48 protein-coding genes and 1 pseudogene (1 of these 49 running past the window's edge) are annotated in these 57,030 nt (G+C 60.9%); 27 read left to right on the forward strand and 22 right to left on the reverse strand.

Features of this window, described 5'->3' with window-relative positions; all coding sequences use genetic code 11:
• The first annotated feature begins 244 nt into the window (after positions 1-244).
• From cadB to pdxY, 3 genes are all read left to right on the forward strand, one after another.
• A complete protein-coding gene (cadB, locus tag OKB77_RS01650) occupies positions 245-1,579 on the forward strand; it encodes a cadaverine/lysine antiporter (RefSeq protein ID WP_005338486.1) in 1,335 nt (444 codons plus the stop codon).
• A gap of 77 nt (positions 1,580-1,656) precedes the next feature.
• Positions 1,657-3,789, forward strand: coding sequence for a lysine decarboxylase CadA (locus tag OKB77_RS01655; protein WP_270816833.1), 2,133 nt, complete (start codon positions 1,657-1,659; stop codon positions 3,787-3,789).
• 93 nt (positions 3,790-3,882) lie between these two features.
• The gene (gene pdxY, locus OKB77_RS01660) at positions 3,883-4,743 is read left to right on the forward strand and encodes a pyridoxal kinase PdxY (protein WP_108612855.1); all 861 of its coding nucleotides are present in this window, start codon (positions 3,883-3,885) and stop codon (positions 4,741-4,743) included.
• 76 nt (positions 4,744-4,819) lie between these two features.
• Here the strand turns inward: pdxY and OKB77_RS01665 are convergent, their stop codons facing one another.
• Positions 4,820-5,257, reverse strand: a complete 438-nt coding sequence (locus OKB77_RS01665; protein ID WP_270816834.1) for a PliI family lysozyme inhibitor of I-type lysozyme — start codon at positions 5,255-5,257, stop codon at positions 4,820-4,822.
• A gap of 58 nt (positions 5,258-5,315) precedes the next feature.
• Positions 5,316-7,349, reverse strand: coding sequence for a M13 family metallopeptidase (locus OKB77_RS01670; RefSeq protein WP_270816835.1), 2,034 nt, complete (start codon positions 7,347-7,349; stop codon positions 5,316-5,318).
• A 180-nt stretch (positions 7,350-7,529) separates the two neighbouring features.
• On the opposite strand from OKB77_RS01670, the gene tilS reads away from it, so the two are divergent.
• Positions 7,530-8,888 (forward strand): tRNA lysidine(34) synthetase TilS, encoded by a 1,359-nt coding sequence (tilS, locus tag OKB77_RS01675; protein WP_270816836.1) that lies wholly within the window; start codon positions 7,530-7,532, stop codon positions 8,886-8,888.
• An 89-nt stretch (positions 8,889-8,977) separates the two neighbouring features.
• On the opposite strand, the gene OKB77_RS01680 is transcribed toward tilS, so the two are convergent.
• Positions 8,978-9,880, reverse strand: a complete 903-nt coding sequence (locus OKB77_RS01680) for a GGDEF domain-containing protein (RefSeq protein WP_005347848.1) — start codon at positions 9,878-9,880, stop codon at positions 8,978-8,980.
• Positions 9,881-9,998: 118 nt separating this feature from the next.
• On the opposite strand from OKB77_RS01680, the gene OKB77_RS01685 reads away from it, so the two are divergent.
• On the forward strand, positions 9,999-11,951 hold the full coding sequence (locus tag OKB77_RS01685; RefSeq protein ID WP_201955242.1) for a monovalent cation:proton antiporter family protein: 1,953 nt from the start codon (positions 9,999-10,001) through the stop codon (positions 11,949-11,951).
• Between the two features lie 28 nt (positions 11,952-11,979).
• Here OKB77_RS01685 and OKB77_RS01690 read toward each other — a convergent pair whose 3' ends face one another.
• The 4 genes from OKB77_RS01690 to OKB77_RS01705 form a co-directional block, all read right to left on the reverse strand.
• Positions 11,980-13,125 carry a patatin-like phospholipase family protein gene (locus OKB77_RS01690; protein WP_270816837.1) on the reverse strand — a complete coding sequence of 382 codons (1,146 nt, stop codon included), beginning with the start codon at positions 13,123-13,125 and terminating at the stop codon, positions 11,980-11,982.
• A 112-nt stretch (positions 13,126-13,237) separates the two neighbouring features.
• Positions 13,238-14,104: an alpha/beta hydrolase gene (locus tag OKB77_RS01695; RefSeq protein ID WP_270816838.1), complete on the reverse strand. Its 867-nt coding sequence runs from the start codon at positions 14,102-14,104 to the stop codon at positions 13,238-13,240.
• A gap of 81 nt (positions 14,105-14,185) precedes the next feature.
• A complete protein-coding gene (locus OKB77_RS01700; protein WP_270816839.1) occupies positions 14,186-14,782 on the reverse strand; it encodes a TetR/AcrR family transcriptional regulator in 597 nt (198 codons plus the stop codon).
• A 113-nt stretch (positions 14,783-14,895) separates the two neighbouring features.
• Positions 14,896-15,540 carry a response regulator gene (locus OKB77_RS01705; protein ID WP_005338467.1) on the reverse strand — a complete coding sequence of 215 codons (645 nt, stop codon included), beginning with the start codon at positions 15,538-15,540 and terminating at the stop codon, positions 14,896-14,898.
• A 170-nt stretch (positions 15,541-15,710) separates the two neighbouring features.
• On the opposite strand from OKB77_RS01705, the gene OKB77_RS01710 reads away from it, so the two are divergent.
• The gene (locus OKB77_RS01710; RefSeq protein WP_257726120.1) at positions 15,711-16,337 is read left to right on the forward strand and encodes a glutathione S-transferase; all 627 of its coding nucleotides are present in this window, start codon (positions 15,711-15,713) and stop codon (positions 16,335-16,337) included.
• 75 nt (positions 16,338-16,412) lie between these two features.
• Here the strand turns inward: OKB77_RS01710 and OKB77_RS01715 are convergent, their stop codons facing one another.
• The 5 genes from OKB77_RS01715 to OKB77_RS01735 all read right to left on the reverse strand — a co-directional run bounded on the left by OKB77_RS01715 (position 16,413) and on the right by OKB77_RS01735 (position 21,907).
• Positions 16,413-18,524 carry an alpha-amylase gene (locus OKB77_RS01715; RefSeq protein ID WP_270816840.1) on the reverse strand — a complete coding sequence of 704 codons (2,112 nt, stop codon included), beginning with the start codon at positions 18,522-18,524 and terminating at the stop codon, positions 16,413-16,415.
• Between the two features lie 228 nt (positions 18,525-18,752).
• A complete protein-coding gene (locus tag OKB77_RS01720; protein ID WP_042079851.1) occupies positions 18,753-19,919 on the reverse strand; it encodes a hypothetical protein in 1,167 nt (388 codons plus the stop codon).
• Positions 19,919-20,290, reverse strand: coding sequence for a GtrA family protein (locus tag OKB77_RS01725; RefSeq protein ID WP_005338463.1), 372 nt, complete (start codon positions 20,288-20,290; stop codon positions 19,919-19,921). The genes OKB77_RS01720 and OKB77_RS01725 overlap by 1 nt, the downstream gene beginning before the upstream one ends.
• Positions 20,287-21,306, reverse strand: a complete 1,020-nt coding sequence (locus OKB77_RS01730) for a glycosyltransferase family 2 protein (RefSeq protein WP_058056731.1) — start codon at positions 21,304-21,306, stop codon at positions 20,287-20,289. Before OKB77_RS01730 ends, OKB77_RS01725 begins: the two co-directional genes overlap by 4 nt.
• Positions 21,307-21,361: 55 nt before the next feature.
• Positions 21,362-21,907 (reverse strand): hypothetical protein, encoded by a 546-nt coding sequence (locus OKB77_RS01735; RefSeq protein ID WP_041202288.1) that lies wholly within the window; start codon positions 21,905-21,907, stop codon positions 21,362-21,364.
• Positions 21,908-22,223: 316 nt separating this feature from the next.
• On the opposite strand from OKB77_RS01735, the gene OKB77_RS01740 reads away from it, so the two are divergent.
• The 4 genes from OKB77_RS01740 (at position 22,224) to OKB77_RS01755 (ending at position 25,572) form a co-directional block, all read left to right on the forward strand.
• A complete protein-coding gene (locus OKB77_RS01740; RefSeq protein ID WP_216978242.1) occupies positions 22,224-22,988 on the forward strand; it encodes a substrate-binding periplasmic protein in 765 nt (254 codons plus the stop codon).
• A 92-nt stretch (positions 22,989-23,080) separates the two neighbouring features.
• Positions 23,081-24,565, forward strand: a complete 1,485-nt coding sequence (locus tag OKB77_RS01745; protein ID WP_216978243.1) for a L,D-transpeptidase family protein — start codon at positions 23,081-23,083, stop codon at positions 24,563-24,565.
• Positions 24,566-24,727: 162 nt separating this feature from the next.
• Complete coding sequence (locus OKB77_RS01750) at positions 24,728-25,273, forward strand: DUF882 domain-containing protein (RefSeq protein ID WP_005338458.1); 546 nt, start codon at positions 24,728-24,730, stop codon at positions 25,271-25,273.
• A gap of 47 nt (positions 25,274-25,320) precedes the next feature.
• Positions 25,321-25,572, forward strand: coding sequence for a lipoprotein (locus OKB77_RS01755; protein WP_005338457.1), 252 nt, complete (start codon positions 25,321-25,323; stop codon positions 25,570-25,572).
• Positions 25,573-25,657: 85 nt separating this feature from the next.
• On the opposite strand, the gene OKB77_RS01760 is transcribed toward OKB77_RS01755, so the two are convergent.
• The gene (locus OKB77_RS01760) at positions 25,658-26,272 is read right to left on the reverse strand and encodes a trimeric intracellular cation channel family protein (RefSeq protein ID WP_005338456.1); all 615 of its coding nucleotides are present in this window, start codon (positions 26,270-26,272) and stop codon (positions 25,658-25,660) included.
• A gap of 146 nt (positions 26,273-26,418) precedes the next feature.
• Positions 26,419-27,183 carry a sulfate transporter CysZ gene (gene cysZ / locus OKB77_RS01765; RefSeq protein ID WP_236368022.1) on the reverse strand — a complete coding sequence of 255 codons (765 nt, stop codon included), beginning with the start codon at positions 27,181-27,183 and terminating at the stop codon, positions 26,419-26,421.
• Between the two features lie 213 nt (positions 27,184-27,396).
• Here cysZ and OKB77_RS01770 point away from each other — a divergent pair, with 213 nt between their 5' ends.
• The 3 genes from OKB77_RS01770 to ligA all read left to right on the forward strand — a co-directional run bounded on the left by OKB77_RS01770 (position 27,397) and on the right by ligA (position 34,062).
• Positions 27,397-30,771, forward strand: coding sequence for an AAA family ATPase (locus tag OKB77_RS01770; protein WP_270816841.1), 3,375 nt, complete (start codon positions 27,397-27,399; stop codon positions 30,769-30,771).
• A gap of 15 nt (positions 30,772-30,786) precedes the next feature.
• The gene (zipA, locus tag OKB77_RS01775; protein ID WP_040066671.1) at positions 30,787-31,956 is read left to right on the forward strand and encodes a cell division protein ZipA; all 1,170 of its coding nucleotides are present in this window, start codon (positions 30,787-30,789) and stop codon (positions 31,954-31,956) included.
• Positions 31,957-32,055: 99 nt separating this feature from the next.
• Positions 32,056-34,062, forward strand: a complete 2,007-nt coding sequence (ligA, locus tag OKB77_RS01780; RefSeq protein WP_270816842.1) for an NAD-dependent DNA ligase LigA — start codon at positions 32,056-32,058, stop codon at positions 34,060-34,062.
• Between the two features lie 81 nt (positions 34,063-34,143).
• On the opposite strand, the gene OKB77_RS01785 is transcribed toward ligA, so the two are convergent.
• Positions 34,144-35,118, reverse strand: a complete 975-nt coding sequence (locus OKB77_RS01785) for an ABC transporter substrate-binding protein (protein ID WP_064337044.1) — start codon at positions 35,116-35,118, stop codon at positions 34,144-34,146.
• A 445-nt stretch (positions 35,119-35,563) separates the two neighbouring features.
• On the opposite strand from OKB77_RS01785, the gene nrdD reads away from it, so the two are divergent.
• From nrdD to OKB77_RS01805, 4 genes are all read left to right on the forward strand, one after another.
• Positions 35,564-37,681 (forward strand): anaerobic ribonucleoside-triphosphate reductase, encoded by a 2,118-nt coding sequence (nrdD, locus tag OKB77_RS01790; protein ID WP_151286702.1) that lies wholly within the window; start codon positions 35,564-35,566, stop codon positions 37,679-37,681.
• 100 nt (positions 37,682-37,781) lie between these two features.
• Positions 37,782-38,291, forward strand: a complete 510-nt coding sequence (gene nrdG / locus OKB77_RS01795; RefSeq protein ID WP_150390407.1) for an anaerobic ribonucleoside-triphosphate reductase-activating protein — start codon at positions 37,782-37,784, stop codon at positions 38,289-38,291.
• 64 nt (positions 38,292-38,355) lie between these two features.
• Positions 38,356-38,526: a YqaE/Pmp3 family membrane protein gene (locus tag OKB77_RS01800; RefSeq protein WP_005338440.1), complete on the forward strand. Its 171-nt coding sequence runs from the start codon at positions 38,356-38,358 to the stop codon at positions 38,524-38,526.
• 176 nt (positions 38,527-38,702) lie between these two features.
• The gene (locus tag OKB77_RS01805; RefSeq protein ID WP_270816843.1) at positions 38,703-39,095 is read left to right on the forward strand and encodes a TonB family protein; all 393 of its coding nucleotides are present in this window, start codon (positions 38,703-38,705) and stop codon (positions 39,093-39,095) included.
• Between the two features lie 56 nt (positions 39,096-39,151).
• On the opposite strand, the gene OKB77_RS01810 is transcribed toward OKB77_RS01805, so the two are convergent.
• The 5 genes from OKB77_RS01810 to OKB77_RS01830 all read right to left on the reverse strand — a co-directional run bounded on the left by OKB77_RS01810 (position 39,152) and on the right by OKB77_RS01830 (position 43,248).
• Positions 39,152-39,508: an MliC family protein gene (locus tag OKB77_RS01810; protein WP_005349873.1), complete on the reverse strand. Its 357-nt coding sequence runs from the start codon at positions 39,506-39,508 to the stop codon at positions 39,152-39,154.
• Positions 39,509-39,651: 143 nt separating this feature from the next.
• Entirely contained in the window at positions 39,652-40,380 is a 729-nt protein-coding gene (locus OKB77_RS01815) for a substrate-binding periplasmic protein (RefSeq protein ID WP_236268053.1), read from the reverse strand.
• 211 nt (positions 40,381-40,591) lie between these two features.
• Positions 40,592-41,689, reverse strand: coding sequence for a DUF2955 domain-containing protein (locus OKB77_RS01820; RefSeq protein ID WP_270816844.1), 1,098 nt, complete (start codon positions 41,687-41,689; stop codon positions 40,592-40,594).
• Positions 41,679-42,734: an HlyD family secretion protein gene (locus OKB77_RS01825; protein ID WP_043818894.1), complete on the reverse strand. Its 1,056-nt coding sequence runs from the start codon at positions 42,732-42,734 to the stop codon at positions 41,679-41,681. The genes OKB77_RS01820 and OKB77_RS01825 overlap by 11 nt, the downstream gene beginning before the upstream one ends.
• A 1-nt stretch (position 42,735) precedes the next feature.
• Positions 42,736-43,248 carry a MarR family transcriptional regulator gene (locus OKB77_RS01830; protein WP_064337040.1) on the reverse strand — a complete coding sequence of 171 codons (513 nt, stop codon included), beginning with the start codon at positions 43,246-43,248 and terminating at the stop codon, positions 42,736-42,738.
• A 298-nt stretch (positions 43,249-43,546) separates the two neighbouring features.
• Here OKB77_RS01830 and OKB77_RS01835 point away from each other — a divergent pair, with 298 nt between their 5' ends.
• The 5 genes from OKB77_RS01835 (at position 43,547) to OKB77_RS01855 (ending at position 49,343) form a co-directional block, all read left to right on the forward strand.
• Positions 43,547-43,717 carry a hypothetical protein gene (locus tag OKB77_RS01835; RefSeq protein ID WP_162838752.1) on the forward strand — a complete coding sequence of 57 codons (171 nt, stop codon included), beginning with the start codon at positions 43,547-43,549 and terminating at the stop codon, positions 43,715-43,717.
• A 450-nt stretch (positions 43,718-44,167) separates the two neighbouring features.
• Entirely contained in the window at positions 44,168-45,484 is a 1,317-nt protein-coding gene (locus OKB77_RS01840; protein ID WP_159163108.1) for a 2-hydroxycarboxylate transporter family protein, read from the forward strand.
• Between the two features lie 23 nt (positions 45,485-45,507).
• Entirely contained in the window at positions 45,508-47,058 is a 1,551-nt protein-coding gene (gene maeA / locus OKB77_RS01845) for an oxaloacetate-decarboxylating malate dehydrogenase (RefSeq protein WP_270816845.1), read from the forward strand.
• Positions 47,059-47,075: 17 nt separating this feature from the next.
• Positions 47,076-48,644, forward strand: coding sequence for an ATP-binding protein (locus tag OKB77_RS01850; protein ID WP_184232585.1), 1,569 nt, complete (start codon positions 47,076-47,078; stop codon positions 48,642-48,644).
• Between the two features lie 3 nt (positions 48,645-48,647).
• Complete coding sequence (locus OKB77_RS01855) at positions 48,648-49,343, forward strand: response regulator (protein WP_005338420.1); 696 nt, start codon at positions 48,648-48,650, stop codon at positions 49,341-49,343.
• Positions 49,344-49,419: 76 nt separating this feature from the next.
• On the opposite strand, the gene OKB77_RS01860 is transcribed toward OKB77_RS01855, so the two are convergent.
• Complete coding sequence (locus tag OKB77_RS01860; RefSeq protein ID WP_270816846.1) at positions 49,420-50,319, reverse strand: DMT family transporter; 900 nt, start codon at positions 50,317-50,319, stop codon at positions 49,420-49,422.
• Between the two features lie 233 nt (positions 50,320-50,552).
• Between OKB77_RS01860 and OKB77_RS01865 the strand changes: the two genes are divergently transcribed.
• Positions 50,553-51,338, forward strand: a complete 786-nt coding sequence (locus tag OKB77_RS01865) for a helix-turn-helix transcriptional regulator (RefSeq protein ID WP_265775667.1) — start codon at positions 50,553-50,555, stop codon at positions 51,336-51,338.
• A gap of 80 nt (positions 51,339-51,418) precedes the next feature.
• Here the strand turns inward: OKB77_RS01865 and exaC are convergent, their stop codons facing one another.
• A complete protein-coding gene (exaC, locus tag OKB77_RS01870; RefSeq protein ID WP_199415303.1) occupies positions 51,419-52,936 on the reverse strand; it encodes an acetaldehyde dehydrogenase ExaC in 1,518 nt (505 codons plus the stop codon).
• A 236-nt stretch (positions 52,937-53,172) separates the two neighbouring features.
• Between exaC and OKB77_RS01875 the strand changes: the two are divergent.
• The 4 genes and pseudogenes from OKB77_RS01875 to phoR all read left to right on the forward strand — a co-directional run.
• Positions 53,173-54,830: pseudogene (locus tag OKB77_RS01875) on the forward strand (sigma-54-dependent Fis family transcriptional regulator).
• Between the two features lie 128 nt (positions 54,831-54,958).
• The gene (locus OKB77_RS01880; RefSeq protein WP_199415301.1) at positions 54,959-55,369 is read left to right on the forward strand and encodes a VOC family protein; all 411 of its coding nucleotides are present in this window, start codon (positions 54,959-54,961) and stop codon (positions 55,367-55,369) included.
• A 101-nt stretch (positions 55,370-55,470) separates the two neighbouring features.
• Entirely contained in the window at positions 55,471-56,160 is a 690-nt protein-coding gene (phoB, locus tag OKB77_RS01885; RefSeq protein ID WP_005338414.1) for a phosphate regulon transcriptional regulator PhoB, read from the forward strand.
• Positions 56,161-56,168: 8 nt separating this feature from the next.
• Positions 56,169-57,030 carry the 5' portion of a phosphate regulon sensor histidine kinase PhoR gene (gene phoR, locus OKB77_RS01890; RefSeq protein WP_150390417.1) on the forward strand. 434 nt of this gene lie beyond the right edge of the window, so 862 of the gene's 1,296 nt are visible here — the first part of the coding sequence; its start codon is at positions 56,169-56,171; its stop codon lies off the right edge, out of view.

The following is a 57,030-nucleotide window of genomic DNA, read 5'->3' on the forward strand; positions in this document are numbered from 1 at the left end:
GAACGGGGCGGTCGGATATCAAGGTTTTATCAAGATGGCGGTGTGGGTGGATGTCAATTTACTGTTTTTAAATGTTTTTTATCAAAAGCGATGAGGCGGCGAAAAAAGTTGCCTCATATTTTTATCCGTTAGCTGGTCTTTATGTTTTCCGGGGATGAGAGGCCTAGTCTGTGCCCATTCTTTGGCGGGGCGTTCCGCCAAATGTGTATGTGACGACCCGACCTTTTATAGAACCGGAGATCTTATGTCCCTAGATACGAGCAAGAAGATTGGCCTTATCGCCTGTACAGGTGTGGTGGCCGGCAACATGATGGGGAGTGGCATCGCGCTGCTGCCTTCGGCACTGGCTACCATCGGCTCCATCTCTGTCTTTAGCTGGGCAATCTGTCTGGTAGGCGCCATGGGCCTCGCCTTTGTCTTCGCCCGCCTTGCTACCAAGAACCCGCAAGAGGGTGGCCCCATTGCTTACGCTGGCGAGATCTCTCCGGTGTTCGGTTTCCAGACCGGTGTGCTCTATTACCACGCCAACTGGATCGGTAACCTGGCCATCGCCATTACCGGCGTCTCCTACCTCTCGGTCTTCTTCCCCATTCTCAATAGCCCAATTCCGGCCGCCGCAGCCACCATCGCTGCCGTCTGGATCTTCACCTTCGTCAACCTGCTTGGCGGTAGCTGGGTGAGTCGACTCTGTACCCTGGGTCTGGTGCTGATCCTGCTGCCGGTTGTCGGTACTGCGGTGATGGGTTGGGGTCATTTTGATGCCACCGTCTACAGCCAGAACTGGAACACCACCAGCGGCAGCGACCTGCATGCGGTCATCAGCGCCGTGCTGATCTGCCTCTGGTCCTTCGTCGGTGTTGAATCTGCCGCCGTCTCTTCCGGCATGGTAAAGAACCCCAAGCGCACCGTACCGCTCGCTACCATGCTGGGTACCGGTATCGCGGGTGTTATCTACATCCTCTCTACCCAGGTGATCAGCGGCATGTTCCCGGCCGGTGAAGTGGCTGCTTCCGGCGCCCCGTTTGCCATGGCCTCTTCCGCCATCTTCGGTAGCTGGTCTGCACCGTTTGTTTCTGCCTTCACCGCTCTGGCCTGCTTCACCTCGCTCGGTTCCTGGATGATGCTGGTGGGCGAGGCGGGCAAGCGTGCCGCCAACGACGGCAACTTCCCGAAAATCTACGGTGAAGTGGACAAGAACGGCGTGGCCAAGAAGGGTCTGATCCTGGGCTCCCTCAAGATGACTGCCCTGATGGTTGGCCTGACCGCCTTCACATCCCAGTCCGCTCACGCTGCCGATCTCTTCAACGTGCTGACTACCGATGCGGTGCTGCTGACCATGCTGCCCTACTTCTACTCCAGCATTAACCTGATCCGCTTCGAGGGCATGACCTCCCGCAGCATCGGCGCCATGATCTTCTCCGGTGTGGCCTGTGTCTTCTGTCTGGTGGCCCTGATGGGTGCCAAGGGTTCCAACCTCACCGCTACCTTCGTGGTGTCGCTCATCATCCTGATGTTCTACGCCAAAAAACAGGGTCTGCGTCAGCACGATGCCCTGCTGAGCGAACAGCCCAGCAACTAATTCCCCCTTTTATCTTCCGAGCGCTCTTCACTCACCATCCCTGATGGAGAGCGCCCCTTTACGTGTGGAGCATTACGATGAATATCATTGCCATCCTCAACCACCTGGGCGTTTTCTTTAAAGAAGAACCCATTCGCCAGCTGCAAGCCTCCCTCGAGCGCAAGGGTTTCGAGGTTGTTTATCCGGTCGATGTGGCCGACCTGCTGAAACTGATTGAGAAGAACCCCCGCGTTTGCGGCGCCATCTTCGACTGGGACAAATACTCTCTGGGCCTGTGCAAGGAGATCCACGATCGCAACGAGAAGCTGCCGATCTTCGCCTTCGCCAACGACCAGTCCACCCTGGACATTCACCTGACCGACCTGCGTCTGAACGTGCACTTCTTCGAGTACCGTCTCGGCATGGCCGACGACATCGCCCTCAAGATGGGTCAGGCCACTCAGGAGTATCAGGACGCCATCCTGCCGCCCTTCACCAAGGCGCTGTTCAAGTACGTGGAAGAGGGTAAATACACCTTCTGTACTCCGGGTCACATGGGCGGTACCGCCTTCCAGATGAGCCCGGCCGGCAGCATCTTCTATGACTTCTACGGTCCGAACGCCTTCAAGGCTGATGTATCCATCTCCATGCCGGAGCTGGGCTCCCTGCTGGATCACTCTGGTCCGCACAAGGAAGCCGAAGAGTACATCGCCCGTACTTTCAACGCCGATCGCTCCTATATCGTTACTAACGGCACCTCCACTGCCAACAAGATCGTCGGCATGTTCTCCGCACCGGCTGGCAGCACTGTGCTGGTTGACCGCAACTGCCACAAGTCGCTCACTCACCTGATGATGATGAACGACGTGACGCCGATCTACTTCCGTCCGACCCGCAACGCCTACGGCATTCTGGGCGGTATCCCGCAGAGCGAATTCAGCCGCGACACCATCGCTGCCAAGGTCGCCGCGACACCGGGTGCCCAGGCTCCCCGTTACGCCGTCGTCACCAACTCCACCTATGATGGCCTGCTCTACAACACCGGCTTCATCAAGGAGAGTCTGGATACCCCTTACATCCACTTTGACAGTGCCTGGGTGCCTTACACCAACTTCAGCCCGATCTATGAAGGCAAGTGCGGCATGAGCGGCGAAGCCATGCCGGGCAAGGTGTTCTATGAAACCCAGTCCACCCACAAGCTGCTGGCGGCCTTCTCCCAGGCCTCGATGATCCACATCAAGGGTGACGTGGAGGAAGAGACCTTCAACGAAGCCTTCATGATGCACACCTCTACCTCGCCGCAGTACGGCATCGTGGCATCGACCGAGATCTCCGCTGCCATGATGCGTGGCAACACCGGCAAGCGTCTGATCAAGGACTCCATCGAGCGCGCCATCTCCTTCCGCAAAGAGATCAAGCGTCTGCGTGATCAGAGCGAAGGCTGGTTCTTCGACGTATGGCAGCCGGACAACATCGACACCGTCGAGTGCTGGAAGCTGGATCCGAAAGATGACTGGCACGGCTTCAAGGACATCGATGACAACCACATGTACCTGGATCCGATCAAGGTCACCCTGCTGACCCCGGGTATGGGTCGTGACGGCCAGCTGCTGGAGAAGGGCATTCCTGCTTCACTGGTCTCCAAGTTCCTGGACGAGCGCGGCATCGTGGTCGAGAAGACCGGCCCTTACAACATGCTGTTCCTCTTCTCCATCGGTATCGATCAGTCCAAGGCGATGCAGCTGCTGCGCGCCCTGACCGAGTTCAAGCGTGGCTATGACCTGAACCTGACCATCAAGAACATCCTGCCGAGCCTCTATCGTGAAGATCCGAGCTTCTACGAAGGGATGCGCATTCAGGAGCTGGCCCAGAGCATCCACGATCTGACCTGCAAATACCGTCTGCCGGAGCTGATGTTCAAGGCGTTCGATGTGCTGCCGGAGATGAAGATGACCCCGCACGCCGCATGGCAGCAAGAGCTGGCGGGCAATCTGGAAGAGGTGCCGTTGCGTGACATGGTTGACCGCATCAGCGCCAACATGATCCTGCCGTACCCGCCGGGAGTACCGCTGGTACTGCCGGGCGAGATGGTGACCCAGGATTCTCTGCCGGTGCTCGAGTTCCTCGAGATGCTGTGCGAGATCGGTGCCCACTACCCGGGCTTCGAGACCGACATCCACGGCCTCTATCGTCAGGCCGATGGCAGCTACACCGTCAAGGTGCTGCGTTAATCGACAGTGACAACAGTCGAAAGTGACAACAACGGGCCGCAAGGCCCGTTTTTCCCTCCGGAATTCCTGTTCTTATTGCGTGAGTCGCCAATCATGAAGCGAGTGCTCTCCATTCAATCCCACGTAGTCTTTGGCTGTGCCGGCAACAGCGCCGCCGTTTTTCCCATGCGTCGCCTCGGGATCGAGGTGTGGCCGATGAACACGGTGCAGTTCTCCAACCACACCCAATACCGCGAAGGCTGGCAGGGGATGGTGATGCCCGGCGGTCATATCCGTCAGCTGGTAAACGGCCTGGCGGAGATCGGCGTGCTGGCCGAGTGCGATGCGCTGCTGAGCGGCTACCTCGGCTCGGCCGAACAGGGGGAGGAGATCCTGGCTGCTGTGGCCCGGCTCAAGGCGCTCAATCCGGCCGCCCTCTATTTTTGTGACCCCGTGATGGGTCATCCCGACAAGGGGTGCATAGTGGCACCCGGCGTCGCCGATTTTCTGAAAAACCGGGCACTGGCCTGCGCCGATATGTTGGCCCCCAATCTGCTGGAGCTGGAACAGCTCACCGGCCGCGATATCCGCAATGTGCCGGAGGCCATCGAGGCGTGCCAGCAGCTGCGCGCGCAAGGGGTCAAGCTGGTGATGGTCAAGCATCTGGGCAAGGCCGGCTTTGCCATGGACCGCTTCGAGATGCTGCTGGTGTGCGAGGAGGGGACGTTTCACCTCTCCCGCCCGCTCTACCCTTTTGCTCGCCACCCCATCGGGGTGGGGGATCTGCTGAGCGCCACCATGCTGGCCAATCTGCTGGCCGGTTGTACCCCGGTAGCGGCGTTCGAGCTTACCAACGCCAGCGTGGATGCCGTGCTAGCCCGGACCTGGCTGGCGGGGGCTTACGAGCTGCAACTGGTGGCGGCCCAGCACGAGATGGCGCTGCCGCAGGTCTCCATTCGGGCGACCCGCCTCTAGGCTATTTACGTCAACAGCAGAAACAACAAAGCCCTGTTCATCAGGGCTTTTTATATTTCAGATTCGGGGAGATGGCTTAGTCTTGCGGGCTTTTGAGCGCCTTGACCACATCCTCTTTGGGCTCCAGCTCCTTGACCTGATTGAAGATCTCCAGCTCCCCTTGCGGGCTGACGGTGTAGGCATCGGCATCCTGATAGCTGCTGCTGCCAGCGCTCTCGATGATGACCACCAGCTCGGGCTGTTTGTCGCCATTCAAATCGACCAGTTTCAGCTCCCGGATAAAGCCGTTGCGGGCCATCACCTTGCCATCCTGAAACTCATCCAGTGGAAATTGGGCGTTCTGACCCGAATAGAGCCGCACGTCATAGCTGCCGATGGAGGCGGGCTCACCGGCCCCCTGCGCTACCCGGATCACCTGCCCGGAGGGGAGGGTCAGCTGCTTGCTAAATCCCTCTTCGGCTTGTGCCGCCAGCGGCAGGGTCAGCAGCCCTGCCATCATCAATGCTCTGTTCATCTTGCAACCTCTTGCTGTCTATTGAGTGCGGGCTCCCGGGGAGCCCGCCGTGATGTTGCTACCAGATCTTCACCCGCTTCTGGGGCGGCAGATAGAGCTTGTCCCCCGGCTGGATGTTGAATGCCTCGTAGAAGGCGGGAATGTTCGGCACCACGCCGTTGACCCGGTACTCGGGCGGCGAGTGGGGGTCGGAGCGCAGCAGCATCTGCATCAGCTCGGGGCGATACATCCCCTTCCACACCTGCGCCCAGCCGAGGAAGAAGCGCTGTTCGCCGGTGAAGCCATCCAGCACCGGCGCCTCCTTGCCATCCAGTGACAGCTCATAGGCCTTGTGGGCGATGGTGAGACCACCCAGATCGCCGATGTTCTCCCCCAGGGTGAACTGGCCGTTGACGAACTGACCGTTGATGGGCTCGAAGCGGTTGTACTGGGCCACCAGCCGGCTGGTGCGGAAGCGGAACTCCTTGAGATCCTGCGGTGTCCACCAGTCGCGCATCATGCCATCACCGTCGGATTTGGCCCCCTGATCATCAAAACCGTGGCCCATCTCGTGGCCGATCACCCCGCCGATGGCGCCGTAGTTGACCGCATCATCCGCCGTCATGTCGAAGAAGGGGGGCTGCAAAATGGCCGCCGGGAAGACGATCTCGTTGTTGCTCGGGTTGTAGTAGGCGTTCACTGTTTGCGGCGACATGTGCCACTCGTCCCGGTCGACCGGCTTGCCGAGGCGCGCCAGACTGTCTGCGTATTCAAAGGCTTGCGAGCGTTGCAGGTTGCCCACCAGATCATCCGGTTTGATGGTGATGGCGCTGTAATCCTTCCACTTGTCGGGGTAGCCGATCTTGGGGCGGAACTTGGCCAGCTTCTCAAGGGCCTGCGCCTTGGTCTCGGGCGACATCCAGTCGAGCTCCTTGATGCTCTGGCCGTAGGCGGTGCGCAGGTTCTCCACCAGCTGCTCCATCCGCTCCTTGGCTGCTGGCGGGAAGTAGCGGGCCACATAGAGCTGGCCGACTGCTTCACCCAGATGATCGTTCAGCACCCCGAGCGCCCGCTCCCAGCTGGCGCGCTGCTTGGGCGTGCCGCTCAATGTGGTGCCGTAGAAGGCGAAGTTGGCGCGGTCGGTCTCGCTGTCGAGATAGGGGGCGTAGTCGGTCAGCAGTTGCCACTTGAGGTAGGCCTGCCAGTCGGCGATGGGGGTCTGGGCCATCACCTGATCCAGCGCGCTCAGATAGGTTGGCTGACCGATAATGAGCTCCGGCTGGGCCGCAATGCCCGCGGCGTTCAGATAGGCCTGCCAGTCGAGATGAGGGGCGAGCCGTGCCAGTTCGCTGGCGGGGCGCTTGTTGTAGTTCTTCTCCCGATCCCGCAGGGCGACGTTGTCCCACTGGATGGTGGCGAGCCGGGTTTCGAGGGCCAGAATCCGCTTGGCCTTGCCGCTCGGGTCAGATTCCCCGAGGCGGCTCAGCATGGCGGCGATATGCTGCTGGTACTTCTGGCGCAGGGCCTGACTCTCGGGATCCTGCTTAAGGTAGTAGTCCCGATCCGGCAGCCCCAGTCCCCCCTGATAGAGGTAGATCGCATAGCGGTCGGGGGACTTGGCATCGGCGTCGATCCAGATGCCGAACGGCGCGCCGCCGCCCATGCGGCCACTTTGGGCAAAGGCGCGGGCCAGCGCGGCCTGATCACCGATCCGGTCGATATCGGCCAGCGCCGGTGCCAGCGGGGTGAGCCCCTTGGCGTCACGGCCTGCCTGATCCAGATAGCTGGCGTAGAGATCGCGGATCTGCTGGGTCGGCGTGCCGGTGGCGGCCTCCTGCTTGGCCAGCCCCTCGACCAGCACCCGCACATCGGCGAGGGATTTGTCCCGCAGCATGTAGAAGGCGCCATCGGCGGGGCGATCGTCGGGGATCTTGGCGGTGGCGAGCCACTTGCCATTGACGTAACGGAAGAAGTCATCGCCGGGTTTGACCTGGGTGTCCATATTGGCCAGCGCCAGCCCGGAGTGTTTGGGGGATTCTTGCGGTGCCTGACTGCAGCCAGCCAGCAGTACCAGTCCAATCAGGCCGGCCAGTAAGCTTTTCTTATTGTTCATCTTGTTTGATTCCAATTCGGGTTGTTTGCTTCCCTGCCCATCTTCCTTGCTCCAACCGGTTGTGCGACCGCCTTGTGGCCAGCCTGGTGGAGAGGGCGGGCGAGCCTCACTCTAGCAGCAGGGTTGCAGCTTGATAAGCCCGACTCTGCTAAGATCGGCCGGTCCGTTTTGGGGAAGCCTATGATTTCTCATCTTTATTCTCGCTTTTGTCTGACTATGCCAGCGCCGGAAGGTTCCACCGGTCTGCTGGTGGCCTTCAGTGGCGGCCTCGACTCCACCCTGCTGCTGGTGCTGGCGGCCCAGTATGCCCGCGAGCACAGCCTGCCGCTTCGCGCCCTGCACGTGCACCACGGCCTCAGTCCCCATGCCGATGAGTGGGTCGCTCATTGTGAAGCCGTGTGTCAGCAATTGGCGGTGGAACTGCTGGTGGAGCGGGTGACTCTGGCCCGCGGCAATGGCGAGAGTCTGGAGGCGCAGGCGCGCACGGCGCGCTACCAGCAGCTGATGGAGCACATGACGGAGGGGGAGTGGCTGCTCACCGCCCACCATCAGGATGATCAGCTGGAGACCCTGCTGCTGGCCCTCAAACGTGGTGCCGGTCTGCGCGGGCTGGCGGGGATCCTGCCAAGCCAGCCCTTTGCCGGCGGCCTGTTGCTGCGGCCGCTGCTCGATATGAGTCGCGCCGAGCTGGCCGAGGCGGCGGCGAGCCTCCCCTTTGGCTGGGTAGAGGATGAGAGCAATCTGGACGTGAGTTATGACCGCAACTTTTTGCGCCAGATGCTTATCCCCCAGCTCAAGGCGCGCTGGCCCGCCATGGCCCAGACCGCGGCGCGCAGCATGGCCCTGTGCGCCGAGCAGGAGGCGCTGCTGGATGAGCTGGCCGAGAGCGACTGGCAGCTGGCGGGCGAGGGGGAGGCGCTCCATATCGGCCCGCTGCACGCCCTTTCACCCACCCGGCGCAACAACCTGCTGCGCTACTGGATCCGCCGTCAGGGGGGGGAGATGCCATCCCGTGAACAGCTTGCCCGACTGTGGCAGGAGGTAGCGCTGGCGCGCGGCGATGCCAATCCCCAGCTCAACTGGGGGCGCCAGAGCTGCCGCCGTTTTCAGGAGCGGCTCTATCTGGTGAGCCCGGACTTGCAACCCTGCCATCAGCTGTTGCCGCTGACAGTGGGTGAGCCGCTGACCCTGCCGGACGGGCTGGGTGAGCTGGTGGTACGCATGGCGGAGCACGGCGAGGGGCTGCTGCGTGCCCCCCGAGCGGACGAGCCGCTCTCGGTGCGTTTTCAGGTAGCGCCCGGGATCCCCCTCAAACCGGTGGGGCGAAGCGGCAGTCGGCGGATGAAGAAGCTGCTGCAAGAGTATGGTGTTCCCTCGTGGCAACGGGGGCGCATCCCCATCCTCTACTATGGCGAACAGGTGGCGGCGGTGGTGGGGCTCTTTGTCTGCGACGGTTTTATGGCACAGGGGGCCGGGCTGGTCTGTCACTGGCAGGGGGGCGGTGCAGTTCCGGTTCTACCCGAGCAGGATCTTGCCTGAGGTGACCTCGGTGTGAGGGAGGATTAGCCCCAAAAAAAGAAGCTCCGGTCACATGGCTCGCATGTGCCGGAGCAAAGAAGAGTTCGGGATTATTCGTTAGGGCTGGCCTTGCCTGCTTTCTTGCGGGCGTAGAGGTGACTGTCGGCCGCCTCGTAGAGGCTCGGCACATCGACCCCGGATTGCCAGCTGGCGGCGCCAAGGCTGCATCCGACCGAGAAGGTGCTGAGCTCCTTGTTGGTCATCAACATATGCTGCAGTCGCAGCCAGACCGGGCGCCACGCCTCGGGTTCGGCCGGTTGCAGCAGCAGGGCAAATTCATCTCCCCCGAGCCGGAAGGCTTGATCCGTGCTGCGGATGCACCCCTTGAGCAGCTGGGCGAAGCGGCTCAGCACCAGATCCCCCACCGGATGGCCCCAGGTATCATTGATCTGCTTGAAGCGATCGAGATCCAGCAGCACCAGCACCAGACCGTGGGGCTCGCGGCTGTGCTGCTCGATGGCGCGACCGATAGCCTCGTCAAAGTAGGAGCGGTTGCCAAGGCCGGTCAGGTGATCGAGCCGGACCAGCTGATCCAGTTTTTCCAGCCGCAGATAGAGGGGCAGCAGCAGGCAGAGCAGCTGATGGTATTGCATCAGTACCCGTTGCTGGCTGCCGCTCAGCGGATGTTCCAGCTCGTAGTGGAGCTGGCCGAGCAGCTGGCCATGCTGACCGCGCAGCTCGAACGGATAGTTGTGCAGGTTGAGGGTGGCCAGCGGCGGGTGCTGGATCAGCACATGGGGCTGGCCACAATCGAGGTAGAGACCGTGGATCCTGACAATTCTTGCCGCACGATCGGCAAAAGTTGTCAGCAGACCACCGAGATCGCTCTGCCCCAACAACTGCTCGAGCAACTGGTTGCGTTCAACGCTGGGCAACGGCGTGAGCCGCTCCATCTGGCGAACCCACTGCTCGATGCCATGGCTAAAGCCATTAAGTGACGACGTATTTTCCATGGTCTTCCACCTGTAACACCTGACTACTGTCTCCTCCCTGCAATTGGCATGCCCAATATATCTTTCCTGCCCGCCAGATCGGCTGACTAAGCTTAAGTCGATAAAAGGAGAGGGAAATTTGTACACCGACCTGTTGATCCTGCTGTTCGCCGCTGTTCTGCTGGTGGCAACTTTCCGGCGCCTCGGCTTGCCGGTCATCCTTGCCTACCTGATTGCTGGCGTCTTGCTCGGCCCCCACGGGCTGGCGGTGATCACCGGTCAGTCGATCATGCAGACCATTGCCGAGCTGGGGATCGTCTTTCTGATGTTCTCGCTGGGGCTGGAGTTCTCCCTGCCAAAATTGCTGGCGATGCGCCGGTTGGTGCTGGGGGTCGGGATGTTGCAGGTGCTGCTCACGTCACTGCTCTTTTTCGCCATCGGCTGGTGGTGGGGGCTGGGTCTGGCCCAGTCGCTGGTGGTGGCGGGAACGTTGGCACTCTCCTCGACGGCGGTGGTGATCAAGCAGCTCGGCGAGCAGAAGCAGCTCCATACCCGCCGCGCCCAGCTGGGGGTGAGCGTGCTGCTGTTTCAGGATCTGGCGGTGGTGCCCCTGCTGGTGATGATCCCTATCCTCGCCCAGCCGGAAGTGCAGGGGAGCGCCCTGGCCGCCGAGATCGCCTGGGCCACCCTCAAGGGGCTGTTTGCTCTCTTCACTCTGCTGGCGGTGGGCAAGTGGTTGCTGCCGCTGCTGTTTCACGAGGTGGCGCGGGCCCGCTCCGACGAGTTGTTCGTGCTTAGTGCCCTGCTGGTGGCGCTGCTGGCTGCCTACATGACCCATTCGCTCGGGTTGTCGATGGCGCTGGGGGCGTTTCTGGCGGGGATGATGCTGGGGGAGTCCCACTACCGTCATCAGCTGGAGGTAGACATCAAGCCCTTTCGCGATGTGCTGATGGGGCTCTTCTTTATCACCATCGGCATGGCCATGGAGTGGGAGCTGGTGGCGCGGGCTTGGTGGCAGGTGCTGATCTGCGTGGTGCTGCTGGTGCTGTGCAAATCCCTGCTGGTACTGCTGGCCGGGCGGCTGATGGGGGAGCGCAAGCGCGACAGCATGGCCGCCGGCATCATGCTCAGTCAGGTGGGGGAGTTTGGCTTCGTGCTGCTGGCGCTGGCGTTGCACCACGGCCTGCTGGATCAGCAACTGGTCTCCCTGCTGATCGGCATCGGCATCATCTCCATCGCCATGACCCCCTGGCTGGTGACCCAGGCCCATTCGCTGGCTCGCAGCCTCACCGATCCGGCGCTGCTGACCCGCTCCGAGGTGGCCCAGTCGGGCCTGAGCAAAAACCAGCATGTCATCATCGCCGGGTTTGGCCGGGCGGGGCAGACCTGCGCCCGCTTCCTCAAAATCGAAGAGATCCCCTTTCTGGCCCTCGATCTCGACCCCGAGCGGGTGAGCGAGGCCAAGCTGGCGGGGGAGCAGGTGGCCTTCGGCGATGCCAGCCGCCGCGATATTCTGCTGGCTGCCGGGCTGTTGCGGGCACGGCTGGTGATCATCACCTTCGATGACCGCAAGCGGGTTGAGGCGATGCTGGCACTGATCCGCGAACTGGCGGGGGATCTCAAGGTGCTGGTGCGCACCCGGGATGACAGCTTTCTGGAGCAGTACAAGCAGGCGGGGGCTTTCGAGGTGATTCCCGAATCCCAGGAGGGTGCCCTGATGCTGGTCTCCCACCTGCTGCTCAACTGCGATATCCCAATTGGCCGGGTGATCCGTCGGATGGAGCTGGAGCGCAGCAGCCAGTATCGCTTCCTGCACGGCTTCTACTGGGGGGATCAGAGTGCCAGCAATCTGGAGGCAGATCAGCTGCTTGAACGCCTCCATCCGCTGTTGCTGCACGATCAGGCGTGGGCGGTAGGCCGTGAAGTGCGCGAGCTGCCGCTTGATGAGGTGCGGATCAAGGAGGTGCAGCGCGCGGATCAGAGCCTGGAGCCCAGACCCGAGCTGGTGCTGGCGGCCGGTGATCGGCTGATCCTGTTTGGTACCGTGGTGGCGATGGAACAGGCTGAGCAGCGTTTGCTGGAGGGGCGCTGAGCACCCTCGCACTCATCGTCTGCCCCCTTTACTCCCGCTCTTTTGGTAGCCCTTCGATATCGAGGAAGGCGACGACCCGCTCCCGCTCCCTCAGGGTGTCCTGATAGCCCAGCTTGATCAGCTGTTGGCAATAACCCGGATAGAACATCAAAAAGCTGGCCAGACTGCTGGTCTCATCCCCCTTCACGCCCAGCACCCGCAACAGGCGGCGCAACTTTAGCGGCAGTTTGCGCAGGTAGGCCAGTGCGATGGTGTCGAGATCCTGACTCGGTTTCAGCACGCAGGTCTCCACCCGTTTCAGCTTGAGGCGATTGCGCTCCCGCTCAGGGATCAGATCCAGAGTCTGGTTGATGCGCCACAGCCGCTCCAGATCGGAGTTGAGGGTGTCGGTAAAGACCGTATCGAGCAGATGGCTGGCAATATTGGAGCTGGTGAGATGGCCGTGGTGATGGGTCGGCGCCGAGTGGGCTGGCGGATCCAGGGTGATCAGCAGGATCCGCTCTGCACCCAGATGGATGGCGGGGCTGAGCGGACTCAGCTGGTGGATGGAACCGTCGCCGTAGAACTTCTCGCCGATCCGGGTGGCCGGAAAGACAAAGGGGAGCGCCGAGGAGGCGAGCAGATGCTCAGATGTAAGCACGGTGCGCACCCCGCGCCGTCTGGCCCGCTCCCAAGGATGGTGGTCGCCCCGCCCCTGAAAGAAGGTGGTGGAGAGGCCGTCATCGTAATCCGACGCAGTGATGGCCAGCGCCTCCAGACTGCCGTAGAGGATGTTGTCATCAATGCGGTGATAGTCGATGAGTTGATCCAGCAGGCGGTGCAGCGGCGCGTTGTCAAAGAGGTGAAAGGCGTGGTTGGTGTGGGGATTGATCAGCCCTGCCGACCCTTCATACATCAACCGCCACAGCAGGCGCCCCGGGTGAAAATCGAAGATGTGGTGAGTCTCGAAACGGCGCCAGACCCACTCCAGCTTGCGCACCCCCAGATGGAAGCAGGAGGCGTAGCAGGCCAGTGCGGTGACATTGATAGCCCCCGCCGAGGTGCCACACAGGATGGGAAAAGGGATGCCGAGATTGCGCGGGTAGAGCTCAGCAATCGCTTTGAGGGCTCCGACCTGATAGGCGGCGCGAGCACCGCCACCGGTGAGCAACAACGCTGTATTGGGTCTGGCCATATGCTGGCGCCTTATTGTGTGCTGACAAGAATGTTCCCACTGACAAATTAACTATAAGGCGCTGTATCAAATATAAAAACGGGCGCTCGCCCGTTTTTTTCATGGCCCCGTGTCAAAGGGCGCGGTGAGGATTTTCCGGCCGCGCCAGCTGATCGAAGGCGGCGAATACCGGGGCGCTGGCGAGGATGCGACCGTGGCCCAGACCCCGGGTGCTCACCAGCCGGGTATGACCATCCTGACTGGCCCGCAAGGAATCGCCGTGCGGGGCAAACCTGTCCTCCTCGTCGTGCACTATCATCGCCGCGCCGCTGCGACTGGCGAGGCGACCCAGCGGATCGACCGTGCTCAAGGGGTGCTGGTACTCTTGCTCAATCTCCTTGACCACTGCATCGAACAGCCGGATGGAGTAGCCGGAGCGCGCCACCATGCCGTAGAGCTGGGGCACGTAGTCGAGCACCGGCGAAATCAACAGCAGCGGCAGGGTATCGATACCCGCCTGACGGCTGGAGAGGGTGACGGCGCCTCCCATGCTGTGGGCGATGACCCCGTGCAGTGGGCCTACTTCGCTGGCCAGCTCGTCGAAAGCGCGTACGAAGCGGGGCAGGTGGCCTGTGTTGCCTGCGCTCTGGCCGTGGGCCGGATGATCGTAGGCAATGGCGGTGAAACCCTGCGCGGCGATATGGCTCATCAGCGGATAGAACTGGCTGGCGCTGCCGGACCAGCCATGCATCAGCAGCCACAGTGGTCCCTGACCGAGCCGATAGCTCATCAATACCCCTTCGCTGGTATGGACGGCCTGCTTCACCAGACCGGCAGGTTCGTGGCCATCCCGCTGGTTGCGCTGGGGGGTGAGCAGTAACTTGCTGGCGGTGCGCTTGGCATGGGTGGGGGCGAGTCTGTGGTGCAACCGGGTGCCGATCCCCAGCAGCCATTTGCTCGGGCTGAAGCGGCGGGTGTTGAAGTAGATCTTGCTGCTCATGGTCATCCTGTGGTTTTTATGTGCGAACGGTCGTGCTTTTTTGTTGGTTTTTAAAATTAGTGTTGAACGGATGCCAAAACATCAGCGCCAGCTGCTCAGCAGAGCGTCCACCTCGGGCCAGAAGTGGCGGGCCGGATCCTGACACAGTTCGAGATCGTTGAACACCTGATCCGCCAGATAGAGGCCATAGAGGCGGTAAACGGCGCGCCAGGGATCCATCTCCCGTCGCCACTCGCCTGCGGCTTGACCCTGCACCACCTGACGGGCCAGATAGTCGAGCCAGAAGCGCACCAGTTGCCGGGCGGTTTGTTGTACAGGGCTCTCTTGCTCATGGCCATCCTGCACCGAGGTCCAGGCGTCGAGAAACATGCAGCGTCCGGCAAAGCAGTGGTTCCACGCCTGCCAGGCGCGCAGCAGGGCGATCAGCTTGTCGTGCTGGCTTTGGTGCTCCTGCTGGCGTACCGGCTGGATCACCCGCAGCCGGAACACCTCGGCGGCGTACTCCAGCACGGCGATCTGCAGATTGTCGCGGGATTGAAAGTGGGCAAACAGGCCGCTTTTGGACATTTCGCAGGCGCTGGCCAGCGAGCCGATGGTCAGGCTCTCCAGCCCTTGCTGGCTCGCCTGCTCAAAGGCGGTCTGCAAAATGGTTTCCCGGGTCAGGCGCCCCTTGCTCATCACTCTCTCCTCGTTGGCGCTGGCAGCATAAAGTACGATCGTGCTAATTGTCGAGCAACAAATAGCCAGCATGGCTGGCTATGTCGTCTCGTGCGTGTCACTGCGCGCAGGTTTCAGCTCTCCTTGATATCGAGCTGTTGCAGGGCGATAACCGCCTGAGTGCGGTTTTTGACACCCAATTTTCTGAAGATGGCGGTGATATGGGCCTTGATGGTGGCTTCGGAGACATTGAGCTCCCAGGCGATCTGTTTGTTGAGGCTGCCATCGCGCAGCATGATCAGCACCTTGTATTGCTGGGGAGTGAGGCTGGCCAGCTTGCTGGCGAAATCGGGGCCATCTTCCGATTCGGGATGGAGCGAGATGCCTTCCGGCACCCAGTTATCCCCCCCGATCACCGTATTGAGGGCGTTGACCAGCTCCTTCATCGGTACCGATTTGGGAATAAAGCCGAGCGCCCCGAGCCGCAACACCTGCTGGATGATGGCCGCATCTTCCGAAGCGGAGACCACCACGATAGGCAGGTCGGGATACTGGCCGCGCAGGTGTGCCAGCCCCTCGAAGCCGTTGGCCCCCGGCATCTTGAGATCGAGCAGCAACAGGTCAACTTCGGGGTGCTCGCCGAGCAGGCTGGTCAGGCTGTCGATGGAGTCCGCTTCCAGCAATTGAGCGTCGTTGATGGCCATGTGCACCGCTTGGTAAAGGGCGCCCCGAAACAGGGGGTGGTCATCTGCGATGACGATGGTAAATTGGCTGTCCATATTTCGGTTAATGGCTCACATTGTTGCTAACTGATTGTTTTGAAAAATCAAACTAGCATCGCTCACCAAGAGGGTCAAACCCGCGGGTGCGCAAATGTGAAGCGACCATCGGATGTTTTGCCATCAGGGCAGATCGGCCGGTCGCAGGCAACGCATGCAGGAGGCAGCAGATGGGATCCTTGGTATTGGCGGTGGGCACCGGCTCCACCTGGGCGATGCGGGCGGCGCTGGTGCTCGCCATGAGCGGGCTGACGTGGCAGGAGCAGGTGTTCGATCTGGAGGATGCCAAGTCGCTGGCGCGGCTCAAGCGGCTGGCACCGGCCGGTCTGGTGCCCTGGCTCGAACACGATGGCGTGCGGGTTCACGACTCGCTGGCCATCGCCGAATATGTTCACGAGCTCTGTCCCGACCGTCAGCTCTATCCGGTTTTGCTGGCCGAGCGGGCACTGGCTCGCAGCCTCTGCGCCGAGTTGCACGCGGGATTTCGGCAGATCCGTTCTCTGCTCCCCTTCTTTCTTGGGGCGCCAACCCGTATCGATCCCCCGGTGGAGGCGGTCGGTGAGCTGGCCCGTTTGCAGGAGATCTGGTCGCAGGCGCGGGGCCCCTTCTACTTTGGCGAGGCGGGCATTGTCGATGCCTTCTATGCGGTGATGGCCTATCGGCTGGCCAGCTACGGCATCCTGTTGCCCGGTCAGGCCGGAGCCTATCAGCAGGCGCTGCTCTCTTGGCCTCTGTGGCAGGAGACCCTGCTCAAGGCGCGGTTGCAGTGGCCGGTGGCGGCGCGCCAGTCACAGTGAGCCTTGGCAGATAGATAAACGAGAGAGGGGAGCCAGTGGCCCCCCTCTCTGCTGCTGGTCAATGTGGCTTAAGGGTTACTTCTGCCGGCCGGCAAAGACCACCACTACCTTGTCATCCCCCTTCTCCCGCACGAAGGCGTAGGGGGCATCCGAGAGTTTCTGGTGGCTGCCTGCCGCAATGGCCGGATGGGCGGCGCGGAACTGGCCCAGTTGCTGCCAGTGCTTGACCAGCTCAGCCTTGTCACCGCTGGCCAGCTCCTGCCAGTTCATGTCCGAGCGCAACGCCTGATCGAACACCCCGCCATCTTTGGCCAGCCCCCGGCCGGACTCGTCGCCATAGTAGAGCTGGATGCCGCCCGGCAGCAGCATAAAGCTGTTGGCGACCCGGCGCTGTAGCGGCACATCCTGATAGTCGCCAAAGAACAGCTTGGTGTCGTGGGAGCTGATGTAGCTCAACACGTTGAACTCGGGATCCTGATTGATACGGCTGGCGTAGCTGGCATAGGTGGGCTCGGCGCTGGCCATGCACTGGGCCTGTGACAGTGCGAACTCGCGCTGATAGTCGAAGTTGATCAGGGAATCGAAACCGTTCTGATACCAGAAATCCTTGGCTACCCCGTGATCCCACACCTCGCCCACCATGTAGAAGGGCAGATCGTCGAGGGCCTTGCCCGGGTTCGCAGTCTTCCACTCCTTGAGCGCAGCGGTGCCCGCCTGTTTGAGCTTGGCCCACACCTCGGGCTCCAGATGCTTGACGGTGTCGGCGCGGAAGCCGTCGATGCCAAAGCGGCGCACCCAGTCGGTGTGCCAGGCGATCAGGTAGTCGCTCACGGTAGCGTCGGGTAGCGCCTTGGCAAGGGTATCTTTTTTCGCCGCCAGCAACGGCGGCAGCCCTACCGGTTTGGTCGATTCGGTGAGAAAGTCCGGCAGCCCCGCCACCGAGCCGGTGACATCGTCGGTGCCGGGCTGCGGGTAGCCGGGCAGACCGGCGCGCACCCAGTCACCACTCCACCACTTGTTCCACGCGGGTGATTGATAGTCGATGAACTGGTTGTAGCCATGCCAGTTGAGACCGCCGCTCGGGCGCCACTGGTTCCAGACGGTCGGCAGTTTGCTGCTGTTCTGAGTTAGCTCGGTGAGCCCCAGATCTTGCAAGTCGGCGAGGGTAGCGTAACCGGCGTGGTTCATCACCACGTCGAGGATGATCCGCATGCCGCGCTTGTGGGCCTCGTCCACCAGGGTTTTCAGGCTCTCTTCATCGCCGTAGTTGGGGTCAATCTTGGTGAAGTCGAGCGCCCAGTAGCCGTGGTAGGCGTAGAAGGGGAAGTTGCCCTGCTCGCCACCGCCGATAAAGCCGTGCACCTGCTCCACCATGGGGGTGATCCAGATGGCGTTCATGCCGAGGCTCTTGATGTAGTCGAGCTTCTCGGTCAGCCCCTTGAAGTCACCGCCGTGCCAGGTGGCTACCTCATCCTGACCATCCTTCTGGCGGCCGAAGCTGTGGTCGTTGGCGGGGTCGCCGTTGTGGAAGCGATCGGTCAGCAGGAAATAGACGCTCGCCTGATCCCAGCTGAACGGTGCTGGCTTGGCCGCCTTGACCGGTTCGAGCAGCAGCAGGCCACCGCTCTCTTTGCTCGGGGTCAGGGTCAGCTTGCCCTGTTTGACCACCGCCTCCTGTTTTGAGTAGGCATCCCTCAGTCGGGTGCCGTCGGGCCAGACCCCTTTGAGCGACACAGTGACCGGGCCGCCATCCCAGCTGATGCAGGGCTCTTCTGGTGGCTGGCGCTTGAACTCGCTCTTCTTGGTCGCCCGCAACACCTTGAGGCTGGGGATATCCGGGTTGAAGGTGAACTGATACTCCCCGGCCAGCATCACCCGCAGGGTAAAGCTGTGATCCTTGCTGCATTTGTCCATGGGCTGGGCGGTGCCGAAGGAGAGTGGCTTGCTCTCACTCGGGCCAAAGCTGGTGCCGCAACTGTTGCCTGCGTCGCTGATGCGGATCTGGTGGCTCCCCTTGGCAAGGGGATGGATCAGCTCCACCGTACCCTTGTCCAGCGCGATCGGAGTCGCCACCGGCTGACCATCTACATAGAGGCGAACCTCGGGGGCAGCCATCGCCTGTTGGATGAACAGAGGGGCGGCCAGCAGGGCGAGCCAGAGAGGGGATAAGTGATGAGCACGACGCATAAGCCATTCCTTGAGCAGGGCAGTTCGGACAAGGGCCCATTCTAGGAGCAGCAAAGCGCGCCTTGGATCGGCAAAACGCCGATTTGTGACATCAGTTCAAATGGTTACGTTTTCAAGCCGAGGAAAGTGTGACGGAGAGGAGATGGGAGGCTCTGTCGATAAAAATAGCGGCCATAAAAAATGCCGGTCAGGTGACCGGCATTTGGTGTATCAGGCATTGTCGTCACATCAGACGGTGAAAAACTTGAAGTTGACGAAGGCCACCGCGATGAAGGAGGCAACCATGCCGCTGATGCAGAGCACCGCCGGGCGGATGGCTGGCCAGCGATGGGTCAGCAGAATGATGGCCAGCAGGGTCGGGTAGAGCCCGAACATGTAGCGTGGCATGGCGTTGAGGCCGGTCATCAGCGGGATGGTACAGCAGATGAACATCAGGGTCGCTTCGGCCCAGCGTTTCTGGCTGAACAGGTAGCCGTTCAGGCACCAGCCGAAGATCACCATGATGGAGAGGTAAGCCTTGCGGCCGCCCAGCTCGAAACCGCTCAGCCACCAGTCCAGCGGGCTGTCCATGTAGCGACCCCAGGCCACCTGAATGTGTTTGAAGGCGAAGGCGTCGCCGGTCAGGTGATAGAGGTAGACCATGTAGGCAAACAGGCCAAACGGGATCATCCAGAGGGTGAACACCACCTTGAAGGCGCGCTCGGTAAAGCGGAAAAATTCCCGCCAGCCGTAAGCTTGCAGCGCCAGGATCAGCACCGGGAAGACCATCATCACCCCCAGGTTGCGGGTGGCGGAGATACAGACCCCCAGCACGGCCACCATCAGCCACTGCTCCCGATAGGCGAACAGGAACATCCCCAGCATCAGCGCCATAAAGGTCGACTCGGTATAACCGGAGACGAAGTAGGCGGAGAAGGGGGAGAAGGCGAGCAGCCAGACGCCGAAGCGGGCGGTATCGTCCCCCAGCTTGAGCTGACGCAACACCAGCAGCATCAGCGGCAGGCTGGCGAAGAAGGAGATATTGGTAACAATGATGAGGCCGATCAGGCTCTCGACATTGAACAGGTTGGAGATGGCACCGGAGACCATCGGATAGAGCGGCATAAAGGCCCAGTTGGCCGCATTGCCCTTGCTCAGCCAGCGCGGGTAGAGGTCGTAGCCGTTTTCGATGATGCGCTGGAACCAGACGCAGTCGAACTGGCAATAGGCCTGCAGCGGGCCAATGTCGGGGGAGCCATAGAGCTGGACACCGAAGTAGCCCATGCCATACAGCGCCACCCGGCTCAGCATGAAGGCGGCGATGATCATCAGCCAGTCACGACCGCTGATGCGCAGTGACGGGCGATAGGGGAGTGCAGCCCCGGTTAGCGGGACAGTATTGGTCATATCATTCATCAGGCAAAAACCCAGACGCGAGAGAGAACGTAAGTGAGGACGGTAACGGTCAGGGTGGCGATGACCACCGGCAGCAGACCGGATAGTCCCGCAAACAGCAGGCCGCTCAGTATCAGGTTACGCACCGCCAGCGAGAAGAGGGCAACCAGCAGAAACTTGCTGGCGGCTCCCTGCTTCTGGAAGGTGATGTAGCGGTGACCAAAGAAGGAGAACCAGAACGCGATGGCAAAAGCCAGCGTGGTAACCAGGTGCTCCGAGATGGTGGGCCAGGTATGAAACAGTGCGATGGAGGTGCCAAGGTCGACGAGGGTAGCCCCCCCGCCGACAAAACCGAAACGTACCAGCCGCCAGAATTCCTCGCGGGAGATCATTGAGGCGCTTGCTCCTGCTGCTCTTGCGGGTTGCTGTCAGCGCTCTGCGGTTTGGCCGCATCCTGCTTGGCATACTGGCCATAGACCCCTTCAATGAGGTAGACCGGGCGCTGTTTCACTTCCACAAACATGCGGCCGATGTACTCGCCGATGATGCCGAGCGACAGTAGTTGGATACCGCCGAGGAACAGCACCACGGACATCAGTGAGGCATAGCCGGGTACGTCGATGCCGAAGAAGATCACCTGGGTGATGATTTTCAGGATATAGAGGAAGGCAACCAGCGAGACGCTGACACCCACATAGCTCCAGACCCGCAGCGGCCAGCTGGAGAAGCTGAGCAGACCGTCGAGGGCGAAGTTCCACAGTTTCCAATAGTTGAACTTGGTTTCACCGGCGTGACGGGCCGGGCGCTCGTAGGGGACGCCAACGGCACGGAAACCGGCCCAGGCAAACAGACCCTTCATAAAGCGGTTGCGCTCCGGCAGCAGCTTGATCGCCTCGACCACTCGACGGTCGATCAGGCGGAAGTCACCGGCGTTCTCCGGCAGCTTGGTGCTGGTGGAGAGGGCGTTGAAGAAGCGGTAGAAGCCACCGGCAGTCAGGCGCTTCATCGGGGTATCGGCGCTGCGATCGACTCGGATGCCGTAGACGGTGTCATAGTCACCGGTCTGCCACAGTTTGACGAACTCCAGGATCAGGGCGGGCGGGTCTTGCAGATCCACATCCATCGGCACTATGGCATCCCCTTTGGCCTGATGCAGACCGGCGGTCAGGGCCGCTTCTTTACCGAAGTTGCGTGCCAGGTTGACCAGGGTCACGCGCGGGTCACGGGCGATGGCCTGCTCGACCACTTCACGGGTGCGGTCACGGCTGCCATCGTTGACGAATACAATTTCAAGCTGGTCTTTCAGCGGGGCCAGTTCGTTGTCTATCGCGTTGATGAAGGCATCGATGCTCTCTTCCTCGTTGTAAACGGGAACGACCAGAGAGAGTCGAAAATCTGGATGCGACATAAGAACGTCCTTATTTGGGATAGTTGTTTTTATAAAATGGTATTCGGGGCAAGGATCACTGGGCTACGGTCAAACGTACCGACTGCACATTGATGGGAGTAGGTGCCGAGAGCGCCAGAAAATTGGGGCGCTTGGGATCTGCCGTGAGCGAGTCGCCGGGCAGACTGAGGCGGATTTCGTTGATGCCCGCTTTGGCCAGTTTCACCGTGGTGGTGAAGTCGTGACCCAGCGCCACTTTCAACAGGGCACCGGCTTCCGGGCTGTTGATGCGGGCCTGTACGGTAAGCTGATCCGGATTGGCCGCCTGCTTGGGCAGCACAAAGTAGAGACCGCCCTGACCGCTAAGCAGGGTACCTTCGTCGCTCGGCTTCTTGGCCCAGCCTTCGCTGGAGAGGAAGCGGCTTGGCTTGGTCAGATTGAGCTCGTTACCCGGCTGATAGGTCATGCTGGAGTTGTGTTCCCAGAAGCGGGTTTTGCCTTCCAGATAATAGAGTTTGTAGGCCAGGCTCACGTTGGGGTGAGCAGCCAGATAGAGGGTGTAAAGATAAAAACCGCTTAACGCCAGAATGGCAGTCAAAAAACCGAACTTTTTGTACGTCATATCACTCTCTATGCCTGACAGAATGGGTAGGCCGATGTCGCGCATATGCTAATCCAATTGCAAAAAAAGCATAGTGGATCACAAAAAAATATTTGGTCACATATTAACCCCTTTTTACCCCTGTTCCAAACGTTGCTGTTTCCCGGTTAAACAGGTCTGGCGGGGCGCAGGTTGCCAGTAGTGCTCCGGCAGGGCAATTGGCAAATAGAAGCGCTTTGCTGCGTCATTTTCTAGCGGATGCGATAGTCATCTGGCTTCTATCGCCATTTTGCAGGGGGCGATTTATGATGACTCACTTATTCGTCAAGGATGACATATGAAGTGGCTCTCTTGCTGTCTGTTGCTTGGATTATGGGCGCCAATGGCATTGGCCAAGGCCCTGTGTCCCGAGCCCATTCAGGTCGGTTACGATAACTGGCCCCCCTACCATTATTACGAAGCCGACTCACCGCAAGAGGTGCGCGGTTATGCCGCCGAGGTGCTGACGGCTGTGCTCACTTCCATGCACTGCAAGGTCCACTATGTGGAGCTGCCCTGGAAGCGGGTACTGCACGAAATGGAATATGGCGAGATAGACATGGCGATGGAGGCGAATATCAATGATGAGCGCGCCCGTTATGCCTGGTTTTCCGACTCCTACAACCCGGGGCGCACCTTGCTGTGGATCCGCAAGGGCAGCCACTATCCCGAACAGGATCTGACGAGCTGGCTGGCCAGTGGTTACTCCCTCGGCGTCACCAAAGAGTACTTCTATGGTGAGGAAGTGATGTCGCTGCTCGCTCGCTATGCCAAACAGGTGAGTGCGGTGAGCGATCAGCAGAATTATGAGAAGCTGGCCCGCGGGCGGATCGACGGTTTCCTCGGTGACATGCTGGCTACCCCCAGCGCCCTTAACAAGGAGGGGATGAGCGGTCTGTTCACCAGCCACCCCATGGTGGTATCTGAATCGCCAAGCTTCTTTATGTTGGGCAAGCGCAGCTTTTCGCCGCAGTTCTTGCAACAATTCAATCAGGCGTTGGCGCGGTTCAAGGAGACAGATGCGTATGACATTATCTGGCAGCGTTATGCCCCCGAGCGCTAGCAAAGTATTGGCCGTTCACGCATCATGAGCGGCCTGAGCATCGGGTCTGCTTGTCAGGCCTGACAGAGTGAACAAACCGTTTTGAGGTACCCATGGGGATGAAGTATTGGCTGGCCCTTGCCAATCTGGTGTGGCTGGGATGTTTGCCCGCTGGCGCGGTACATGCGACCGAAGCACAAGTTGTGGTGGCGGCCAGTGAAACCGGACACGACTGGTATCAGGGCAGTCAGGCCGAACAGGCCCGTGTCGAGCTGGAGCAGCAGTTGCAAGAGGCTGTGCTTGCCCAGCTGCACCCCGATTTTTTCACGCTGTGGAAGCGCCTGCAGGCCACCCATACAGACAAGCGTGGTGCCATCTATGACGACATTTTTACCAAGCTGAGCCGTTTCCAGCACGCCTGGCGGGGGATGGATCTGGTCTCTCGCGAGCAGATGAAGACCCTTAAGCTCGATTTGAACCGCCCTGTGGTGACCCAACCCAGCGATGATGACCTGCTCACCCAAGTGAAATCTCTGCGCCCCCAGGTGGCGGAATACGAGGCGGTGCGGGCCAAAGTGCACAAACTGCTGGCAATGCCGATGGCCAGCAAGTGGCCGACCCTCGATATGCCAACCCTGCGTGCCGGAGAGCGCTCCACCGAGCTTGGCCAGATCCGCGCCATGCTCAACGAGCTGGGCGACAGCGCCCCGAGCCATGGTGATCAGATTTACGATGGTGATACCGAGCAGGCCATCAAGCAGTTCCAGCGTCGTCACGGTCTCACCGCGGACGGCATTATCGGCCGTCAGACCCGCTCCTGGCTCAATACCGGCCCGCAAGTGCGCGCCAGCCTGCTGCTGCGTAACCTGTGGCGTCGCGATCTGGTGGATCAACTCGCCGGTGGCCGCTACGTGCTGGTCAATATTCCTGACTACCGCCTGAGTGTGGTGGAGTCCGGCAACGAGGTGTTTACCAGCAGGGTCATCGTCGGCAAGGAGCAGCGGGCCACCCCCATTCTGGCCAGCGAAATTCGCTCCATCGTGCTCAATCCTTCCTGGCATGTGCCGCGCTCGATCCTGAGCAAGGACATCCTGCCCAAGCTGGGTCGCGATCCCGCGTACCTGAGTCGCGAGCAGTTCGAGGTGATCGACAGCGAGGGCAATCCGGTCCAGTTCACCGAAGAGGGGTGGCATCAGGCGCTGGCCGCCGGTTTCCCCTATCGCCTGCGGCAAAAGCCGGGGGATCACAATGCCCTAGGGCGCTACAAGTTCTACCTGCCCAACAATGACGCCATCTATCTGCACTCCACCCCGCGCAAGGCGCTGTTCGAACAGGGGGCGCGCGCCTTCAGCTCGGGCTGCATCCGGGTGGAACATGCGGACGATCTGGCCGAGCTGTTGTTGGCGGACTCCCGCTATCAGCCGGACAAGGTGGCCAATATCCTCAAGGAGAGCCAGACCAAATGGTTGCCGCTCACCACGCCGATCCCGGTCTTTACCGTCTACTGGAGCAGCTGGATCGACGAAAATGGTCGCCAGCAATTGCGTAACGACATCTACGGATTTGATCGGGTCAGCTTCCAGAGCCGCCTGCTGTGATCCCTGCCACAGAGTGAAAAGCCCGGCCTGTGCCGGGCTTTTCTGTGGGCGATTGAGGTTTGACAGGCCCCCCCGCCGGAGGGTAGTTTCAAGCGCCTGTATGACATTCACTCAGTGAGCTTATTCACCTTTTCGCTTGAATCTGCGATGGACGAACCCCTTATGCTGGAACAAGAGATAAGTCGACGTCGCCTGTTGTTGGGAGCCGGTTGCCTGCTGGGCAGCTCGCTGATCTCCTTCCCTGCACTGGCCAGCCGCAGTACCACCGGGCGTGAACTCAGTTTCTTCAATCTCAATACCGGCGAGCGGGTGCGTGCCAGCTATTGGGAGAATGGCCACTATCTGAGCGACGGGTTGGCCGAGCTCAACCACATCTTCCGCGATTACCGGCGCAATGAAGTGTTCAACATCGACAAGAAGCTGTTTGATCAGCTGTTCCTGTTGCAGCACAAGTTGGGTCGGCGCAGCGAAATCCAGCTGATCTCCGGCTATCGCGCCCCGGCAACCAATCGTCAGAAGCGCCACAAGAGCCGCGGTGTGGCCAAGCACAGCTACCACACCCTGGGGCAGGCGGTGGATGTGCGGATCCCCGGCGTACAGCTGGCCCATCTGCGCAAGGCGGCGCTCCAGCTCAAGGTGGGTGGGGTTGGTTACTATCCCCGTGATAACTTCGTTCACCTCGATACCGGCCCGGTGCGCAGCTGGTAAAGGGGTTGGCAAACTGCCAAGCTCTTCCCACCAGAGAGGAGATTGCGATGAAAAAGATAGTGATTGGCGGCCTGATCGCCCTGTTGTTGACCGGTTGCAGCAAGCTCAACCGTGAAAATTACGACCAGTTGAAGATGGGGATGAGCTACGCCGAGGCCAGCACCATTCTGGGCAAGGCGGAGCGTTGTGATGATGCCTTGGGCACTACCAGCTGCCTCTGGGGCGGGGAAGGGAAGAACATCAAGATCCGCTTTATCGCCGACAAGGCGACCTTCTTCAGCTCGGAAGGGATTAACTGAGTCGCAGAACGTCCATGAAAAAAGCGCCACTCGGGCGCTTTTTTGTTGCTCGCAATCCAACCTGCTTCGCCAGAAGCTGGCGTACTCAATGGGTCGCGTACTGGTAGTTGAAAGTGGGCAGACCCCACTTGAAGCGTACAGCCAGCAGCCGCAGCACAAAGCCGATCCCGATGGAACCGAACGCTGCCCAGTTGGTGGGCAAGCCCTGATCCAGCGCCAGACAGTAGAGGGCTGCGGTGATCAGCGAAATGGCCGCATAGAGCTCGCGACGAAACACCAGCGGAATCCGCTGACAGAGCAGATCCCGCAGCACCCCGCCAAAGACCCCGGTCACTACCGCCATGATGCAGGCAATACCGGCGCCGTGGCCCATATCCAGCGCCCGGGCCGCACCGAAGATGGAGAAGACCACCAGTCCCAGGGCATCAAGGGCCATGAACAGCTTGCCGAGGTAGCGCATCAGGGGGGCGGAGACCACACCTGCCATCGCAGCTGCGGCAACCAGCAGCACGTATTCCGGATGTTCAATCCAGAGCAGCGGATAGTGGCCGAGCAGCACATCGCGAATGGTGCCACCACCGATGGCCGTCGCCGAGGCGATGATCACCACACCAAACAGATCCATCCGTCGCCGACCCGCGGCCAGCGCGCCGGTCATCCCTTCGGCCACCAGGCCCACCAAGAAGAGTGCATGTAACATGAGATATCCCAGGGAACGAGAAAGGCCAGAATCCTACCAACTCGTGTCATATGGGACAAGCTATCGAATGCATGCATTAATTTAATTCATGCCAAATGCGAAAAAGGCACCGTTTCGGGTGCTTTTTTCTAATCAATGTTCAAGGGTTAGCGCCCCAACTGCTCCTGCCGGTAGTGATCGACCCACATGGCGGTGGCGCCACAGATGGCGACCGGCATCACGAAGAGGTTCACCACCGGAATGGCGGAGAAGAGGGTCACCAGAGCGCCGAAGCTGAGGCACTTGCCGCGGCGCTGCTTCAAGGCGTCACGCATGGTGATGAAGTCGATCTTGTGGTTGTCGAACGGATAATCCACATACTGGATCGCCATCATCCAGGCGCTGAACAGGAACCAGAGCACAGGCGCCAGGGTCTGGCCTACCACCGGGATCAGAAACAGGATCAGGCAGCCAATGGCCTTGGGCAGGTAATACTTCAGCTTGGTCCATTCGCGGCCGAAGGTGCGTGGCACATCCTTGACGATATCCAGCATGCCGCTGTCATTGGCGGGCTGACCGGTGAGGATCTGCTCCACCTTCTCCGCCAGCAGGCCGTTGAAGGGGGCGGCTACCCAGTTGGCAACCGAGCTGAAGATAAAGGAGAAGACCACCAGTATGGTGATGAGGGCGATGGGCCACAGCAGATAGTCCAGCCAGTCGAGCCAGGCGGGGATCTGCTGATGGAGCCAGGCGAACAGGCCGTCCAGTTGCAGCAGCAGGGCATAGAAGGCCCCGGCAAACAGCACGAAATTGACCAGCAGGGGGATCAGCACAAAGGTGCGGATGCCCGGTTGGCGAATAAGGGAAAACCCGCGCAGGAAATAGTCTGCACCGCTGATTGAATCTTTGACAATATGGGGTGATTGGCTCATGTGAGCTCCATCTATGCATGGGAGAACTGCCAGCATATTACAAACAAGCCTTTAATTTGGTAAAGTCGCCGACTATTCCTTGTTTCGTGCCGTGGCGACCAAAAATCGGGCATGAATGGGGATGATGCCTGCATATTACACACAAAGCCGGGTCTGGATTCGGTAAAGTCACCTGCCCGCATCCTCTTTATTTAGCCACTGATACAGGTCGCCATGCGTCTGAAACTGATCAAACTCGCCGGCTTCAAGTCGTTCGTCGAGCCGACCCGCATCGAACTGTCGGCAGACATGACCGCCGTGGTGGGCCCTAACGGTTGTGGCAAATCCAACGTCATCGACGCGGTGCGCTGGGTGCTGGGGGAGAGCTCCGCCCGCCATCTGCGCGGCGAGAACATGACCGATGTCATCTTTAACGGCTCCATCAATCGCAGTGCGCACGGGCGCGCCTCGGTCGAGCTGGTGTTCGACAATCCCCACAACCGGGTGCCCGGCGAGTTCGGCCGCTTTACCGAGATCTCGGTGCGCCGCGAAGTGCTGCGCGATGGCTCCAACCACTATCAGATCAACGGCCAGAAGTGCCGCCGCAAGGATGTGACCGACCTCTTCCTCGGCACCGGTCTTGGCCCCCGCAGCTACGCCATCATCGAGCAAGGCACTGTCAGCCGACTGGTGGAGTCACGTCCGGCCGATCTCAAGCTCTTTATGGAAGAGGCCGCCGGGGTTTCCCGCTACAAGGAGCGGCGCCGCGAGACCGAGCAGCGCATTCGCCACACTCAGGAGAACCTGGAGCGCCTCGGCGATATTCGCGGCGAGCTGGGTTCGCGCCTTGACCACCTCAAAGCCCAGGCCGAAACGGCCGAGCGCTACAAACAGCTCAAGAGTCGTTCGCGCGCAGCTCGCGCCGAGCTGATTGGCTCCGAGTTGTGGGCGCTGGAGACGCGCCTTGGCGAGGCTAAAACCGAACTTGCGCAGGCCGAGCAGGCGCTGGCGGCGCTCGATGCAAAGCGCATCGCCGATGAGGGGCGCCACGTCACCCTGTCGGTTGCCAGACAAGAGGCGCAAGCCGAGCAGGCGAGCCGTCAGCAACAGATTTTTCTCGGCGGGCAAGCTATCGCCCGCCTCGAACAACAGCAACTGCACCAGAGTGAACTGGGGCGCGACTGGCAGGCCCGTGCAGAGGCGCTCGGCGAGCGGATCGCCACTCGCAAGGCGCAGCTGGCCAGCCAGCAGGATCAGCTGACCGAAGGGGTATTGCGCGCCGAGCAGGAGAGCTCCCGGCTGGAGCAGTGTGAGCAGTTGCTCACCGAGCAGCAGGAGGCCCGTCAGCACGCCAGCGAGCAGCTGGAGCAGGCCCGCCTGCGCCAGCAGCAGTGGCAACAACAGTTAGCCGGGTTGCAGGGGCAGCTCAACCAGACCCGTACCCGGTTGGGTGGTTTGCAGGAGCTGCAGGCCAAGACCCGGCTGGCGCGCCTCAAGCTGGAAGATGAACGCGCAGGCCCTCTCGATACAGAGGCCGACGATCTGCAACCGGCCCTCGATGCCCTGAGTGGTGAGCTGGAGCTGACGCGGGCGGCCAATGACGAGCTGACCGAGCAGCTGGCGCAGGCTGTCGAGGCCCATGAACAACTCAAGCAGCAGCATGGCCAGCAGTTGAGCCTGCAGCGGGAGCTGGAGGCGCGGCTGGCGACCCTGGATCAGATCCTCGGCGAACAGATGGAGGGGGCGACCCTGGCCGATCGACTGCAGGTTGCCCCTGAGTGGGCACAGGCACTCGACAAGGTGCTGGGTCGCTGGCTCACCGCAACGCCGGCGGACGAGTGCAATCTGGCGCAAGAGGGGCTCTGGATTGGCCCGGCGCAACCGGCAGTTGCCGGTACGCTGGCGGCGCAACTGGGCGGCGAGCATATTCCCGCCTTCCTCAATGCCATCTGGTTGGTGGAGAGCCGAGAGGCCGCATTGGCCCGCCAGCCAAGCCTTGCGGCCGGTGAGTCGGTACTGACTCCTGCTGGCGACTGGCTGGGGCCAAACTGGGCAGATCTGGGGCAGGGCGCGGCGCTCGGCACCATGGCACTGCTCGGTGAGCGTGAGCGGTTGCATACCGAGCAGGAGAGGGTTGCCGAGGGGCTGGCACAGCTGAGCGAGCAACTTGTTGCTGCCGATGCCCGGCGCGCCCAGCTTGCCAGTGCGCAGGAGTTGTCGCAGCGAACCTTGCGCGAGCAAGAGCAGAAATGGCAACAACTGCGCGAAGCCTGGAGCCTGCAACAGGGTCAGCGGCAGGAGCGGTTGCAGCGGCTCGGTCAGCTCGGCGAAGAGCTGATCCGGCTTGATCAGGAACAGGCCGAAGAGGCAGAGCGACTGGCCAGCGCCCGTGAACAACTGGAACTCGATGAGGCGCGCCTTGCCGAGTTGCAGGAGCAGGGGGAGCCGCTGACACAAGGGTTGCAGCTCGCCCAGGAGCTGCTGACCCGCTGCGAGCGGGCGGTCGACGAGGCCCGTGTGCGCCGCGAGCAGCAACAAGCGACCTGCCAGCGTTTGCAACTGGAGTTGGGCAATCTGCGCCAACTCATTACCCTGGGCGAAGAGGAGTTGGCGAGGCTCGGGCTGGAGCTGGCCGGGCTGAAAGGGCCGGATAGCGAAGCGGTGCCGGATCTGGCGCCCCTGCTGGCCGAGCAGCGCAATCTGGAGGCGCAGCAGCTCGCCTGCCATCAACGGCTTGCGGAGCTGGAGCGCCAGCTCGGTGAGTTGGAACAGGCCAGAAGTGCCGATCACAAGCAGCTGGTGACGTTGCAGGAGAAGCTGGCAACCCTGCGCCTTGAGCGCGAACGCAACCTCACCCGTCGACAAGGGCTGCACGAGCAGTTCGAAGAGTTGGGGGTTCGACTGGTGGATCTCGATCAGGCGGTGCTGATCGCCGCTGATCGCAGCAAGCTGCGGCAGGAGATCCAGACCCTGGAGGCGCAAGTGGAGGCGCTCGGCGCCATCAACCTAGCGGCGCTGGAGGAGTACGAAGAGGCGAAAACCCGGGCAACCTATCTTGAAAATCAGTGTCAGGATCTCGAGCAAGCGCTGGAAACCTTGAGCCAAGCCATTAAAAGAATTGATAAAGAGACACAAATACGGTTCCGGGACACTTTCGATAAGGTCAACGAAGATTTAAAATCCCTGTTTCCGAAAGTGTTCGGTGGGGGCAGTGCCTGGCTTGAGCTCACCTCCGATGATCTTTTGGAGGCCGGAGTGAGCATCATGGCGAGACCTCCGGGTAAGAAGAATGCTACCATTGCCCTGCTTTCCGGGGGGGAGAAGGCGTTAACCGCGCTTGCGCTGGTTTTTGCCATCTTCAGACTCAACCCAGCACCTTTTTGTCTGCTGGATGAGGTGGATGCACCGCTCGATGAAGTGAACGTCGGTCGCTTCTGTTCTCTTGTCAAAGAGATGTCGAGCACAGTACAGTTCGTTTACATCAGTCATAATAAGGTCTCCATGGAGATGGCCGAGCAGCTGGTTGGCGTCACGATGCAAGAGCCCGGGGTTTCTCGCATTGTGTCGGTCGATATCGGTGAAGCCGTCGCTTTGGCTGAGCAAAACTAGAAAGAGAAGCAGCTAATGCAGGAATTGCGTTACATCTTGGTTGCCCTGGGCGGTATTGCTATTGCGGCATTGCTCATTCACGGGTTGTGGAGCAACAAAAAGAATCGTCAGGCACCGATCAAAGAGAAACCGATTGGACGGATGGACTCCAAGTCGCGGGATCGTGATAACGACGCCTTCGACAGCGATGGCATCGGCCAGGTACGCGTGGTCAGTGGTGGCCGTCGTGCCGAGCCCAAGCTGCGCAGTGAAGAGAGCCGCCAGCCGGAACTCGGTCGTCGCCCTGCCGTCCCCGCCTTTGATGATGAAGATGACGAGGACGATCTGCCGCCGCCCGTAGTGCGCAAGCCTGCTGCCCGCCCGGTTCCGCCGCCTCCTGTCTATGAAGAGGAGGAAGCGTTCGACGAACCGCTGCCCGAGGAGATCGACGAGGCGCCCGCCGCGCCGGTGCGTAAACCTGCTCAGGTCAATCGTCGTACCCCGGTCTACCGTTCCCGTCCCCAGCGCGAGCCCATGATGCAGTCGCTGGATGACGAGCCGCTGGTTGAGCCCGCTTACGCGACCGCTCCAACTTTTGGTGCCCGTGCAGAGACAGTCCGTACCGCCGACACCGTGCGTGCAGAACCGGTGCGTGCTCCCGAGCCGGAATATCAGCCGCAGCCCCGTCATGTGGCTCCCGAGCCTGTTTATGAAGAGCCGGCCTATGTGGCACCTGCACCTGTGGTTGAAGAGCCGCGCATGGCGCCCCAGCCGGTCGAGAAGATCTGGCAGGATGTCTATGTCATCAACCTGATGGGCCGTCCTGGTCACGACTTGCAAGGTGCGACCCTGCTCTCATCCCTGATGGCGCTGGGCTTCAAGTTTGGCGAGATGGATATTTTCCACCGTCACGAAGATCCCAACGGTAAGGGTGAAGTGCTCTTCTCCATGATCAACATGGTCAAGCCGGGTACCTTTAACCCGTACCGGATGGAGCAGTTCACCACACCGGGTGTCTCCCTGTTCATGCAACTGCCGCTGCGCAGCAATGCCGCGTTTGCCTTCGAGGATATGCTGCAGGCTGCCGATCAGTTGGCCAGCGATCTCGATGCCATGCTGACAGATATGGATCGCAGCCCGCTGAGCGACGAGACAATTGCCCGTTACCGTCACGAGCTGGCTGCCTACGAGGCCAGTCGCGACTAATACGCCATGCGGGTCGAGTGAAGAAAAAGTGCGGTACCCTGGTACCGCATTTTTGTTTCTACCCCGGCCGGATGTTCAATCACACTTCGAGACTTTTTCATGAGCGACACCCTCTCCCGCCACCGTCAATTGTGTGAACTGCTTACCGAATATGGTCACCAGTACTATGTGCTGGATAATCCGACCGTACCCGACGCTGAATACGACCGTCTGATGCGCGAGCTGATTGCGCTGGAGGCCGAGAATCCCGAGCTGAAAACACCGGCGTCACCCAGCGTGCGGGTCGGCGGTCAGCCGCTGACCGCCTTCAAACAGGTACGTCACGAGATCCCCATGCTCAGTCTGGATAACGTCTTTAGCAGCGAAGAGTTGCAGGCGTTCGAACAGCGCATGAGCGATCGCCTCAAGCGTGACGTGCGTTTCACCTTCTGCTGCGAGCCCAAGCTCGACGGTCTGGCGGTGAGCCTGCTCTATGTTAATGGTCAGCTGGTGCAGGCGGCCACCCGGGGCGATGGCGCCACTGGTGAGGAGATCACCGAGAACGTGCGCACCATCAAGGCCATTCCGCTCGCGCTGCGCGGCACTGGCTGGCCAGAGCGGCTCGAGGTGCGTGGCGAAGTCTTTATGCCCAAGGCCGGTTTTGAGGCGATGAACGCCAAGGCGCTGGCAGCGGGCGAGAAGGTGTTCGTCAACCCGCGCAACGCCGCCGCCGGCAGCCTGCGTCAACTCGATTCACGCATCACCGCCAGCCGTCCCCTGAGCTTTTACGCTTACGGTGTCGGTGTTGGCGGCGAGCTGCTCGGTGACTCTCACTTTGGTCGCCTCAACCAGCTCAAGGAGTGGGGGCTGCCGCTTAGTCCCGAGGTGAAGCTCAAAGAGGGGGCCGCCGGTTGTCAGGCGTTCCACGACGACATTCTGGCTCGCCGTGGCGAGCTCCCTTACGAGATCGACGGCGTGGTCTACAAGGTGGATGCTATCGCTCTGCAAGAGGAGCTCGGCTTTGTGGCCCGCGCCCCGCGCTGGGCGACCGCCCACAAGTTCCCGGCGCAAGAAGAGATGACAGAGCTTGAGAACGTCGAGTTTCAGGTCGGCCGCACCGGCGCCGTGACCCCGGTCGCCAAGCTTAAACCTGTGTTTGTCGGCGGCGTGACTGTCTCCAATGCCACTCTGCACAATGCTGATGAAATTGAACGTCTCGGCGTGATGATTGGCGATACGGTGATCGTGCGCCGGGCGGGGGATGTGATCCCGCAGATCGTCGCTGTGGTGGAGGCACAGCGCCCAAGCGACGCCCGCGCGATCCTCTTCCCGACCGAGTGTCCGGTGTGTGGCTCTGCGGTCGAGCGGCTGGAAGGGGAAGCTGTTGCCCGCTGCTCCGGTGGCCTGTTCTGCGAGGCGCAGCGCAAGGAGGCGATCAAGCACTTCGCCGCCCGTCGCGCCATGGATGTGGACGGCCTTGGCGACAAGATTGTCGAGCAGTTGGTGGACAAGGGGCTGGTGAAGACTCCCGCCGATCTGTTTAGCCTCAACGCCATCCAGCTGGCCGGTCTTGAGCGGATGGGGCAAAAATCGGCCCTCAATCTGGTAGCCGCCATCGATGCGGCGCGCAGTACCACCTTGCCGCGCTTCCTGTTTGCTCTGGGGATCCGCGAAGTGGGGGAGGCGACTGCGCTCAACCTTGCCAACCACTTCCTCACCCTGGATGCACTGCGCGCAGCATCGGTGGAGCAACTGCTCGAAGTGGCCGATGTGGGCGATGTAGTGGCCAAGCATGTCTACTACTTCTTGCGTCAGCCCCACAACGTGGAGGTGCTGGAGGCCTTGCTGGCTGCCGGCATCCACTGGCCGGCCATCGAGAAGAAAGAGGCCGCGGAGCAACCCTTTGCCGGCAAGACCTTCGTGCTGACCGGTACGCTGACCACCTTGTCGCGCAACGACGCCAAGGCGGCGCTGCAGGCCCTGGGAGCCAAGGTGGCGGGTTCGGTATCTGCCAAGACCGATGTGCTGGTCGCGGGGGAAGCGGCCGGTTCCAAGCTGACCAAGGCGCAGGAGCTCGGCATTACCATCTGGACCGAAGAGGAGCTGCAACATGCGTTGCAAGGCTGATAGCTCTCACCAAACCTGCTAACCGCAGCACCCGATATAAGAGAACCCGGCATGGCCGGGTTCTCTTTTTTGTTTCGGCGGTCACTCACGCCAGAGGATCTTGTGGCGCCATTTGTCGGGCACGGTGAGCTGCCAGCGGGCCAGTTCGCTCTTGCTGAAGACATATTCGCCGCGCAGGGCCGCTCGCGGGGAGATGGTACGGGGCAGGGTGCCCGCCAGAATGGTATTGATGAGGCTGGCTGCCTGTATCCCCTGATCGTGGCCGTCCAGCACCAGCCCGCCGATGGCCATCCCCTTGCCGACGGTAAACTCCCAGAAACAGAAGAGCGGCACCGGCGTGTTGGCGCTGGTCCACTCCAGCACCGTCTTTTCGCTCACATGCTTGCCATTGTCATCGACCAGCGTGTGGTAGAGGCCGAGGAAGATCGCCTGATAGCCGTTCTTCTTGGCGTTGAGCACTGCCTCCTGCCATAGGCTGTAATCCCCCATCAGCTGGCTGTTGATCCGGGTCTGACCGACCCGCAGCTCGGTCTGGGTCTTGAATTCATCCTCAATGGCAGTGAGGGCCACATTGCTGGAATCAAACAGCACCAGCGCCTTGTCGAGCCCCCCCATCATCTGGCTTATTTCGCTGATGTTGCGCTTGAGCAGGGGGCGCTCCAGCACGCCGGTGATCTTGGGGTGGCCGACAAAGCCCTTGAGGCGGGGATTCTCGTTCATGCCGAGAAAGACCACCGGGGTACCCAGCGAGGCGATCTCGTTGGCCAGATAGTTGATGGCGTTGTCATCCCCCAGTACCACTAAATCCGGTTTGCTCTTGAGATAAAAGGCGATGGCTTGCTGGGCTATTTCGTCGAACTTCTCCCGTGGATGGCGTTTGGTATCCATATAGAAGTGAGTGATCTTGTGCTCACCCTGCAAACCATCGAGCAGCCCTTTGTTGTAGCTTTGGTCCCACAGGTATTCGGGATGGTAGCTGCTGATCACCAGAATGTTGGCAGCCCAGAGCGGCAGTGAGAGGGTGGATAACAGTAGCAACAGCATGGAGGTGCGCATGGGTTGTCCCTTGTCGAGGGGGAGAGAGTTCTTGTTCAGTATGGGCGGTTTTGGTTGGCGCTGTCATCTCGAAACCGGCGCGGTGGGGGGCGATTTTTTTTCGGGTGGGCGGATCGGACGCCAGCCCGCACTCTGCCTGAGATTGGATTTGAACGGGGCTCTTTTTGGTTGGTCGTGAACTGTCCCGCTCGCTGAAAAACCTGTTCTGGATCAAGAAATGAGGCTGCGCTTTGGTGCCTAATAGACACCACATATAGGGACGCATTCGTTTTTAATCCCTATATGTTGTGTTATTAAGCTGTGTATAAGCTGTTCCTCTCCTATCTTCAGCCCAGGCTTGTCAAGCCTCGGCTGAATTTATTTGCGTCCAGGACGAGATGCCGGGAGGGGGGCCCAACAAGGGTGAGCCAGAGGCAAATGCCTGGCCTTTTAACGGGGAAAATTCATGAAACCGGTTGTGATCAAACGTGACGGATGTCGCGCACCATTCAATGCCCAGCTGATTGCAGAGGCGGTCAGCCGTGCGGCGGAAGCGGTCAATCAGGCCAATCCGGCACTCGCCTCCCGCATTGCCAATGCCGTGAGTCAGGAGCTGGAAGGGCGTGGTGAAGTTGATATCCACGAGATCCAGAACCGGGTCGAAAACCACCTGATGGCTTCCGACGACAAGGCCATCGCCCGTGCCTATATCGAATATCGTCACGACAGGGATCAGGCTCGCGAGGCGCGCGGCCGTCTGGCGCAGGAGATCCGCGGTCTGGTCGAGCAGACCAACGCTGCCCTGCTCAACGAGAATGCCAACAAAGACTCCAAGGTGATCCCGACCCAGCGCGACTTGCTGGCCGGTATCGTCGCCAAGCACTATGCCACCAGCCACATGCTGCCCCGTGATGTGGTTCAGGCTCATGAGAGCGGTGATCTGCATTTCCACGATCTCGATTACTCACCTTTCTTCCCGATGTTCAACTGCATGTTGATCGATCTGAAAGGGATGCTGACCCACGGCTTCAAGATGGGCAATGCGGAGATCGATACCCCGAAATCCATCAGCACCGCCACGGCCGTGACCGCCCAGATCATCGCCCAGGTGGCGAGCCACATCTATGGCGGCACCACCATCAACCGCATCGATGAAGTGCTGGCCCCCTATGTGACCATCAGCTGGCAGAAACACCGTGAAGTGGCCGAAGAGTGGGGCATTGCCGATGTGGAAGCCTACGCCATGGCTCGCACCGAGAAAGAGTGCTACGACGCATTCCAGTCACTGGAGTACGAAGTCAATACCCTGCACACCGCCAACGGTCAGACGCCGTTCGTCACCTTCGGCTTTGGCTTGGGGGACAGCTGGGAGTCGCGGATGATCCAGCGCGCCATCCTCAGCAACCGTATCGCTGGCCTTGGCAAGAACAAGAAGACTGCCGTGTTCCCGAAACTGGTGTTCGCCATCAAGGATGGCCTTAACCACAAGCAGGGCGATCCCAACTACGACATCAAGCAGCTGGCGCTGGAGTGTGCCTCCAAGCGGATGTATCCGGACATCCTCAACTACGACCAGGTCGTGAAAGTGACCGGCTCCTTCAAGACCCCCATGGGTTGCCGCTCCTTCCTCGGTGCCTACGAGGAGAATGGCGAGCTGATCCACGAAGGTCGCAACAACCTGGGTGTGGTGAGCCTCAACCTGCCGCGCATTGCCCTGAAATCCCGTGACGAAGCGGACTTCTGGGATCGTCTCGATGCCTCCCTGCGGGTCGCCAAGAAGGCGCTGATGTACCGCATCACCCGTCTGGACGGGGTGAAAGCACGGGTTGCACCGATCCTCTATATGGAAGGGGCTTGCGGCGTGCGGCTGAAGGCGGACGACAACGTCAGCGAGATCTTCAAGAACGGTCGTGCCTCCATTTCCCTCGGTTATATCGGGGTTCACGAGACCATCAACGCCCTGTTTGGTGACAAGCTTCACCTGTTTGACAGCACCGAGCTGCAACAGAAAGCCATCGCCATCATCGCCCGTCTCAGGGCAGCCATTGATGAGTGGAAAGAGGAGACTGGCTACGGCTTCAGCCTCTACTCCACCCCGAGCGAGAACCTCTGCACCCGTTTCTGCCGCATCGACGCCAAAGAGTTTGGCGTGGTATCCGGCGTGACCGACAAGGGCTACTACACCAACAGCTTCCACCTCGATGTGGAGAAGCAGGTCAACCCGTACGACAAGCTGGACTTCGAGGCGCCCTATCCGCCCATCGCCAGTGGCGGCTTCATCTGCTACGGCGAATACCCCAACATCCAGCACAACCTGGAAGCGCTCGAAAACGTCTGGGATTACAGCTATGACAAGGTGCCTTACTACGGTACCAACACCCCCATCGACGAGTGCTACGACTGCGGCTTTACCGGCGAATTCGAGTGCACCTCCAAGGGCTTTACCTGCCCGCGCTGCGGTAACCATGACCCGGCCAAGGTGTCGGTGACCCGCCGTGTCTGCGGCTACCTCGGCAGCCCCGATGCGCGCCCCTTCAATGCGGGCAAGCAGGAAGAGGTGAAGCGCCGCGTCAAACATATGTAAGCGCACAAGCGATGAAGAGCTGGCCCCTGACGCAAGGGGCCATTTTCATTGGAGGGCGGCAACTATGCCGCCTTCCCGTGAACGAGGCAGGAAACAAACGATGCACTACCACCAATACTACCCGGTTGATGTGATCAACGGCCCCGGCACCCGTGCCACTCTGTTTGTCTCCGGTTGCGAGCACCAGTGCCCGGGTTGCTACAACCAGAGCACTTGGCGGCTCGATGGCGGCAAGCCGTTCGATGAGACGATGAGCGATCGCATCATTGCGGATCTCAACGACAGCCGCATCAAACGGCGAGGTCTGTCGCTCTCCGGCGGCGATCCGCTCCACCCGGCCAACGTGCCCCACGTGCTGGCGCTGGTGAAACGGGTGCGCGCCGAGTGTCCGGGCAAGGATATCTGGTGCTGGACCGGTTATCTGCTCGGCGAACTGTCAGAGGCCCAGCGCGAGCTGGTCGCCCTGCTGGATGTGCTGGTGGATGGCAAGTATGAAAAGGCGTTGGCAGATCCGGGCCTGCTCTGGCGTGGCAGCAGCAATCAGCAGATCCACGACCTCAACGCCTGGCGTGATGCGGGTGAGCGAATTCCCTGTCTGGTTTGCAGTTGAAGTCCGGGATGTTTATGGTTAGCCCATTCCAATCCTGACGACATTCTTGAAGAGGAGAGCCGAGATGAACAATCTGCTCAAGATCCTGCTGGCCATTTTCCTGCCCCCTGTGTGCGCGTTTATCCAGGTGGGCTTTAGCCTGCACTTTTTAATCAACATAGTGCTGACCCTGATGGGCGGTCTGCCGGGCATGGTCCATGCGCTCTGGCTGGTGGTGAGCGACAAGCGCGGCTGATGCCAGCGGATGGTTAGTGAGCTTATTGACGATAAAAGGGCCAACCTCTCGGGGTTGGCCCTTTTGTTCATGTTCATACGAATACTTTTTCGTTAGGATGGGTGACTGACCAAGTGGGCCGCGTTGAGCGCCCTGCAGTCCGGCAACAAGCACCGGCAGAGAACAAGGAGCGTTACATGAAGTGGAAAGTCGCAGTATGGTCAGGTCTGGCAGTGACACTGTTGCTGGGGTGCTCATCCCGTCAGGAGGTGGCGCACGAGCGCGCTCCGATCGCTATCCCTCTCGAGCAGTTGTCCAGCTACTGGGTTCAGGAGAAGCAGTGGTCATGGCTTGGCAATGACGAGCCCACCCTGCCGACCAAACCGGTCAAGGGATATGTGGAAGTTCGCTATCAAATCGATGCCAGCGGCACGCCGGTCAAGCCGGAAGTGGTGGCGGCCGAGCCCCCCGGCGAACTGGAACAGAGCGCGCTGGCGACCCTCTCGCGGATCCGCTACAGCCCGGCAGAGGGCAACCCGGATGCCATTCCGGTCGAGGTGACCAACCGCTTCGAGATCGAGATCAACTGATCCCCCATCACTCTGATGCCAGAGAAAGAGAGACCCCGGCCAGGCCGGGGTCACGTTTATTGTTGTTTGCAGTCGTTGTAGGCGGTCTGCCACTCGCCATCCTGATCCCGAAGCTCGACAAAGCCCTCATCCCCCTTGTTCCACCAGACGGCCTCGTGTTCGTCCGTATAGCGGGCGCCGGAGGCCGAGACGGCTTGGGGCAGGGTGTAATCCTTGCCGTCCGGCAGTGACAGCTTGATAAAGTTGAGGCTTTCGTCGGAGAGAGAGAAGTAGCGCACCTGCACCTTCTTGCCCTGCTCGCACTGGTAACTGACCGGTTCGCCACCAGTGACTGAGAGGGTATTGCCCTGATTGCAGCCAGCGAGCAGGCCGAGGGCCAGCGCACCAGCGGCCATCATATGTACTTTATTCATGATTACAGCTCCATTGGTGTCATACGGGCGTGAGCCTAACAGGTTGCCGTTATTGTGCAATCATCGCGGCCATTCGGTGCGTCGCTGGCTGTCCGGCATACCGTAGTGGGGGGAGGGGCTCGGTGTTAGCAAGGCATCCGCCATCAGTGCAAGCCAAGTCGGGTTTCAAACTGGCGGATCAGAGTCTCATAGGTGCCGTTGTTCTTGATCTTCTGCAGTCCCTGCTCGAACTGTTTGGCCAGCGCCTCCCCTTGCGGGTGGTGGCGGGAGAAGGCGAGCCAGAAGCCATCGGTGGAGAGTTTGCCAACCTTGACCACCTTGCCGGTCAGCTGTTTCTGCTGGATCTTCAGGTAGCCCGGCATGCCGTTCATCAGGATGTAGTCAACCCGGCCGCGCACCAGCATCTCGAGGATCTGGGCATCAGATTTGGCCTGAAAGCGAGTGATCCTGGGGTTCTCCATAAAATCGGTGGGATAGGTGTAACCGAGCGTGATGCCCACCCGCTTGCCTTCCAGCGAGGTGAGCTTGAGATCCCGTTGCGGTTCGCTGGCGAGGGCGAAGATGGCGAGATCCTCCTCGAACATGGGGGTGTCGTGCCAGTGGTACTGGTAGCGGTTCTCTTCGGTGATGGTAGCGTTGAAGCACCCCGCAAGTTTGCCGCTTTTCGCATCGTGCATGCAGCGGGCGAAGGGGAGGGTGCGAAACACAATCTCGATCCCTTCGGCGGCGAACACCGCCTTTACCAGCTCAGGCGCCAGTCCGTGGGGCTGGTCATCCTCATTGTCCTTGTCTCGCTCGCAGTAGGGGGCCCAGTCATCTTCGGCACCAATGACAAGCGGGGTGGCCCCGAGCGGGCTGGTAGCCAACAGCATCAGACAAACCAGCCATTTTTTTAACAACGGAACCACCATAGGTACACCTCATCGACAGCAGCCTTACAAGCATAGCCGTACTTCTGCGCTGACTTGTGGTGGCAGCAGGATTGGTGAGGGAAGTCAACGAGCGAGAGAAAAAACGCCCCGGCAGGCGACGGGGCGAAAGAGAGCTCATCCATGGGCTGACAACAGTGCTTACAACAGGAAATCAATAACCGAAGCGGGTCGCCTCGAAGCGGTTGAGCAACCGGTGGACGAGGTAGCAGGCCAGCAGGGTGACCACGATGGCAAACAGGATGCTGCTCACCCGGTAGAGGGCGCTGAACACCAGATCGTTGCCCGGGGTGAGGTACTGGCCAAACAGGATGCCGAGGGTGGTGAGGGCGCCAAAGCCGACCCCGGAGCCGCCCGCCTCCTTGACGTGCGCATGGCTGAACAGCATGGCGCCGAGCCACAGTAACGGGGCGACAAGCAGCAGTTGTCCTGACCAGTCATAGAGCAGCAGCTGGCCGAGCAGGCCGAAGGTGACACCCAGCAAGGTGCCCATCGCCCGTTTGCGGGCATAACTCAGCGCACCGTTCCAGTGCATGGGGAACAGCACCAGCAGGGTCGTGGCCTGGGCAGACATGGAGTCGCGCAGGTCAAACACCTGAAATACCAGAAACGACAGAGTAGCCACTGTGGCCCCCAGCAGGGCTTCATGGCGCATCCGGTGCGGCGCCTTGGGGGCTGAGGCGGGCTTGGGTCTGGCCTCCACATCCGGGATCAGCATGGTCATCAGGTAGGCGATCAGCACCGACAGCACGCTCGCCCAGATATTGTTGAGGATCAGGTCGTTGAGGTCGGTCTGCGGATAGCTGGCAAAGTGCAGCATGATGCTGAGGCTCAGCACCCCGTTGGCCCCGAACAGAAACAGGCTGCCCCGCGACATGGCGGCGAAGCGGTAGAGAAACAGCAGAAAGGCGATAGGGGTCATCAGCGCCGGATGGCTGCCAAACAGCCCCCCCAGCAGCCCGACCTCCACCCCACAGACCACCGCCGCCGCGATCAGCTGGCGTGCGGCATGGCCATTCATCACCGGCACCATCCCCAGCAGCAGCACCGGTGTAACCGTATAGAAGACCCCGTAATTCCAGCCAAACAGTTTGCAGAGCAGAAAGCCCGTGGTGCAGCCAAAGGCGATGCGCAGGCACTGGCGCAGCTCGTTGCCGGTGAGGGGCCGATACCAGAGGTGGGTGGCAGCAACACCGGCGGGGTGTGCTGCGGCGGTATTGACCGACGGGTGAGTGGCGTGGTTAGTAGACATAATGGAGCAGGCTGAGCAGGTGGATCTGGCCCCGTGCCAGCATGGCGGTCAGGGCATTGTCCGGCAGCAGTTGTACCGTGGCCCGCGCCCCGGCTGGCAGATGGTCGGGGAGCTGCTCCAGCTCGAGGTGCAGCCGCATCCGCTGGGCATCCCGTACCCAGCGATCCGACTCCACCGGTGCGGCCAGTCGTCCGTTGGCATCAAATTGACCGGCACTCACTCCGGCATCCAGACTGCTTACCCGAGCAGGATAGAGCTGACCCGGCTCGCCATCGAAGGCGACCAGTGCGCGGGTTTGCTCGCCAACATGGCGCAGGCTCTTCTCCCGAAAATCGGCAATGACGTCCACCTGTTCCGACACCAGCGCCAGCAGCGGGCTGCCAGCGCTGGCGATACTGCCCGGCTTGAGCTGCAAGTTGGTGATGGTGCCATCCTGATCCGCGTGGACCCGGCTGTAAGAGAGGGCCAGCTGCGCTTGCGCCAGCTTGTTACGGGCCTGGCGCAGCAACAGATTATCCTCACCGGTTACGCCACGACTGGCCTTGATCTGGGCCAATTTGGCCTGACTGGCGCGCAGGTTGGCCTGGGCGCTGCGCAGGGCGCTGTCAGCCTCATCTTTTTGTTGCAGCGAAACCATGTGACGTTGGTACAGCGCATCGATCCGCTCAGCCTCGCGCCACTTCTGGCTGGCCAGGGTCTCCTTGGCGTTGATCTCGGCAACGGCGGCGGTCAGGGCCGCATCCAGTTCACTGTTCTGCTGCTCTGCCTGCGCCAGCGCAAGGCGGGCCTGCTCCACCGCCAGTTCAAAAGGGGCCGGATCCAGCCTGAACAGCAGATCCCCCTTCTTGACCTGCTGGTTGTTGTGAACGGCGACCTCGATCACCTTGCCGCTCACCTGGGGGGCCAGCTTGGTGACCACCCGGGTCGCCATCGCCTGAGGGGTGAGGGGCATCAGCAGGTCGGCTATCAGAAAATAGGCAAACAAGGTGGCAAAGCCAGCCATGGACCATTTGATCCAGCGGGTAAATTGTTGATCCGGGGTCATCTTATTCTCTCTCTGTGTCGGTCTCGGGAGGGCTTGTATCGCCTCCGGCTTGTCGGTCGTGGTGTTGTTCAATTTTGCTGAGGGCGTTGGCCGAGATCCGCTGCACCGTGGCTTCAAACAGCTGCAGGGTCTGCTCGTCGATACCCCCCAGCAGCTCGCGGCGGATATTCATGATGCGGTCGGCGATCTGATCGAGCAGGGTCTGGCCAGCCGGGGTCACACAGACGATGCGGGCCCGCTTGTCCTGACTGCAGCAGTGGCGCTCAATCAGACCCTGCTCTTCCAGCTGGCCCAGGGTGCGCATCAGGGAGGGGAGCTCTATCTCGAGGGCTTCGGCCAGGGTCTTCTGGCTGACATGGCTCCCCATGCGGGAGAGTTTCCACAGCGCGGTCCAGCGGGGATGGGTGAGGCCAAGGGGAGCCAGCTCCAGGTCGGCGGCAGTACGCCATAGCCGGTGCATCCGCGCTATCTGCTCGGCGAGCGACAGCTCGCGCAACCTTTCCAGATCCGTCATCTTCTCATCCTCAATCTACTTAGCCTGCTAACCATCATACTTGTTTAGCAGGCTAAGTAAATAGTGTGATGTGGATCATGTTTCTGGTCGGAGCTTTCGCTGGTGCGAGTTGGCAGCATTCGAGCCCCTGATATTATTTTCGGGGCTGATCCACTCGGGGCTCTCTTGCCGATTCGGATATTGCGCCGTGAATGGAGGATATCCGGCGATTATTTTCATGAAATTTTCAGCTTCAGTGAGCAGCTCTTTTTTTATCCGCTAATATTGATGGGGTTATAAAACAAGGGGGAAACGGGTTGTGGATGGATATGACAGTGGATGTGTGTATCTGGCAATTGAAGCGCTGTTGAGTGATGGAGAATATGGTGCAGAGTCACACCATGGCGTGAATCGGGAAGGCGCAATCAGAAGTACCGATATCAGTCATGATTTTGACCCCGCCAATATTCCATTGCTGTTGGCAGAATAGACCTGACCGTGTGTGATCCTTGTGAGTTCAAGCCAGTGCTCTGGTATTCGCTGGCTTGACTCATCACTATTTCAATCTCCCCTTTTTGCATCTTTCTCCTCACCCTTTTTCATCGTGAGAGCTTCCTATATGCTGACTCAAACCCTAATGTGGCATGCCGTGGCACTCGCGTTATGGCGATGATATTGCCCGCTGATTATCACTCACAGGATCTGTGGCGATAAATGGTCGCAGAGCTTGTCATCTGGCTCTGTTATTTCCCCGAAGGGGGAGAGATCATCGCATCGTTATTACTGCTGATCACCCAAATATCCATTGTGCAGCACGCGTTGGCGACACCATGATGTTTAAGTTTTTAATGTTTTTATATGGCTTTGCAATCTGGCTAACCGACAGGGGCGAGGGGGATCAATAAAGTAGCGGCCACAATCACACGCAGAGTACATAACAATGAAAAACCTCTCCCCCCTACAAACCACACAAGAAAAGGCCGCCTTTATGGGCGGCCAACAAATTGCGGGTATGCCGCTCTTTATATTTCTGGGGTTGGCGACCTGTGTTCTCTTTTCCGGCTGGAACGGCTCGCTGCCGCTCGGCATGGTCGGTGCGCTGGCGCTGATGTTCGTGCTGGGCACCCTGCTGACCGAGCTGGGGGAGCGGATCATGCCGATCCGTGAATATCTGGGGGGCGGCACCATCCTCGCCATCTTTGGCGGCGCCGCCCTGTTCGAATACCAGCTGCTGCCGGTGCAGGCGGGGCAGGTCATCACCAACTTCATGAAGGAGGGAGGCTTTCTCAACTTCTTTATCGCCAGTCTGGTGACTGGCTCCGTGTTTGGCATGAGCGGCGCTTTGCTGAAAAATGCCGCCATGCGCTATCTGCCGGTCATTCTTGGCGGCGTAGCGCTGGCACTGCTGAGCGTGGGGCTGGTCGGCTCCCTGATGGGGTATGGCTTCAAGAATGCGGTGCTGCTGATCGGCCTGCCGATCATGGGGGGTGGCATGGGGGCTGGCGCGGTGCCTCTGGTGGAGATCCTCTCCGGCCCGATGCAGATGTCCAGTGCGGATCTATTGTCACGCATGGTACCGGCGGTGGTGATCGCCAATACCCTGGCCATTCTGGTGGGCTCCCTGCTGGCGCGCCTCGGTCGCCGTTACCCCTCCCTGACCGGCAACGGCAAGCTGATGGTCAAGGAAAATAGCCAGAGCATTGCTGACGATCAGGTCGAAGCGCCGACCCTGCAGAGTCTGGGCATGGGCCTTTTCATCAGCTCCAGCATGTTTGTGCTGGGCTCCCTGCTTGGCAACTTTATTCCCATGCACCCTTTCGCCCTGATGATTTTGGCGGTCGCCTTTATCAAGGTGAGCGGCCTGCTGCCGCGCCGTTATGAGCAGGCGGCGGCCGACTGGTATCAGTTTGTGGTGAGCAACCTCACTCCCTCCCTGCTGGTGGGGATCGGCGTCGCCTATACCAGTATTCCGGAGCTGATCAGTGCCTTCTCCGTCAGCTACTTCGTGCTGGTCATGGTCACCGTGATCGGTGGCGCCCTCGGCGCGGCGCTGGTGGGCCGGATGATCGGCTTCTACCCCATCGAGGCGGCCATCACCGGCGGGCTCTGTATGGCCAACATGGGCGGCACCGGCGACGTAGCCGTGCTCTCGGCGGCCCAGCGGATGAAGTTGATGCCCTTTGCCCAGATCTCCTCTCGCCTTGGCGGCGCCGTGATGCTGATCCTGGCCACCGCCCTTATCTCCCTGCTCGCCTGATACCGGATTGAGGAACAAACAAAATGAACGACATCATGATGGGCACCAGCCTGCCCTATGCCGAGCGCAAGCGTCAGGGCGTGCGCGGCCGCATGCCGCATAAGGAGGAGTCCCTCTCCCAGCAGCGGCGCCGGATCTACCGATTGGTCAGCGCCATGCAGAGTCCGTTTGACCAGCATCTGCTGCTGCGCCAGCTGCAGGAGGACAACCCTGTGCTGTTCTACGATCTGGTGCGCCACCACCTGCCTGAGTTGCTGCCGATCATCTACACCCCGGTGGTGGGAGGGGCGTGTCAGCGCCACAGCGATCTCTATCTTCGCAGTCACGGTCTCTATCTCTCCTGGCATGACAGGGACGATCTCGACGACATCCTCGAGTCGGTAGAGCAGGAGGTGGATGTGATCGTCATCTCCGACGGCGAGCGGGTGCTGGGGCTCGGTGATCTCGGTATCGGTGGTATGGGGATCTGTATCGGCAAGCTGGCGCTCTACTCCGCCGCGGGTGGCATCAACCCGGCCCGCACCCTGCCGCTCTGTGTCGATATGGGCACCAACAATCCCGAGCTGCTGGAGGATGACTCCTACCTCGGCTGGCAATCCCCGCGCATCGACGGCGAGAGCTATTACCACTTCATGGACAAGGTGGTGGCCGCCATTCGCAAGCGCTGGCCGCAGGTGGTGCTGCAGTTTGAAGACTTTGCCGGCAAGCACGCCGCCAATCTGCTGACCCGCTATCGGGATGAGCTCTGCATGTTCAACGACGATATTCAGGGCACGGCGGCAGTCGCCTCCGCCTGCGTGCTGGCCGGGTTGCAGCAGGCGGGTACCGCCCTGTGCGATGCTCCTGTGCTGATCGTCGGGGCGGGCTCTGCCGGTTGCGGCATTGCCGCCATGCTGGCCCAGCTGGCGGGGAGTCACGACGGCGTCTGGCTGTTTGATCAGGACGGAGTGGTCTGCGCCGATCGTCCCAACTTGACTCGCGCCCAACAGCCGTTTGCCCGCGCCGTGGAGGAGGGGAACAGTTCGCTGCTGGAGACCATCCGTCAGGTGCGCCCGGCGGTCTTGATTGGCGTGAGCGGTCAGGGCGGCCTCTTTACTGGCGAGGTGTTGCAGGCGATGGGGGAGGTGTGCGATCAGCCGGTGATCCTGCCACTCTCCAACCCGACCCGCAGTGCCGAGGCTACCCCCGAGCAGGTGTGGGCCGCCACAGATGGCCGCGCCCTGCTGGCCACCGGCAGCCCCTTTGCGCCGGTAACGGTGACGGCGGAGCGGCGGGTAGTCTCCCAGTGCAACAACGTCTATGTCTTCCCGGGGATTGGTCTCGGGGCCTGCGCCGTCAAGGCGCGCCGCATCAGCGATGGCATGTTGCTGGCCGCGGTGCGGGCAGTCGGCGCCTATCCGCTGGTGGCGGGTAGGCTGCTACCCCCCATCGAACAGGTGGGAGAGGTGGCTCGCGCCGTCGCCAGAGCGGTGGCGCTCTGTGCCCGCGAGGAAGGATTGGCCGATTATGTCGGCGATCCGGCTCCTTTGATTGACCAGACCTGGTGGCATCCGCACTATTGGGCAGCGTCCTGACGTTTTAAGGTATGTGCATGAAACTTCGCCACCAGTTGGTCACCCTCTCTCTTGGGCTCTCCCTGCTGCTGATCCTCATTCTGGGCAGCCTGCTGGCCCTCTTTATCCGTCATCTGTTGGAGAGCAATCTGCAGGATAAGGGGAGCGATCTGGCACGGGTCATGGCGGCGGATACCCGGGTGGTCGAGGCTCTGCGTCAGGGGAGTGATCCTACCCTGCGCGACTATGTGGAGGCGGTCTGCAACCGCACCGATGCCACCTATATGGTGGTGACCGATGAGCATGGTCGCCGCCTCAGCCACCCCAACCCCGAGCTGGTGGGGCAGAAGTTTCGCGGCGAGGATATCTGGCCCGCGCTGCAGGAGCGGCGCAGCTACTGCTCCAAGGACCGGGGCACCATGGGGCCAGCGATCCGCTGCTTCTCCCCGGTGGTAGGCGGTGATGGGCGCGTCATGGGTGCCGTGGTGGTGGGCTACCTGATGCAGCAGGTGGAGGGCATCTATATGGAGCGGGTAGCCCTGCTCATCAGTGCCATCGTTGCTGTGCTGGGGTGTGGCCTGCTGTTGGCGCTCTGGGTGCAATACCTGCTGCGCAAGACCCTGCTCGATCTGGAGCCGGAGGCAATCGTGCGCCGTTTCACCCTGCAGGATCTGGTGCTGGAGCACATCACCGAAGGGGTGATTGCCCTCGATAGCCGCGGCAACATCAACATGATCAACAGCACCGCCAGCTATCAGCTGCGGCTGCCGGTTACCGGGCGCCATGCCCTGCAGGGGCAGTCGCTGGCGGAGCTGGTGCCGCCCCTTGCCCCCTGTCTGGAGCAGGAGGGGGGCGAGGTGAGCTTCACCATTCAGGGAGAGTCCTTTGTCGGTCGCTGGCAGGCGGTGCAGGGCAAGGCGCCGGGGCGGTTGCTGATCTTCAGCCGTCCGGAGGTGGCCGCCAGTCTGGGGGTGCAGGTGACCCACCTGCGCCAGTACGCCGAGATGCTGCGGATGCAGAGCCACGAGTTCGCCAACAAGCTGAGCAGCCTCTCCGGCCTGTTGCAACTGGGCCATGTGGATCAGGCGGTGGAGCTGATCCAGCAGGAGAATGAAGCGTGCCAGACCATGCTGCAGGAGCTGCTGCGGCTGATCGACAACAAGCCGGTGGCGGGGCTTATTCTCGGTAAGTTCAGCCGGGCTCGCGAGCTGGGGGTGACCCTGGAGCTCGATCCCGATTCGGCGCTGGCGGAGTATCCGGCCTCGGTCTCGGCCGATCTCATTACCCTCATTGGCAACCTGCTGGACAACGGCCTGCAGGCGGCCTGGCGCAATCGCCAGCAGCGGCCGCCGCGGGTGCTGCTCTCTCTGTGCGATGTGGGGCGGCGACTGGTGATCGAGGTGGAGGATAGCGGCGAGGGGGTCGATGAGGAGCTGGCCGATCACCTGTTCGATTACGGGGTGAGTCGCCAGAGCGGCGATCACGGAGTGGGTCTGTTCCTGGTCAAGGAGACAGTGGGTCGGCACGAGGGTGTGATAGAATGGCGGCGAACCGCCGAGCAGACCACCCTGTTTGGTATCTACTTGAATAAAAACCAATTAATGTGAGCCATGGACCCAATAATCACGCTTGTTATTGAAGATGACGATCGGATCGGTGCCATCTTGTCAGAGCTGGTGGCGGCGACACCCGGTTTCTCCCTGCTGGGGCGGGCCGGCACCCTGGCCCAGGCCGATGCCATGATGGCCGGTGTGGTGCCCCAACTGCTGCTGGTGGATGTCTCCCTGCCCGATGGCTCCGGCCTTGAGTGGGTGAGCCGCCTGCGTAGCCACAACCGCGAAGCCTACGTCATCATGGTGACTGCCTCGCGGGATGTGGAGACCATCCAGCAGGCCCTCAATCTGGGGGTTCATGACTACGTCATCAAACCATTGCGGCTGTTTCGCATTCAGCAGAGTCTGGACGAGATCCTACAACTGCATAGCCGTCTGTGCGAGCGGGGTCGGCTGGAGCAGGAAGATCTCGACAAGCTGCTGGGCAAGGGGGGGCGCTCCCAGATCAAGGAGATGCGTGTCACTCCCAAGGGGATCGACAGCATCACCCTGCGTCAGGTGCTGGATCTGCTGGCGGGCGAGCCGGAGAACGTCTTCTCCACCGACACGGTGGCGCTGCGACTCTCCCTCAGCCGCACCACGGCGCGCCGCTATCTGGAGTATCTGGAGTCGGAAGACCGGGTGGATGTGGATCTCAACTATGGTCAGCGGGGGCGGCCGGAGCGGCGCTACCGCTGGCGCCGGGCCGGTTGAGATGCTCACTGGCGTGCATTGTAGAAACAACAAGGGAGCCATGGGCTCCCTTGTTGTTTCCGGACGATGTTGGTTCTCAGGCGGCTTCCCGTTCTGCTACCGGCGCACGCCCCTTCAGCTGGGAGGCCATCACCCCGCCCAGGATCAGCCCGCCACCCAGCAGGTGGTAGCCATGGATCGGCTCGCCCAGACCGACGACTGCGATCAGCGCTGTACAGAGCGGCATCAGGTTCATAAAGACCGAGGTGCGCTCGGCGCCCATGCAGGCGAGGCTGCGCATCCAGCAGTAAGCCGCCAACAGGGAGGAGGCGAGCCCGGCGAAGAGCACCAGTCCCCACCCTTCGGCCGGCACCGCCATCGAGTCGGCGCTGAGAGCGAGTGGCACCAGTAGTAGCACCGCCAGCAGGATCTGCATGTAGAGGTTGAGCCAGGGGCCAAACGGCAGGTGCCAGCGGCGGATCAAGAGGCCGTAAAGGGCGTAGCTGGCGGAGCCCAGCAGCATCATGCCATCCCCCGGGTTGATGCCGTTATGGAGCAGGGCAAGCGGTTCGCCCTTGCCAAGCAGCCAGAGCACCCCGAACAGGGAGAGACTCATGCCGAGCAGTGCCTGTTTGCCGGGACGCAGGCCGAAGAAGAGCGCCCCTTGCAGCAGAGTAAGCAGCGGAATCAGGGAGCCGATCACCCCCATATTGGTAGCCGAGGTGCTGTGGGCGGCGTAATAGGCCAGACACTGGTAGAGCACCATACCTAGCGCCGCCAGCACCAGCAGCTTGCCGAGCCAGGGGCGAACCTCGCTACGGCGGCGCCACAGCTGCGGCAGGCAGAAGGGGGTCAGCGCCAGAGCGGCGATCACCCAGCGATAGAAGGAGATTGCCGCGGGGTCGAGCACGCTGGCGGCCGCCTTGGATACCACGGTATTGGTAGCCCAGATCAGCACAGCCATCAGCGGAAAGAGAAGAGGGGAAAAGATTCGCATCAGAGGCTCCTTATTAACAGGGGGCCAAGTCTACCCTTGTCTTTATATTATCAAGTAGCGTAAAACAGACAGATGACCCAGCAGAAAAGACAACTCTTTCTGATGTACCTTATTCCGGCCCACACGGGCAGCGTCTGCCCGCAACTGATGGCTGCTTTTGACCTGTGCCGGAGATCGAGCCAACAGGGCGTTGCATCACGCCTGTTCCTCTTTCTCGCTGACAAGGGGCGCTGATGGCCACTCACCAGTTTCAGCCGGTAGATGTCGTTCTGCCCGCTCCCAATCCGCTCTTTTTCAGTTACCAGCAGATGCTGGCCGACAGCGCGACCGTGCTGCACTCTCACCCCTGGGGCCAGCTCAATATGATCAGCCTGGGGATCATGGAGATAGAGCTGGGGGATCAGCGACTGGTGGCCCCTGCCGACTACCTGATCTGGGTGCCGGCGGATCTCGAGCACACCTCCTACAACGAGCAGACCCTCGACTACACCTCCATCTACGTCAGCCACGAGCTGGCGACCAAGCTGCCGCCAGAGCCCAGATTGCTGCTGCTCACCCCACTTATTCGCGCCCTGCTGAGCGACTTTTGCGAACGGCGGGTGAGCCATATGGCGGATGAGTGGGATCAGCGTCAGGCCGAGTTGCTGGTGGAGCGACTGGCGCGCACCCGTTGTCAGGAGAGCTACCTGCCGATGAGTCAGGACAAGCTGCTGGCTCCCATGCTGGCGGCGTTGCACAGCGATCCTGCCGACCCCCGTACTCTGGCCCAGTGGGCCGGACAACTGCACGCCACAGAGCGCACCCTGGCGCGGCGCTGTCTGCGGGAGTTGGGGATGAGCTTCGGTCAGTGGCGGGCGCGGCTGCGGCTGCTCAAAGCCTTGGCCTGGCTCAAGGGCGACATGCCCATTCAGGAGATCAGCTGGCGGCTCGGTTACGGCTCCACCTCGGCCTTTATCGCCATGTTCAACCGGGAGCTGGGCTGCTCCCCCCAGCGTTATCGCCTACAGTCAGCCCGATAACAAATTGCCGGACATGTCATATGGTGAAGCAAAACAAGAAGGGCGCCCGCAGGCGCCCTTTCTGATGACATCTGCTTGCGCTAGAAGAAGCCGAGCGGGTTGATGTCGTGACTTACCAGCAGGTTCTTGGTGTTCTGGTAGTGGTCCAGCATCATCTTGTGGGTCTCACGGCCGATCCCCGACTTTTTGTAACCGCCAAAGGCGGCGTGTGCCGGGTAGGCGTGGTAGCAGTTGACCCAGACCCGGCCAGCCTGAATGCCACGCCCCATGCGCCAGGCCAGATTGCTGTCGCGGGTCCACAGGCCTGCCCCCAACCCGTACTGGGTGTCGTTGGCAATGGCCAGAGCATCCGCCTCGTCCTTGAAGGTGGTGACCCCGAGTGCCGGCCCGAAGATCTCCTCCTGGAACACCCGCATCTTGTTCTGACCGGAGAAGATGGTGGGCTGGATGTAGAATCCCCCCTCCAGTCCGCTCACCTTGGCCGGGCCGCCGCCGATCAGCATCTTGGCCCCTTCGCCGCGGCCGATCTCCATGTAGCCCAGGATCTTGTCGAACTGCTCGCGGGACGCCTGCGCCCCCACCTGAGTGGCGGTATCGAGGGGGTTGCCCTGAACGATGGTGCGAGCACGGGCCAGCACCCTGTCCATGAAGTCGTCATAGATGCTGGCCTGCACCAGCGCGCGGGAGGGACAGGTACACACTTCCCCCTGGTTGAAGAAGGTCATCAGCATCCCTTCTACCGCCTTGTCGATGTAGCTGCTCTCGTGCTGCATCACGTCGGCGAAGTAGATATTGGGGGACTTGCCCCCCAGCTCCACGGTGGAGGGGATCAGCTTGTCGGCTGCGCAGCGCAGGATATGGGCGCCCACTTCGGTCGAACCGGTAAATGCCAGTTTCTGGATCCGGTTGCTGGTGGCCAGCGCCTGACCTGCCTCGGCGCCGAAGCCGTTGACCACGTTGACTACGCCGGGGGGCAGGATGTCCTTGATGAGATCCATCATCAGCATGATGGTGACCGGGGTCTGCTCGGCGGGCTTGAGCACGCTGCAGCAACCCGCCGCCAGCACAGGGGCCAGCTTCCAAGCGGCCATCAGCAGCGGGAAGTTCCACGGGATGATCTGGCCGACCACGCCGATGGGCTCCTTGAAGTGGTAGCTGACGGTGTTCTGATCCAGCTCGGCGGCCGAGCCCTCCTGAGAGCGAATACAGCCTGCGAAGTAGCGGAAGTGATCCACCACCAGCGGCAGGTCTGCCGCCAGGGTTTCGCGCACCGCTTTGCCGTTCTCCCAGGTTTCGGCGATGGCGAGCCGCTCGATGTTCTGCTCGATGCGATCGGCGATGCGCAGCAGCAGGTTGCTGCGTTCGGTGACGCTGGTCTTGCTCCAGCTGGTGAACGCCTTGTGGGCGGCATCCAGCGCCAGTTCGATATCGGCGGCGTCGGAGCGGGCGACCTCGCAGAATACTTTGCCATCCACCGGCGAGATGTTTTCAAAGTAGCGGCCGGCACGAGGAGCCACCCACTCACCGCCAATGAAGTTGTCGTAACGGGACTTGAAGCTGACCAGGGCACCTGCCTGACCGGGAGCGGTATAAATCATCTCATCATCCTTTATGTGTGTGATCCTGACCGGACTGGCTGACAGACCGGTTGCCAGCTGATATCGCAAGGGGCGTGCCAAAGGGTCTGACCAGCAGACAAAAGGTTACAAAAACGTTATCAAATGGTGTGTGGCAGCGTATCTTGGTTAACCAATGACCACGGCTATTGCGATAAAACTGTACCGTTTCTGGACAGTGGCCGAGACAGTCGTGCTGTTTGTGAACAGGAGGCGTGATGAGTGAGTCACTTCAACCCGGTCCCGGTCCGATCCAGCGTTCCTGGCAGCGTTGCCTGCATCAGGGGCTGAGCCGCCAGCAGAGTGCCGATCTGGACTTGCTGCCCCAGGGGGAGCTGTCGGCCCGTCAGGAGCAGCACAGGGCGCTGATCGCCTGCTTCCAGCGCTTCGTGCTGCCGCTGTTTGCCCAGTTACTGGCGGGTCGCCCTTGTCGCCTGTTGTTGTGTGACGGTGAGGGGGCCATTCTGGCCGCCAGTGGTGATGAGGGGTTCGCCCGCCATGCCGAGCGTATCTTTTTGCGCAGTGGCGCCCGCTGGGGTGAGGCGAGCAAGGGCACCAACGCCATCGGTACCGCGCTGGCCGAGCAGAGTGAAGTGCAGGTGCTCGGCAATCAGCACTTCTTCGCCCAGCACAGCTTCCTCAGTTGCAGCGCTTGCCCGTTGCTGGGGCCGGATGGGCAATTGCTGGGGGTGCTCGATATCTCCACCGATGCGGCCCATCACGATGGCGATATGCTGGGCACGTTGCGGCTGCTGGCCATGACCCTCGAAAACGCACTGCTGGCGCGTCAGCCGGGCTGGCTGGTGGATCTCGATCCCCAGAGCCTCTGGTCCGCTCGCCTGTTGCTGGGAGAGGAGGGGGAACTGCTCGGCGCCAACCGGGCAGGCCGACTCTGGCTCGGCCTGCACCCTTTCGATGGCAGGCAACTGCTGCGCGAGGGGCGTGGCTTGCGGCTGGTGCCAGAAGCGGACGCGACACCTTCCCGCGCCGTCCTGCCGGGTCACTCAAGCTCGGTGCTACCTCCGCAGCAGGTGCCGCTCAAGATGCTGGAGCGCGGCATTTCGTTGCTTATCGAGGGGGAGACCGGCAGCGGTAAAGAGCATCTGGTGCGGGCCCTACACCGAGCATCGAGTCGGCGGGATCAGCCACTGGTGTGCGTCAACTGTGGCGCGTTACCAGCAGATCTGGTGGAAGCCGAGCTGTTTGGCTATGTGGGCGGGGCCTTCAGCGGTGCCCGCAGCCAGGGCAGTCAGGGTTATCTGCGCGCAGCCCACGGCGGCATGCTGATGCTCGATGAAATTGGCGAACTGCCGCTGCAGGCTCAAACTCGACTGCTGCGGGTATTGCAGGAGCGCTGCGTGACGCCGGTTGGCAGTCACAAGCCGGAGGCGGTGGATTTCTGGCTGGTCAGTGCCAGCCACCGGGATCTGGCGGCCATGGTGCAGAGTGGCGCATTTCGCGAAGACCTCTATTACCGGATCTGCGGCTGGCGTCAGCAGCTGATGCCGCTGCGCCGTTGGCCTGCCGCTGAGCGTCTGGAGCTGATCCAGCGACTGTTGGCGGAGATGGACCCGAGTCTGCGTCTGACCCGCGATGCGGAGCGACAGCTGCTGGCCCATCCGCTGCCCGGCAACGTGCGCCAGCTCAAGCAGGCACTGGAAGTGGCCTGTGTGCTGGCAGAGGGGTTGGGTTGGATAGAACCCGCCCACCTGCATCTGCCCAGTGTGGCCACAGAGCCCGGCGTCTTGCCGATGGGGGAGGCGACCAGCTTGCGTGAACAAACCTGGCGGCATGCGGCGGCAATGTGAGCGAGGCCGCGCGCCAGCTGGGGATCAGCCGCACCACCCTCTACCGGACGCTGCGCGAAGCCCCTTGAGTGCTCACTCCCCCTCATCGGTCGTTTCAAGACGCACATGACGGCTGGAGCCCTGCCCGTCCAGCCGCTATGATGCGCCCTTGCCGGGGCATTGCGCCCGTTGACTCATCCGTTGAGGATTTTCTGCCATGTCACAACACATAGGGGCGCTGACCCTGCTGGTGGCTGATTACGATCAGGCCATTTGCTTTTTTACCGAGGGACTTGGCTTTGTGCTCCTGGAGGACACTCGGCTCGATGAACCGGGCAAACCGGGCAAGCGCTGGGTGCGGGTTGCCCCCAAAGGCACCCCCGGTTCCGCGTTGCTGCTGGCACAAGCGGCCAACGCGCAGCAGCAGGCCGCCATCGGTAAGCAGGGCGGTGGTCGGGTATTTCTGTTCCTCGAGACCACTGATTTCTGGGGGGATTACCAGCGCATGCAGGCGTACGGTGTGCATTTTTGTGAACAGCCCCGTGACGAGCCTTATGGCACCGTGGTGGTGTTTGAGGATATCAGCGGCAACCGGTGGGACTTGTTGCAACGTACTGCTGCCAACTGAATCTGAAAACGTTTATCATCCCGCCTGTCATAAAGTCATAAAAGTGTCACAGAAAATTCTAATAATTGGCGCACCCATCTTCACAGAGGAGAGAGAAGGGAATGGCTAAGCGAATTCTGGTGGTCGAGGACGAAGCACCGATCCGCGAAATGCTCTGCTTCGTGTTGGAGCAGAAGGGATATGAGACGATTGAAGCGGAAGATTACGCCGATGGACTGGCGAAGGTGCGCGAACCCTACCCCGAACTCATCGTGCTCGACTGGATGATGCCGGGCGGCAGTGGCATCCAGTTTATCAAGCAGCTCAAGCAGGATGAGGTGACGCGCCAGATCCCGGTGGTGATGCTCACCGCTCGCGGTGAAGAGGAGGACAAGGTGCGTGGTCTGGAGGCCGGTGCCGACGACTATATCACCAAGCCGTTCTCGCCCAAGGAGCTGACCGCTCGCCTCCATGCAGTGATGCGCCGCGTGTCGCCCACCTCGGTAGACGAGGTGATCGAGGTGCAGGGGCTGAAACTCGATCCTGTCTCCCACCGGGTCAGTGCCGAAGAGAAGGCGCTCGACATGGGGCCGACCGAATTCAAGCTGCTTCACTTCTTCATGACTCACCCCGAGCGGGTCTACAGCCGTGAACAGCTGCTCAATAATGTCTGGGGTACCAATGTGTACGTCGAGGACAGAACCGTGGATGTGCATATTCGTCGCCTGCGCAAGGCGATTGAAGAGACAGGGCACGACAGATTGATCCAGACGGTGCGTGGAGCCGGATACCGCTTCTCAACCCGTCTCTAGAGGCAGTTATGTTGCAACCTTACGCCTGGCGGCGACAGTTGTGGCGAATGGCGTTTTTTTACGCCCCCTTCGCATTGGTTGGCTGGTTGGTTGATCACCTTGCCCTCTGCCTGTTGGTGGCGGCCGTGTTGCATCTGGGCTGGCACTATCGCTTCCAGAAGCGGCTCTCTGACTGGCTGTGGCACGACCGCAGCTTGGTGCCCCCCAGCGGCAATGGCAGCTGGGAGTACATCTTCAACGGTATCTACAAGTTGCAGCAGCGTCACCGTGCCCGTCGCCGCGAGCTGGCGGGGCTGATCCGCCGCTTCCGGGAGGGGGCCGAGGCGCTGCCCGATGCCGCCGTGGTGTTTCGCACCGATGGCAGCATCCTCTGGTGCAACCGGCTGGCGGAGCAACTGCTCGGTTTTCGCTGGCCGGAGGATGCCGGCCAGCATATCGGCAACCTCATTCGCAATCCGGCCTTTAACGCCTATCTGGGCAAGGGGGCATATGACGAGCCCCTCGAGATGCACTCCCCGGTCAATGAGGAGAAGTTTCTCGAGTTTCGCATCATGCCCTACGCCTCTGATCAGGCGATGCTGGTGGTGCGGGATGTCACTCGCTTGCGCAGTCTCGAGAAGACCCGCAAGCACTTCGTTTCCAACGTCTCCCACGAGCTGCGTACCCCGCTGACCGTGCTCAAGGGCTATCTGGAGATGACCGAGGAGCCGCCCCCGCCCGCCATGTGGGCCAAAGCGCATCGGGTGATGATGGAGCAGACCATCCGGATGGATAATCTGGTCAATCAGCTGCTCACCCTCTCCCGTATCGAGGCGGCCCCGACCGTGGATCTCTCCCATCTGGTGGACATGCCTGCCATGCTGGGGCTGC

This window comes from Aeromonas sp. Y318-3 (assembly GCF_027706185.1).
Classification (GTDB): domain Bacteria; phylum Pseudomonadota; class Gammaproteobacteria; order Enterobacterales; family Aeromonadaceae; genus Aeromonas; species Aeromonas veronii.

Coding starts and splice junctions, on each gene's coding strand:
- cadB (WP_005338486.1), top strand. CDS start 245: ATGTCCCTAGATACGAGCAAGAAGATTGGCCTTATCGCCTGTACAGGT.
- OKB77_RS01655 (WP_270816833.1), top strand. CDS start 1,657: ATGAATATCATTGCCATCCTCAACCACCTGGGCGTTTTCTTTAAAGAA.
- pdxY (WP_108612855.1), top strand. CDS start 3,883: ATGAAGCGAGTGCTCTCCATTCAATCCCACGTAGTCTTTGGCTGTGCC.
- OKB77_RS01665 (WP_270816834.1), bottom strand. CDS start 5,257: ATGAACAGAGCATTGATGATGGCAGGGCTGCTGACCCTGCCGCTGGCG.
- OKB77_RS01670 (WP_270816835.1), bottom strand. CDS start 7,349: ATGAACAATAAGAAAAGCTTACTGGCCGGCCTGATTGGACTGGTACTG.
- tilS (WP_270816836.1), top strand. CDS start 7,530: ATGATTTCTCATCTTTATTCTCGCTTTTGTCTGACTATGCCAGCGCCG.
- OKB77_RS01680 (WP_005347848.1), bottom strand. CDS start 9,880: ATGGAAAATACGTCGTCACTTAATGGCTTTAGCCATGGCATCGAGCAG.
- OKB77_RS01690 (WP_270816837.1), bottom strand. CDS start 13,125: ATGGCCAGACCCAATACAGCGTTGTTGCTCACCGGTGGCGGTGCTCGC.
- OKB77_RS01695 (WP_270816838.1), bottom strand. CDS start 14,104: ATGAGCAGCAAGATCTACTTCAACACCCGCCGCTTCAGCCCGAGCAAA.
- OKB77_RS01700 (WP_270816839.1), bottom strand. CDS start 14,782: ATGAGCAAGGGGCGCCTGACCCGGGAAACCATTTTGCAGACCGCCTTT.
- OKB77_RS01705 (WP_005338467.1), bottom strand. CDS start 15,540: ATGGACAGCCAATTTACCATCGTCATCGCAGATGACCACCCCCTGTTT.
- OKB77_RS01710 (WP_257726120.1), top strand. CDS start 15,711: ATGGGATCCTTGGTATTGGCGGTGGGCACCGGCTCCACCTGGGCGATG.
- OKB77_RS01715 (WP_270816840.1), bottom strand. CDS start 18,524: ATGCGTCGTGCTCATCACTTATCCCCTCTCTGGCTCGCCCTGCTGGCC.
- OKB77_RS01720 (WP_042079851.1), bottom strand. CDS start 19,919: ATGAATGATATGACCAATACTGTCCCGCTAACCGGGGCTGCACTCCCC.
- OKB77_RS01725 (WP_005338463.1), bottom strand. CDS start 20,290: ATGATCTCCCGCGAGGAATTCTGGCGGCTGGTACGTTTCGGTTTTGTC.
- OKB77_RS01730 (WP_058056731.1), bottom strand. CDS start 21,306: ATGTCGCATCCAGATTTTCGACTCTCTCTGGTCGTTCCCGTTTACAAC.
- OKB77_RS01735 (WP_041202288.1), bottom strand. CDS start 21,907: ATGACGTACAAAAAGTTCGGTTTTTTGACTGCCATTCTGGCGTTAAGC.
- OKB77_RS01740 (WP_216978242.1), top strand. CDS start 22,224: ATGAAGTGGCTCTCTTGCTGTCTGTTGCTTGGATTATGGGCGCCAATG.
- OKB77_RS01745 (WP_216978243.1), top strand. CDS start 23,081: ATGGGGATGAAGTATTGGCTGGCCCTTGCCAATCTGGTGTGGCTGGGA.
- OKB77_RS01750 (WP_005338458.1), top strand. CDS start 24,728: ATGCTGGAACAAGAGATAAGTCGACGTCGCCTGTTGTTGGGAGCCGGT.
- OKB77_RS01755 (WP_005338457.1), top strand. CDS start 25,321: ATGAAAAAGATAGTGATTGGCGGCCTGATCGCCCTGTTGTTGACCGGT.
- OKB77_RS01760 (WP_005338456.1), bottom strand. CDS start 26,272: ATGTTACATGCACTCTTCTTGGTGGGCCTGGTGGCCGAAGGGATGACC.
- cysZ (WP_236368022.1), bottom strand. CDS start 27,183: ATGAGCCAATCACCCCATATTGTCAAAGATTCAATCAGCGGTGCAGAC.
- OKB77_RS01770 (WP_270816841.1), top strand. CDS start 27,397: ATGCGTCTGAAACTGATCAAACTCGCCGGCTTCAAGTCGTTCGTCGAG.
- zipA (WP_040066671.1), top strand. CDS start 30,787: ATGCAGGAATTGCGTTACATCTTGGTTGCCCTGGGCGGTATTGCTATT.
- ligA (WP_270816842.1), top strand. CDS start 32,056: ATGAGCGACACCCTCTCCCGCCACCGTCAATTGTGTGAACTGCTTACC.
- OKB77_RS01785 (WP_064337044.1), bottom strand. CDS start 35,118: ATGCGCACCTCCATGCTGTTGCTACTGTTATCCACCCTCTCACTGCCG.
- nrdD (WP_151286702.1), top strand. CDS start 35,564: ATGAAACCGGTTGTGATCAAACGTGACGGATGTCGCGCACCATTCAAT.
- nrdG (WP_150390407.1), top strand. CDS start 37,782: ATGCACTACCACCAATACTACCCGGTTGATGTGATCAACGGCCCCGGC.
- OKB77_RS01800 (WP_005338440.1), top strand. CDS start 38,356: ATGAACAATCTGCTCAAGATCCTGCTGGCCATTTTCCTGCCCCCTGTG.
- OKB77_RS01805 (WP_270816843.1), top strand. CDS start 38,703: ATGAAGTGGAAAGTCGCAGTATGGTCAGGTCTGGCAGTGACACTGTTG.
- OKB77_RS01810 (WP_005349873.1), bottom strand. CDS start 39,508: ATGAATAAAGTACATATGATGGCCGCTGGTGCGCTGGCCCTCGGCCTG.
- OKB77_RS01815 (WP_236268053.1), bottom strand. CDS start 40,380: ATGCTGTTGGCTACCAGCCCGCTCGGGGCCACCCCGCTTGTCATTGGT.
- OKB77_RS01820 (WP_270816844.1), bottom strand. CDS start 41,689: ATGTCTACTAACCACGCCACTCACCCGTCGGTCAATACCGCCGCAGCA.
- OKB77_RS01825 (WP_043818894.1), bottom strand. CDS start 42,734: ATGACCCCGGATCAACAATTTACCCGCTGGATCAAATGGTCCATGGCT.
- OKB77_RS01830 (WP_064337040.1), bottom strand. CDS start 43,248: ATGACGGATCTGGAAAGGTTGCGCGAGCTGTCGCTCGCCGAGCAGATA.
- OKB77_RS01840 (WP_159163108.1), top strand. CDS start 44,168: ATGAAAAACCTCTCCCCCCTACAAACCACACAAGAAAAGGCCGCCTTT.
- maeA (WP_270816845.1), top strand. CDS start 45,508: ATGAACGACATCATGATGGGCACCAGCCTGCCCTATGCCGAGCGCAAG.
- OKB77_RS01850 (WP_184232585.1), top strand. CDS start 47,076: ATGAAACTTCGCCACCAGTTGGTCACCCTCTCTCTTGGGCTCTCCCTG.
- OKB77_RS01855 (WP_005338420.1), top strand. CDS start 48,648: ATGGACCCAATAATCACGCTTGTTATTGAAGATGACGATCGGATCGGT.
- OKB77_RS01860 (WP_270816846.1), bottom strand. CDS start 50,319: ATGCGAATCTTTTCCCCTCTTCTCTTTCCGCTGATGGCTGTGCTGATC.
- OKB77_RS01865 (WP_265775667.1), top strand. CDS start 50,553: ATGGCCACTCACCAGTTTCAGCCGGTAGATGTCGTTCTGCCCGCTCCC.
- exaC (WP_199415303.1), bottom strand. CDS start 52,936: ATGATTTATACCGCTCCCGGTCAGGCAGGTGCCCTGGTCAGCTTCAAG.
- OKB77_RS01880 (WP_199415301.1), top strand. CDS start 54,959: ATGTCACAACACATAGGGGCGCTGACCCTGCTGGTGGCTGATTACGAT.
- phoB (WP_005338414.1), top strand. CDS start 55,471: ATGGCTAAGCGAATTCTGGTGGTCGAGGACGAAGCACCGATCCGCGAA.